The 57030-nt window shown below is 70.7% G+C and carries 51 protein-coding genes (2 of these 51 running past the window's edge); 16 read left to right on the top strand and 35 right to left on the bottom strand.

Features of this window, described 5'->3' with window-relative positions; genetic code table 11:
- The 3 genes in view from ACGWYJ_RS08425 to ACGWYJ_RS08415 are tightly spaced (each overlapping or abutting the next) and all read right to left on the bottom strand, a layout consistent with a single transcriptional unit that may run on beyond the window.
- On the bottom strand, nt 1-898 hold the 5' portion of the coding sequence (locus ACGWYJ_RS08425; protein WP_395105114.1) for a 2-hydroxyacyl-CoA dehydratase. The gene continues 377 nt to the left of window position 1, outside the view; the window shows 898 of its 1275 coding nt (coding positions 1-898); its start codon is at nt 896-898; its stop codon lies off the left edge, out of view.
- Entirely contained in the window at nt 895-1968 is a 1074-nt protein-coding gene (locus tag ACGWYJ_RS08420) for a 2-hydroxyacyl-CoA dehydratase (RefSeq protein ID WP_395105113.1), read from the bottom strand. Before ACGWYJ_RS08420 ends, ACGWYJ_RS08425 begins: the two co-directional genes overlap by 4 nt.
- The gene (locus tag ACGWYJ_RS08415; RefSeq protein ID WP_395105112.1) at nt 1965-3221 is read right to left on the bottom strand and encodes a CaiB/BaiF CoA transferase family protein; all 1257 of its coding nucleotides are present in this window, start codon (nt 3219-3221) and stop codon (nt 1965-1967) included. The genes ACGWYJ_RS08420 and ACGWYJ_RS08415 overlap by 4 nt, the downstream gene beginning before the upstream one ends.
- Before the next feature lie 179 nt (nt 3222-3400).
- Between ACGWYJ_RS08415 and ACGWYJ_RS08410 the strand changes: the two genes are divergently transcribed.
- Nucleotides 3401-4624: a cytochrome P450 gene (locus ACGWYJ_RS08410; protein ID WP_395105111.1), complete on the top strand. Its 1224-nt coding sequence runs from the start codon at nt 3401-3403 to the stop codon at nt 4622-4624.
- Here the strand turns inward: ACGWYJ_RS08410 and ACGWYJ_RS08405 are convergent.
- A complete protein-coding gene (locus tag ACGWYJ_RS08405) occupies nt 4621-5580 on the bottom strand; it encodes a PaaX family transcriptional regulator C-terminal domain-containing protein (RefSeq protein WP_395105110.1) in 960 nt (319 codons plus the stop codon). The two genes, ACGWYJ_RS08410 and ACGWYJ_RS08405, sit on opposite strands and share 4 nt — an antisense overlap.
- A 190-nt stretch (nt 5581-5770) precedes the next feature.
- On the opposite strand from ACGWYJ_RS08405, the gene ACGWYJ_RS08400 reads away from it, so the two are divergent.
- Entirely contained in the window at nt 5771-7822 is a 2052-nt protein-coding gene (locus ACGWYJ_RS08400) for an acetate--CoA ligase family protein (RefSeq protein ID WP_395105109.1), read from the top strand.
- A gap of 74 nt (nt 7823-7896) precedes the next feature.
- Nucleotides 7897-9129 carry an FAD-dependent oxidoreductase gene (locus ACGWYJ_RS08395; RefSeq protein ID WP_395105108.1) on the top strand — a complete coding sequence of 411 codons (1233 nt, stop codon included), beginning with the start codon at nt 7897-7899 and terminating at the stop codon, nt 9127-9129.
- A gap of 48 nt (nt 9130-9177) precedes the next feature.
- Here the strand turns inward: ACGWYJ_RS08395 and ACGWYJ_RS08390 are convergent, their stop codons facing one another.
- Nucleotides 9178-10128: a PaaX family transcriptional regulator C-terminal domain-containing protein gene (locus ACGWYJ_RS08390; protein ID WP_395105107.1), complete on the bottom strand. Its 951-nt coding sequence runs from the start codon at nt 10126-10128 to the stop codon at nt 9178-9180.
- A 103-nt stretch (nt 10129-10231) separates the two neighbouring features.
- Here ACGWYJ_RS08390 and ACGWYJ_RS08385 point away from each other — a divergent pair, with 103 nt between their 5' ends.
- Nucleotides 10232-11158, top strand: coding sequence for an SDR family oxidoreductase (locus ACGWYJ_RS08385; RefSeq protein WP_395105106.1), 927 nt, complete (start codon nt 10232-10234; stop codon nt 11156-11158).
- Nucleotides 11159-11177: 19 nt separating this feature from the next.
- Nucleotides 11178-11636, top strand: a complete 459-nt coding sequence (locus ACGWYJ_RS08380) for a MaoC family dehydratase (protein ID WP_395105105.1) — start codon at nt 11178-11180, stop codon at nt 11634-11636.
- A 118-nt stretch (nt 11637-11754) separates the two neighbouring features.
- Here ACGWYJ_RS08380 and ACGWYJ_RS08375 read toward each other — a convergent pair whose 3' ends face one another.
- Genes ACGWYJ_RS08375 through ACGWYJ_RS08360 form a run of 4 tightly spaced genes read right to left on the bottom strand, consistent with a single transcriptional unit; the run spans nt 11755 to nt 16973 of the window.
- Complete coding sequence (locus tag ACGWYJ_RS08375) at nt 11755-12999, bottom strand: cytochrome P450 (protein ID WP_395105104.1); 1245 nt, start codon at nt 12997-12999, stop codon at nt 11755-11757.
- A 21-nt stretch (nt 13000-13020) separates the two neighbouring features.
- Nucleotides 13021-14049, bottom strand: coding sequence for an ABC transporter substrate-binding protein (locus ACGWYJ_RS08370; RefSeq protein WP_395105103.1), 1029 nt, complete (start codon nt 14047-14049; stop codon nt 13021-13023).
- A gap of 21 nt (nt 14050-14070) precedes the next feature.
- Complete coding sequence (locus ACGWYJ_RS08365; RefSeq protein ID WP_395105102.1) at nt 14071-15822, bottom strand: ABC transporter permease; 1752 nt, start codon at nt 15820-15822, stop codon at nt 14071-14073.
- On the bottom strand, nt 15819-16973 hold the full coding sequence (locus ACGWYJ_RS08360) for an ABC transporter ATP-binding protein (protein WP_395105101.1): 1155 nt from the start codon (nt 16971-16973) through the stop codon (nt 15819-15821). Before ACGWYJ_RS08360 ends, ACGWYJ_RS08365 begins: the two co-directional genes overlap by 4 nt.
- An 82-nt stretch (nt 16974-17055) precedes the next feature.
- On the opposite strand from ACGWYJ_RS08360, the gene ACGWYJ_RS08355 reads away from it, so the two are divergent.
- Nucleotides 17056-17994: a PaaX family transcriptional regulator C-terminal domain-containing protein gene (locus tag ACGWYJ_RS08355; RefSeq protein WP_395105100.1), complete on the top strand. Its 939-nt coding sequence runs from the start codon at nt 17056-17058 to the stop codon at nt 17992-17994.
- A 101-nt stretch (nt 17995-18095) separates the two neighbouring features.
- On the opposite strand, the gene ACGWYJ_RS08350 is transcribed toward ACGWYJ_RS08355, so the two are convergent.
- Both ACGWYJ_RS08350 and ACGWYJ_RS08345 read right to left on the bottom strand, forming a co-directional pair.
- A complete protein-coding gene (locus ACGWYJ_RS08350) occupies nt 18096-18731 on the bottom strand; it encodes a hypothetical protein (protein ID WP_395105099.1) in 636 nt (211 codons plus the stop codon).
- A 6-nt stretch (nt 18732-18737) separates the two neighbouring features.
- On the bottom strand, nt 18738-20015 hold the full coding sequence (locus ACGWYJ_RS08345; RefSeq protein ID WP_395105098.1) for an ArsB/NhaD family transporter: 1278 nt from the start codon (nt 20013-20015) through the stop codon (nt 18738-18740).
- A gap of 133 nt (nt 20016-20148) precedes the next feature.
- On the opposite strand from ACGWYJ_RS08345, the gene ACGWYJ_RS08340 reads away from it, so the two are divergent.
- On the top strand, nt 20149-20613 hold the full coding sequence (locus ACGWYJ_RS08340) for a CBS domain-containing protein (RefSeq protein WP_395105097.1): 465 nt from the start codon (nt 20149-20151) through the stop codon (nt 20611-20613).
- An 87-nt stretch (nt 20614-20700) separates the two neighbouring features.
- On the opposite strand, the gene ACGWYJ_RS08335 is transcribed toward ACGWYJ_RS08340, so the two are convergent.
- Together ACGWYJ_RS08335 and ACGWYJ_RS08330 are read right to left on the bottom strand one after the other, a co-directional pair.
- Nucleotides 20701-22353, bottom strand: coding sequence for an ABC transporter permease (locus ACGWYJ_RS08335; protein ID WP_395105096.1), 1653 nt, complete (start codon nt 22351-22353; stop codon nt 20701-20703).
- On the bottom strand, nt 22353-23318 hold the full coding sequence (locus ACGWYJ_RS08330; protein ID WP_395105095.1) for an ABC transporter ATP-binding protein: 966 nt from the start codon (nt 23316-23318) through the stop codon (nt 22353-22355). Before ACGWYJ_RS08330 ends, ACGWYJ_RS08335 begins: the two co-directional genes overlap by 1 nt.
- A gap of 993 nt (nt 23319-24311) precedes the next feature.
- Between ACGWYJ_RS08330 and ACGWYJ_RS08325 the strand changes: the two genes are divergently transcribed.
- Nucleotides 24312-25847: a hypothetical protein gene (locus tag ACGWYJ_RS08325; RefSeq protein ID WP_395105094.1), complete on the top strand. Its 1536-nt coding sequence runs from the start codon at nt 24312-24314 to the stop codon at nt 25845-25847.
- Nucleotides 25844-27268 carry an amidase gene (locus ACGWYJ_RS08320; RefSeq protein WP_395105093.1) on the top strand — a complete coding sequence of 475 codons (1425 nt, stop codon included), beginning with the start codon at nt 25844-25846 and terminating at the stop codon, nt 27266-27268. Before ACGWYJ_RS08325 ends, ACGWYJ_RS08320 begins: the two co-directional genes overlap by 4 nt.
- A 69-nt stretch (nt 27269-27337) precedes the next feature.
- On the opposite strand, the gene ACGWYJ_RS08315 is transcribed toward ACGWYJ_RS08320, so the two are convergent.
- The gene (locus ACGWYJ_RS08315; RefSeq protein WP_395105092.1) at nt 27338-27793 is read right to left on the bottom strand and encodes a heme-binding protein; all 456 of its coding nucleotides are present in this window, start codon (nt 27791-27793) and stop codon (nt 27338-27340) included.
- 248 nt (nt 27794-28041) lie between these two features.
- On the opposite strand from ACGWYJ_RS08315, the gene ACGWYJ_RS08310 reads away from it, so the two are divergent.
- Nucleotides 28042-29766: a helix-turn-helix domain-containing protein gene (locus ACGWYJ_RS08310; RefSeq protein WP_395105091.1), complete on the top strand. Its 1725-nt coding sequence runs from the start codon at nt 28042-28044 to the stop codon at nt 29764-29766.
- A 2-nt stretch (nt 29767-29768) separates the two neighbouring features.
- On the opposite strand, the gene ACGWYJ_RS08305 is transcribed toward ACGWYJ_RS08310, so the two are convergent.
- The 8 genes from ACGWYJ_RS08305 to ACGWYJ_RS08270 all read right to left on the bottom strand — a co-directional run bounded on the left by ACGWYJ_RS08305 (nt 29769) and on the right by ACGWYJ_RS08270 (nt 37649).
- Nucleotides 29769-31139: an MFS transporter gene (locus ACGWYJ_RS08305; protein ID WP_395105090.1), complete on the bottom strand. Its 1371-nt coding sequence runs from the start codon at nt 31137-31139 to the stop codon at nt 29769-29771.
- Nucleotides 31129-31509, bottom strand: a complete 381-nt coding sequence (locus tag ACGWYJ_RS08300) for a Rieske (2Fe-2S) protein (RefSeq protein WP_395105089.1) — start codon at nt 31507-31509, stop codon at nt 31129-31131. The genes ACGWYJ_RS08305 and ACGWYJ_RS08300 overlap by 11 nt, the downstream gene beginning before the upstream one ends.
- Before the next feature lie 12 nt (nt 31510-31521).
- Nucleotides 31522-32739 carry an NAD(P)/FAD-dependent oxidoreductase gene (locus tag ACGWYJ_RS08295; RefSeq protein ID WP_395105088.1) on the bottom strand — a complete coding sequence of 406 codons (1218 nt, stop codon included), beginning with the start codon at nt 32737-32739 and terminating at the stop codon, nt 31522-31524.
- Nucleotides 32736-33095, bottom strand: a complete 360-nt coding sequence (locus tag ACGWYJ_RS08290; protein ID WP_395105087.1) for a Rieske (2Fe-2S) protein — start codon at nt 33093-33095, stop codon at nt 32736-32738. The genes ACGWYJ_RS08295 and ACGWYJ_RS08290 overlap by 4 nt, the downstream gene beginning before the upstream one ends.
- A gap of 96 nt (nt 33096-33191) precedes the next feature.
- Entirely contained in the window at nt 33192-33911 is a 720-nt protein-coding gene (locus ACGWYJ_RS08285) for a TenA family transcriptional regulator (protein ID WP_395105086.1), read from the bottom strand.
- 150 nt (nt 33912-34061) lie between these two features.
- Nucleotides 34062-35528: an aldehyde dehydrogenase family protein gene (locus ACGWYJ_RS08280; RefSeq protein WP_395105085.1), complete on the bottom strand. Its 1467-nt coding sequence runs from the start codon at nt 35526-35528 to the stop codon at nt 34062-34064.
- A 2-nt stretch (nt 35529-35530) separates the two neighbouring features.
- Entirely contained in the window at nt 35531-36010 is a 480-nt protein-coding gene (locus tag ACGWYJ_RS08275; protein WP_395105084.1) for a RidA family protein, read from the bottom strand.
- On the bottom strand, nt 36000-37649 hold the full coding sequence (locus tag ACGWYJ_RS08270) for a gamma-glutamyltransferase (RefSeq protein WP_395105083.1): 1650 nt from the start codon (nt 37647-37649) through the stop codon (nt 36000-36002). Before ACGWYJ_RS08270 ends, ACGWYJ_RS08275 begins: the two co-directional genes overlap by 11 nt.
- A 268-nt stretch (nt 37650-37917) precedes the next feature.
- On the opposite strand from ACGWYJ_RS08270, the gene ACGWYJ_RS08265 reads away from it, so the two are divergent.
- The gene (locus ACGWYJ_RS08265) at nt 37918-39495 is read left to right on the top strand and encodes a hypothetical protein (protein WP_395105082.1); all 1578 of its coding nucleotides are present in this window, start codon (nt 37918-37920) and stop codon (nt 39493-39495) included.
- A 568-nt stretch (nt 39496-40063) separates the two neighbouring features.
- On the opposite strand, the gene ACGWYJ_RS08260 is transcribed toward ACGWYJ_RS08265, so the two are convergent.
- The 10 genes from ACGWYJ_RS08260 to ACGWYJ_RS08215 form a co-directional block, all read right to left on the bottom strand.
- Entirely contained in the window at nt 40064-40405 is a 342-nt protein-coding gene (locus tag ACGWYJ_RS08260; RefSeq protein WP_395105081.1) for an ArsR/SmtB family transcription factor, read from the bottom strand.
- A gap of 115 nt (nt 40406-40520) precedes the next feature.
- On the bottom strand, nt 40521-41504 hold the full coding sequence (locus tag ACGWYJ_RS08255) for an NADPH:quinone reductase (RefSeq protein WP_395105080.1): 984 nt from the start codon (nt 41502-41504) through the stop codon (nt 40521-40523).
- Nucleotides 41501-42349 (bottom strand): N-acyl homoserine lactonase family protein, encoded by an 849-nt coding sequence (locus tag ACGWYJ_RS08250; protein WP_395105079.1) that lies wholly within the window; start codon nt 42347-42349, stop codon nt 41501-41503. Before ACGWYJ_RS08250 ends, ACGWYJ_RS08255 begins: the two co-directional genes overlap by 4 nt.
- Nucleotides 42350-42398: 49 nt before the next feature.
- Nucleotides 42399-42755: a DUF3870 domain-containing protein gene (locus tag ACGWYJ_RS08245; protein WP_395105078.1), complete on the bottom strand. Its 357-nt coding sequence runs from the start codon at nt 42753-42755 to the stop codon at nt 42399-42401.
- 50 nt (nt 42756-42805) lie between these two features.
- Nucleotides 42806-43792, bottom strand: coding sequence for a zinc-binding alcohol dehydrogenase family protein (locus ACGWYJ_RS08240; RefSeq protein ID WP_395105077.1), 987 nt, complete (start codon nt 43790-43792; stop codon nt 42806-42808).
- A gap of 5 nt (nt 43793-43797) precedes the next feature.
- Nucleotides 43798-44493, bottom strand: a complete 696-nt coding sequence (locus ACGWYJ_RS08235) for an ABC transporter ATP-binding protein (RefSeq protein ID WP_395105076.1) — start codon at nt 44491-44493, stop codon at nt 43798-43800.
- Nucleotides 44486-46195, bottom strand: a complete 1710-nt coding sequence (locus ACGWYJ_RS08230; RefSeq protein WP_395105075.1) for an ATP-binding cassette domain-containing protein — start codon at nt 46193-46195, stop codon at nt 44486-44488. The genes ACGWYJ_RS08235 and ACGWYJ_RS08230 overlap by 8 nt, the downstream gene beginning before the upstream one ends.
- A gap of 44 nt (nt 46196-46239) precedes the next feature.
- Nucleotides 46240-47127 carry a branched-chain amino acid ABC transporter permease gene (locus ACGWYJ_RS08225; protein ID WP_395105074.1) on the bottom strand — a complete coding sequence of 296 codons (888 nt, stop codon included), beginning with the start codon at nt 47125-47127 and terminating at the stop codon, nt 46240-46242.
- A 4-nt stretch (nt 47128-47131) separates the two neighbouring features.
- Nucleotides 47132-48409 (bottom strand): ABC transporter substrate-binding protein, encoded by a 1278-nt coding sequence (locus tag ACGWYJ_RS08220; RefSeq protein WP_395105073.1) that lies wholly within the window; start codon nt 48407-48409, stop codon nt 47132-47134.
- Between the two features lie 67 nt (nt 48410-48476).
- Nucleotides 48477-48944 carry a cupin domain-containing protein gene (locus ACGWYJ_RS08215; RefSeq protein WP_395105072.1) on the bottom strand — a complete coding sequence of 156 codons (468 nt, stop codon included), beginning with the start codon at nt 48942-48944 and terminating at the stop codon, nt 48477-48479.
- 159 nt (nt 48945-49103) lie between these two features.
- Between ACGWYJ_RS08215 and ACGWYJ_RS08210 the strand changes: the two genes are divergently transcribed.
- Complete coding sequence (locus ACGWYJ_RS08210; protein ID WP_395105071.1) at nt 49104-50288, top strand: zinc-binding alcohol dehydrogenase family protein; 1185 nt, start codon at nt 49104-49106, stop codon at nt 50286-50288.
- Nucleotides 50289-50496: 208 nt separating this feature from the next.
- Here the strand turns inward: ACGWYJ_RS08210 and ACGWYJ_RS08205 are convergent, their stop codons facing one another.
- The 3 genes from ACGWYJ_RS08205 to ACGWYJ_RS08195 form a co-directional block, all read right to left on the bottom strand.
- On the bottom strand, nt 50497-51219 hold the full coding sequence (locus tag ACGWYJ_RS08205; protein WP_395105070.1) for a GntR family transcriptional regulator: 723 nt from the start codon (nt 51217-51219) through the stop codon (nt 50497-50499).
- Between the two features lie 61 nt (nt 51220-51280).
- Nucleotides 51281-52816, bottom strand: coding sequence for an AMP-binding protein (locus tag ACGWYJ_RS08200; protein WP_395105069.1), 1536 nt, complete (start codon nt 52814-52816; stop codon nt 51281-51283).
- Nucleotides 52817-52826: 10 nt separating this feature from the next.
- Complete coding sequence (locus ACGWYJ_RS08195; protein ID WP_395105068.1) at nt 52827-53672, bottom strand: fumarylacetoacetate hydrolase family protein; 846 nt, start codon at nt 53670-53672, stop codon at nt 52827-52829.
- Nucleotides 53673-53876: 204 nt separating this feature from the next.
- On the opposite strand from ACGWYJ_RS08195, the gene ACGWYJ_RS08190 reads away from it, so the two are divergent.
- The 4 genes in view from ACGWYJ_RS08190 to ACGWYJ_RS08175 are tightly spaced (at most 32 nt apart) and all read left to right on the top strand, a layout consistent with a single transcriptional unit that may run on beyond the window.
- Nucleotides 53877-54854 carry an ABC transporter substrate-binding protein gene (locus tag ACGWYJ_RS08190; protein WP_395105067.1) on the top strand — a complete coding sequence of 326 codons (978 nt, stop codon included), beginning with the start codon at nt 53877-53879 and terminating at the stop codon, nt 54852-54854.
- A gap of 19 nt (nt 54855-54873) precedes the next feature.
- Nucleotides 54874-55677: an ABC transporter ATP-binding protein gene (locus tag ACGWYJ_RS08185; RefSeq protein WP_395105066.1), complete on the top strand. Its 804-nt coding sequence runs from the start codon at nt 54874-54876 to the stop codon at nt 55675-55677.
- Complete coding sequence (locus ACGWYJ_RS08180; protein WP_395105065.1) at nt 55670-56434, top strand: ABC transporter permease; 765 nt, start codon at nt 55670-55672, stop codon at nt 56432-56434. The genes ACGWYJ_RS08185 and ACGWYJ_RS08180 overlap by 8 nt, the downstream gene beginning before the upstream one ends.
- Nucleotides 56435-56466: 32 nt before the next feature.
- On the top strand, nt 56467-57030 hold the start of the coding sequence (locus ACGWYJ_RS08175) for a hydantoinase/oxoprolinase family protein (RefSeq protein WP_395105064.1). The gene runs 1491 nt beyond the window's last position; 564 of the gene's 2055 nt are visible here — the first part of the coding sequence; the start codon lies at nt 56467-56469; its stop codon lies off the right edge, out of view.

Below are 57030 nucleotides of genomic sequence, written 5' to 3'. Positions count from 1 at the left end.
CCGCGCCGTGGCGCTCCTCGAAGGCCCGGTAGAGGTCCATGTCCAACCACAGCCCGCGGCCGATCCACATCAGCCGGGCGCGCTCGTCCGGGCAGACCGCCGTGCGGGCGTCGACGCGTTCGCGAACCTCGTCGTGGAAGCGCCGCGCGGCGTCACGGGCCCATTCGGTGCCGCGATGCCACTGCGGGATCATCACGCTGGGAATGCCGTCGGCCACCCGCAACGGGGTGGGACGGGCGCGGGCGATCAGGTCCCGGGTGCGGCGGTTCCACTCCTCCTGCTCGTTGATCAGCGCCATGACCTCGCGGAACCGGGTGTCGCTGAAGACGAGCCCGGTGGTGGTCTCCAGGAAGCGGATCAAGCCTTGGAGCTCGGCGGTCATCAGGTCGAGGCGGGCGGTGCCGATGGCCTGTTCCCACTGGTAGGGCATCAGCTCCCACCACTGCGGGGGGACGTGGTTCTCGGCGGCGCTCTCCAGGGGGTAGTAGGTGATGCCCGGCTGCTGGTCCCACACGTCGAACACCTTGCGGGACGTGTCGCCGGTGGTCTCGCCGAGCACGATCGTGGGGCGTGGCAGCCCGCCCCAGGGCGCCGCGTCCGGATCGTCCTCGAACAGCGAGGCCAGCGAGGTCGCGCTGTACTGCTCGGTGTGGTCGGGATACCCGTGGTCGCGCAGCAGGGCCAGGTAGCGGCCGGTCTCCCGCTTGGCGGCGACGATCGAGGCCCACCACTGGTTGACCACGTACGGGATGCCCATGGTGCGGAAGATCTCCTGCGGGGCGTCGGCGTTCACCAGCGCCAGCGGACGCCCCTCTCCCGCCTCCGCGCGCAGCCGCCGGAACCACTCGCGTTGGTAGCGGGACGCGTCCACGGCGGAGGCGAGCCGGTCACCCGTCATCTGTGGTCCTCCAGGGCGGTCAGGTCGATCTCGCCGTACGGCTGCCGGTCGATCAGGACGGCCGGGACCCCCGCCGCGTCCCGTTGGGCGGCGAAGTCCCAGGCGGGCGCGTCGTCGTGGACGCGGGAGTAGGAGACCAGCAGGTCGGCGCGGCAGCGGCGCACGGCCCGCGCGGTGTGCGCGGCGCGGACGCGGATCGAGGCGCGCGGGGCCGAGGGGCCGTTGTACTGGTAGCGCTCGGCCAGCGCCTCCAGGGCCGGAGTGCCGGTCAGGCGCTCGAAGAGCAGGTCGCCCCAGTCGTGGTCCTCGCCCACGATGAGGAACCCGGAGGACTCCAGCCGCCGGTAGACGTGCGGGGTGTCGTGCCCGCTGCCGGTCAGGAAGACCCGGGTGCCGTGATGCCGGGGCAGCTCGCCGGCTTCGGCGAGCAGTCGTTCGAGCAGTCCGGCGTACCGCTCGACCGGCATGGCGGTGCCCGCTCCCACGACGGCCAGCCATTCGGTGCCGGTGAGCCGTGCCGGGACGTGGCGCCGCAGCTCGGCGGCCTCGGCCAGGAGCCGCCGGCACTCGTCGTGCGCACCGATGGCGGCGGCGATGGCCTCACCGCCGATCGGACGTCCGGTCCAGGACGCCAGCCGGTCGCGGAACTCGCCCAGCCGCACCACGTTGTAGGCGGTGGTGGTCTGGTGCGGCAAGTGCAGCACGTCGACCAGGTGGACGGGCGGCAGCGCGCGGTCCGGTTCGGTCCTGCGCAACTCGCGCAAGGCGTAGAACACGCGCAGCGACGCCTCGCAGTCACGCGAGACCACCAGGGCATCGAGCCCGTCCCAGACCCCGGTGAGGATCCGGGTGAGGACGGAACGCGCGGCCGGATCCACTCCGCGGCCCAGGTAACGGTCCCCGTCCTCAGCGCTCTCCGCGGGATCGCCGAAGAGCCGCACCGGCAGGGCGCCGGCGGCCGTGATCAGCTCGACGGGGGTGTCCGCGCCCAGGTACCCGACGGCCGGGGCCGGGCGCTCGGCGGCGAGGCGCCCGGTGTAGTGGGCGGTGAGCGTGTCCAGCGCGCTCATATGACCGCGTCCCTGCTCAGCTCGGCGATCCGCGCGTCGTCGTAGCCCAGCAGGTCACGCAGGACGGTCTCGTTGTGCTCGCCGAAGCCGGGCGGTGGATCGCTCAACCCGGTCTCGGCATGCGAGAAGCGGATCGGCAGGCCCGTCCCGGAGAGCTCGGCCGCGTCCGGGTAGCGAGGATGCCGGATCGGGACGACCTCCTCCCGTGCCCGCACCGTCGGGTCCTGGACGGCCTGAACCGGGTCGCGCACCTCGGCGGCGGGCACACCATGGCCGGCCAGCCGTTCGACCACCTCGGCCCGCGGACGCGCCCTGGTCCAGTCGGCGATCAGGCCGTGCAGTTCCCCCGCCCGCGCGACGCGCGCGTCCCGGTCGCCGAACCGTTCCCTCCAGTCCGCCTCCGGCACGCCCATCGCGGCGAACACGCCTTCGGCGAACGGGTCGGTCGGCGCGCACAGCGCGACCCAGCCGTCCTTGGCCTCGAACACCCCGAAGGGAGCCAGCCTCGGCACCGTCGCCCCCGTGCGCTGCTCCAATCCCACCGCCTGGTAGGCGTCGAACGGTTCACAGGCCACCAGGGAGGTCAGCGCGCCCAGCATGGACACGTCCACGTGCTGGCCCACGCCGGTGGCGTCGGCCTGGATGACCGCCGTGAGCGTGCCGATGACCGCGTACAGCGGAGCGAGCAGGTCACCGATCGGCAGCCCGAACCGCACCGGCCCCTCGCCCTCGGTCCCGGCGGTCGCCATCACCCCGCTCAGCGCTTGGACGATCGCGTCCATCGCCTTGCCCGTCCCGGGCCCGCCGCCCTGCGCGCCGAAGCCGCTGATCGAGGTGTAGACCAGCCGGGGATTGACCGCGTGCACGTCCGCGAAGCCGATGCCCAGGCGGTCGGTGACGCCGGGGCTGAAGTTCTCCACCAGGATGTCGGCCCGCCGGACCAGATCGGCGAAGACGGGGCGCGCCCCCGGATGCTTGAGGTTCAGCCTCACGCTCTCCTTGCCGCGCCCCCGCAGCAGCATGGACACCGACACGTCGTCGTCGTGGCGGCGGGCCAGGCTCAGCCCGTCCCGGCCGAGATAGGGCGCGTTGCCACGGGCCGGGTCGCCACCCGTCGCCGGGTTCTCGATCTTGATCACCCGGGCGCCCAGCCCCGCCAGCAGCAGCGTCGCGTAGGGCCCGGCCAGCGCGGTGGTCAGGTCGAGCACGACGCGTCCCGCGAGCGGACGCCCGGACGGCGAGCGGCCGGTCACCGGACACCCCCGTACCGCGAAACGGCCGGAGAAAGCGGGCCTGCGGACATGACAGGTTGGGCGCACACGGTCATACTTGTGACATTAATAGAGACTTGCGACCATGTAAATGACATCTATTGCGTCATCACCGCTGGTGACGATGACCGCGGCCCTCGATCCCCGAAGGACGACCTGTCATGGAAGATGACGAGATGACCGCCGACCGTATCGCGGACTGGGATCCGCGCGGGCCCGAGACCTTCGACAGCGCGCACCTCCAGTACACCGAGATCCGCGGCCGTTGCCCGGTGGCCTGGAGCGACGCGTTCGGCGGCTTCTGGTCGGTCTTCAAGTACGACGACATCGTGCGCGTCACCGAGGACGCCGACGGCTTCATCACCTCGATCCAGAACACCGTCCCCGGCATCCCCCGCGCCGAGCGCCGCCCGCCGCTGCACATCGACCCGCCCGAACACCGCCGCTACCGCAGGCCCCTCAACCAGGTGTTCCGCAAGAGCGTCGTCGGCCGCTTCGAACCCCGCTTCCGCGAGCTGGCCGGCGACCTGCTGGAGGCGATGCTGGCACGGGGCGGCGGTGACTTCTCCCGCGAGTTCGCCCTGCCCTACGCCGCCGGCGCGTTCGCCGCCATGCTCGGCCTGCCGCTCGACCTGATGCTGCGCACCCGCGAGATCGGCATCCGCTACAGCTTCGCCATCCAGGACATGGACCGTGAGCGGATCAAGGCCACCAGCGACGAGCTGTACGTCGTCGCGGAGGAGATCTTCGCGCTGGTCACGTCGGAGGACCGCGACCCGGAGACCGACATGGTCGCCGCCCTGCTGGCCGCCACCCGCGACCCCGACGAACCGATCACCGAGCGCGCCGTCGTCTCCACCATCCGGCAGATCATCGTGGCCGCGACCGGCGCGCCCCACGCCGTGCTGGGAAGCTGCGCCGTCCACCTGGCCCGCGACGCCGGCCTCCAGGAGCGGCTGCGCGCGCGGCCCGATCTGCTGCCCGTCGCCCTGGAGGAGTTCCTGCGGCTCTACTCCCCCTATCGGGTGTTCGCCCGTACCGCCACCCGCGACACCACCATCCGCGACCGGACCATCAAGAAGGGCGAGGCGGTCGCCCTGATCTTCCCCTCCGGCAACCGGGACGAGGACCACTTCACCGACCCCCACACCTTCCGGCTGGACCGCCGTCCCAACCGGCACATCGCCTTCGGACGCGGCGCCCACACCTGCGTGGCCGCGCCGATGGCCCGCATCGAACTGCGGGTCGCACTGGAGGAACTGCTCAAGCGCACCGCGTCCTTCGAGCTCTCCGGCGAGGTCGAGATGTTCAACTGGCTGGAGTTCGGACCCGTGACGACGCCGCTCACCATGACCCGGCGCCACCGCGCGGGTCCGCCCCGCTAGCGGCCGGCCGGCGGAGCCGCACCGCCCTTCGCGGGCCGGAGGTCACTGGGGCTGTAGGCGCGGATGCGGTTGGCCTGTTCGCCGAGATACGGCTCCATCAGGGAGCGAAGGCGCAGCTCGGCCAGCGGCGCGAGCGTGTCGTAGATCTCCACGAACACCGCCCGCGCCGCCGGCAGCGGCCAGTCGGCCGGGAGCAGGTTCGTCGGCAGTCCCGGGTCCGCGTCGGGGAAGAGACGCCAGGCGTCCATCAGCTCCGTACGCAGGACGAGGGCCTCGGCCAGCGCGATCTCTCCCGCGCGAACCCTGCCCAGCAGCGGTGTGTACCGCTGTACGAACTCGGTGTACCCGGCTCGCAACCCGTCCAGGTCGAACGCCGTGACGGGATCCCGGCCGCCGAAGGTCGAGGAGGCGAACTCGGCGACCATCAGCGCGGCCGCCTCGCCGGCCGACAGCTCCTCCAGGATCCGGGCGACCTTCTCGCAGCGATCGCCCGGCGCGATCCAGACGCCGTCGAACAGCGAGGCCAGACCGGCTTCCTGGAGCCGGAGACGCAGCATCCGGCGGCGGTCCCGCTGCCCCTCGGGCAGGGAGAAGACCACGGTCGTCCACGTGCCGGTGTCGGGCACGGGAGCGGCGCCGAACCGCAGGAAGTGGGCCAGCCGCGCGCCGTGGATCCGCTTGGCCTCCGCCGTCAGCCGATAGGACATCTTGCGTCCGTGCCGGACGTGCTCGATCAGACCGCGCTTGGCCAGGCGGCTCAACGTGTTCCTGGCGCTCACGCTGGTCACCCCGAACTCGGCCAGCAGGCGCACGATCGCCGCCGAGGGGACCAGGTCGCGCTCGGCGAAGTCGTAGTCGCCGAGAAGGGTGGCGAGCAGGTGCTGCGGATGGGCGCCCGCCTGGATGCGCGGCATGTTCACGCCCTGCCCCGTTCCGCCCCGCACCGCCTCGCCCACCGGCCGAAGTATAGGGATCGGGCCTGGGCCGCTCCATCTCCACCTGGCCCGACAGACACTAGACACTATTCGTTTCGATCGATATGGTTTCGCCCGATTTGGAGAGCGGCCGACCGCTCCCCGCGTCGTCTGAGAGGTGGCCAGTGATCCCCATCGCCTTCCCCCCGGCGGCCGTACTTGAGCGCCGCCCATGACTTTGGATCGGCTCTTCCGGCCGCGCTCGGTGGCCGTGGTGGGGGCCTCGTCCACACCGGGCAAGGCCGGGTACGCGATGATGCGCGCGCTCGCGTCCTTCACGGGCGAGGTCTACCCCGTCAACGTCCGCGGCGGCGAGGTCTCCGGCCGTCCCGCCTACGTGTCGGCCGAGGAGATCCCCGGCCCGGTCGATCTCGCGCTGCTGGCCGTCCCGGCGGCCGCCGTTCCCGCGGCGCTGGAGAGCTGCGCCCGCGCCGGGACGCGGGCGGCGGTCGTGTGCTCGGGCGGGTTCGCGGAGACCGGCGACGCGGGCGCGGCGCTCCAGGACCACGTCGCCGCCATAGCCCGCGCCCATGGGATGAGGATCCTCGGCCCTAACACCTCCGGCTTCGTCAACGCCGCCGACGGCGTACCGGCCGGCTTCCTGCCGGCGGTCGCCGGTCTGCCCGCGGGCCCGGCGGCGATCGTCGCGCAGAGCGGCGGGGTCAACCTGTCGCTGTGCTTCCTCGCCGCGTCCGAAGGGCTGGGGATCAGCCTCGGCGTCGGGCTGGGCAACGCCGTGGACGTGGACCACGCCGACGTGCTCGATCACCTGGCGGAGGACGCCGGCACCCGGGTCGTCGGACTGCACATCGAAGGCGTGACCGCAGGCCGGGCCCTTTGCGAAGCCTTGGCGCGGCTCACGGCACGCAAACCCGTCGTCGCCCTGAAGGTGGGCCGCGCCGACGTCGGCGACTTCGCCAAGTCCCACACCGGAGCCCTCACAGGAGACTTCTCGCTCACACGGGCGGCGCTGGCACAGGCCGGGGCGGTCGTGGTGGACGGTCCCACCGAAATGGTCGACGCCATGCGCGCCCTGGCCGCGCACCGGGCGTCCCCGCGCCGCGACCCCGGAGTGGCGGTCGTGACCGGTCAGGCCGGGCCCGGATTGATCATCGCCGACGCCCTGCGCGCCGCCGGAGTCGGCGTCCCCGAACTGGCCGCCGAGACCGTCTCCGGCATCGCCCGCCTGCTTCCCCCGCTGACCTACCAGGCCAACCCCGTGGACACCGGGCGTCCCGCCGAGACCTTCGGGCGCGTCCTGGCGGAGACGGCCGCCGATCCCGGCATCGACGTCCTGGCCGTGTACGCGCTGGAGGAGCCGGACGCGTTCGATCCGGTCGAGGCGATCCGCGAAGTGCGCGAGGAAGCGAACCCGCCCATCCTGTTCGGCAGTGGCGGGCCTGGCGACGCGCTCGACCGGCGGCAGGCCGACCTGTCCGCCGTGAACGTGCCGCTGTACCGCTCACCCGACCGGGTGGCGCAGGCCGTCCGCGCTCTGGTGGCCGACTCCCAGGCACGGTTCAGGCTGGGCACGGCACCTCGCTCGTTCGCCGAGCCACCGCCCGTGCGCACCATCGGCCCGGGTCCGCTGGACGAGTACGAGGCCAAGGAGCTGCTGTCGGGCGCGGGGGTGGCCGTTCCGGAGGGCAGAGCCTGCGACGACCGCGAGGCGGCGGTACGTGCCTTCGACCAGCTCGGCCCTCCGGTCGTGGTCAAGATCCTGGACGCCGCGCTCACCCACAAGTCCGACCAGGGCGGCGTCGTGACGGGAGTCGGTTCGCGGGCGGAGCTCATCGATGCGCTGGACACCGTGGACGCGCTGGCCGACCGCCTCGGCAGGCCGGCGCGCTACCTCGTCGAGCGGCAGGCCCCGCGCGGCGTGGAACTGATCGTCGGGGGGATGCGGACCCCGGCGTTCGGACCGGTCGTGCTGCTGGGAGTCGGGGGCGTCGACGCGGAACTGCACCCCGATCCGGTCCTCCGGCTCGCCCCGCTGAGCCACGCCGACGCCGACGCGATGGTGCGGGAACTCCCGCGGGCGCTGGCATCCGGCCACCGAGGCCACCGGCCGGTGGACGCGGGGGCCGTCCGAGAGACGCTGATGACGGTCGCCCGGTTGCTGGTCTCGTGCGGCGATCTCAAGGAGATCGAAGTGAACCCGTTGCGGCTGACCCCCGACGGCCCCCTCGCGCTGGACGCGCTCGCCATCGTGAGCCCGCCCTGAACCGCGAGCCGACCGCGCGAGCCGAACCGGCCCGATCAGCACCGCTGAGCAGCCTCACTGAGAAAGGTCCTGGAATGAGCCCTTCAACCGAAGACCATGCTCGACGGCCCGTCATCGTCGTCGGCGGGGGCCCGGCGGGGATGACCGCGGCCCTGGCCTTGAGGGCCTTCGGCCGTCCGGTCACGGTCCTGGAGTCGGGCGCCGAGGACAGGCCGCGCCCGGGCAGCCGGGCGATCTTCGTCCACAAGGCCACGCTGGAGATCCTGGACCGGCTCTCCCCCGGGCTGGCGGCGGATCTGGACGCGCACGGCCTGGTCTGGCAGACCAAGCGGACCTTCTACGGAGGGCGCGAGGTGTTCGCGCGCACCTATCCCCCTCCGCCGCCGGGAACCCTCGCTCCGTTCACCAGCCTGCCGCAGGTGGACACCGAACGGATCCTGCTGCGAGCGTGCCGGGCGTCCGGCGTGGAGTTCGCCTGGAACCAGGAGGTGACCGGGGTCTCCTCGGACGCGGACGGGGTCACCCTGACGACGAGGGCGGGCGCGCGATGGGCCGCCGACTATGTGATCGGAGCCGACGGCTCCCGCTCCTCGGTGCGCAAGGCGCTCGGAATCGAGATGGAGGGCGATCGCTCCGACGGCTGGTACATCGTCATCGACACCGAAGAGGACGAGGCGAACCCCCTGCCGACCGAACGCATCTTCCACTACGCCCATCCGCGGGTGGAGGGCCGCAACGTCCTGCTCGTGCCCTTCGCCGGGGGTTGGCGCGTCGATCTGCAACTCCATGACGACGACGATCCGGACGAGCTGAGCCAGGGCGAGGGCCTCGACACCTGGCTGCGCGCGATCATGCCGGCCTCCTACGCCGAACGGGTCAGATGGGCCTCCACCTACCAGTTCCTGCAGATGGTCGCGGCCGACTACACCGACGCGCACCGCAGGGTGCTCCTGGTGGGCGAGGCCGCGCACCTGTTCGCCCCCTTCGGAGCGCGCGGGCTCAACTCGGGAGTGGCCGACGCCGACTCGGCCGCCGCGGCGATCCACCTCGCGCTGTCGTCCACGACCGCCGAGCGCGCACGCGCGGCCGTCGAGGACTTCTCGATCTCCCGCCGCCGCGCGGGCCTCTACAACCGCGACGCCGCGGGGACGGCGCTGGCGCATCTGCGCCCGGGGCCGGAGGAGAGGACGAGGCTGGAGGAGGCCGCCGCCGGTGCCGCAGAGGACGAGTCCCTGGGCAAGTGGCTCGACACGGCACCGTACGGGCCTGTCGCGTCACCGCCCTGCAACACCATTTACAAGTACTGAAGGTGACATTTCTTCTAACGACGGCAAGGAGGGCTGCAACGAAAGGGCTCAGCCGTGATCACTTCTGGCGAGGACGGAGCGGGTGGTGTGGTGCCGGACGAGCCCTCCCAAATCCGCCGAGAAACGCGAGACGATCTGCCGTACGCGGATTTCCGCGAGCGGGCCGAGATGGTCGTACAGTTGGGCGAACAGGTCATGGGCCCGCTTCAGCGGCCAGTCGGCGGGCAGCAGTTCCGTCGGCAGTTCCGGGTCGAGATTGGGAAAGTGCCGCCAGGTGTCCATGATCTCCGTACGGCACACCAGGGCCTCCGCCACGGTGATGGTGCCGCTCAGCGCGCGTTCGAGCAGCCCTTCCCGCTCGGCCACGAACCGGTCATAGCCGGCGCGCAGTTCCTCGAGATCCCACGCGGCCAGGGGGTTCAGGCCCTGCGGTATACCCGGCGGAACGCTGGCGGCCAGCACGCTGTAATTGGCGACCCCCAGGTCGGCCAGGGTGCTCGCGGCCTCGGCGGCCACGTCATGGGGCGATACCCACACACCGTCATAAAGCGGCGCGAAGCCCAGCCACCGCAGCCTGCTGCGCGCGGCATGCCTGAGATCCCGCCTGTCCTCGGAAACGGAGAAGACGGCGACCCGCCAAACACCGTCCCATTTCCGCGTCCCGGTCCCGAAGGACATGATGCGCTGGACGCCGTCGCCGAGCACCGCCGACGCGCGCGCGGTCAGCGCATAGTAGGTGCGCCGCCCTTCCTTGGACGTGTCCAGCAGCCCTCGCCTGGCCAGCCTGCTCAACGCCGCGCGGGCGGCGACCTGCGTAATGCCGAACTCGCCCAGCAGGGCCACCAGCGCGGCCGAGGGCAGGTGTTCCGAACGGCCGAACCAATAATCCCCTAGAAGGGTCACGAGCAAGTGTTGTGGCCGCTGGCCCTGCTGCATTCGTGGAAGCCGGACCTCGCCCTCCAATGCCGGTTCCAGCCCGTCCACCGCGTCTTTCGTCACCTTGACAGCCTACCCTTCTGAATGATGTCATTATTCATGACGATCGACATGAATAATGATAGCCAGCCGCCGTGACCAGTGGGTCGCGCATGAAGGGACGACCATGGACCTGTCCGGACGAGTGGCACTGGTCACCGGAGGCGGCCGCGGCCTGGGCCGCGCCTACGCCGCCGCGCTGGCCGCGGCGGGCGCCTCCGTGATCCTCAACGACGCGGACGGCGAGGCGGCCGCCAGGGCCGTCGAGGAGATCGGCGCGGCGGGCGGGAAGGCCACCGCCGCGGTCGGCGCCGTCGGATCGGCCCAGGTCGCCGAGCGGCTGGTGGCCACCTCCGTCGAGACGTACGGGGCACTGGACATCCTGGTCGCGAACGCCGGGATCCTCCGCGACAAGGTGCTGTGGAAGATGACCGACGACGACTTCGACGCCGTCATCGACACGCATCTGCGCGGCACCTTCACCTGCGCCCGCGCGGCCGTGGTCCACATGCGCGAGCGCGGCGAGGGCGGCCGGCTGATCCTCGTCGGCTCACCGGCGGGGCAGCGGGGCAACTTCGGGCAGACCAACTACGCGGCCGCGAAGGCGGGCATCGCCGCCATGGCCCGCACCTGGTCGATGGAATGCGCCAAGGCCGGCATCACCGTCAACGCCATCATCCCGGTGGCGGCGACGCCGATGACCGAGACGATCCCCGCCTTCGCCCCGCACATCCAGGCATGGCGCGAAACCGGGCAGAGCTTCCCCGCCTGGCTCCGCAAGGGAGAAGGCTTCGGCACGCCCGAGGACGCCGCGGGCCTGGTGGTGTTCCTCGCGTCCGCGGAAGCCGCCGGCGTCACCGGCCAGTGCGTGGGGATCGGCGGCGACCGGCTGTCCCTGTGGTCGCATCCCCGGGAGATCGCGAGCGCCTATCGCGACGGCGGCTGGGACGCCGACGCCATCGCGGCCTGCTGGCACAACGGCGTGGGCCGCGAGCCCCAGAGCGTGGGCATCCCGGCCCCCACCGACCCCGGCCGGACCGTCAAGAGCCCGTGAACCCGCGAAGGAGACACCCATGGCGATCACCGTCAACGGCATCGACGAACTGAAGGCCAAGCAGGGCGAGGACCTCGGGCACAGCGCATGGATCGAGGTGAGCCAGGACCGGGTGAACACCTTCGCCGACGCCACAGGTGACCACCAGTGGATCCACGTCGACGTGGAACGCGCCAAGGCCGGCCCGTTCAAAGGCACGATCGCGCACGGCTACCTGACCCTGTCCCTGCTCATCCCGATGTGGAGCGAGCTCCTCCGCATCGAGGGCATCGGCATGGCGGTCAACTACGGCCTCAACAAGGTACGTTTCCCCGCTCCCGTACCGGCCGGTTCCAAGGTCCGCCTCGCCGCCACCATCAAGGAGATCACCGACGTCGCCGGCGGCGGAGTACAGGCCGTGGTCGACGCCACGATCGAATGCGACGCGACCGACAAGCCCGTCTGCGTCGCTCAGGTCGTCTACCGCTACTACCCCTGACCGGCCCTAAGCCCTCTACACTTGACCGGCCCTGAGCCTCCCTCATGGGGGAGGGCTCAGGGCCGGTCTGCGCCTTCCGCCGTGAATCAGCCGCGGCACGGCGATCCCGTGGCGCCTCTCAGAGGGCGATGAACTCAAGTGGCACGTAGTTGGTTCCCCACTCGGCCCACTTGGCCATGCCCGGGTCTCCGGTCAGATCGAACGCGCTGCGCGCCAGGGCCTCCTCCAGGGTGATCCGGAACATCATCCGTGCCAGCGGCGCCCCGGGGCAGGAGTGCGTGCCACGCCCGAAGCTGATGTGGTCGGCGATGTTGGGCCGGTGAAGCACGAACTCGTCCGGCTCGTCGAAGACGCGGGGGTCACGGTTGGCGGCGGTGTAGACGAGCGCGATGGGGTCGTCGGCCTTGATCGGCTGTCCGCCCACGACGGTGTCCCGCCGTGCCGTGCGGGCCATCCCGCGGTAGGGGTTGTAGAGACGGAGGAACTCCTCCACGGCCGCGGGGATGTCCTCGCGGTGACTCCGGAGATGTTCTTGCAGCGCCCGGTCCCGGCTCAGGTGCACGAACATGTTCCCGATGAACACGCTCGGCGCCACCATGCCGGTCACGATCAGCTGGCGCACGCAGCCGAGGACCATGTCGCCCGGCAGCCCCGCGCCGTCGTGCCGGGCTTCGAGAAGGGCCATGGTCAGGTCTTCGTCGGGGTCGTACCCGCCCTCCAGGCGTTCGTCGATGATGTCCTGGGCGATCTCGTACAGACGGCGGCTGAGCCGCTTCACCGTGTCGTGGTCGAGGACCTGGATGGCGTCGACGTAGACACCGCTGACCTTCTTGATCTCGATGCTGGTGCTCACCGAGAGGTTGAAGAACTCGGCGAACACGTGCGCCGGGAGTTGCTGGGCGTACTCCCGGGCGACGTCGGCGCTTCCCCGGGCGATGAGGGGCTCCAGGAGCTCCACGACACAACGGCGTACCGCGGGCTCCAGCCGGCGCATCCGGGGCGGGGTGAAGAACCGGTTGATGACGCGCCGATAGCCGGTGTGCTCGGGCGGGTCGAGGTGGAGCGGTGGCCGCACGCCGGTGAAGGCGAACTTCGGGATGGCGTTCTGCTTGGTCGTCGTGAACCGATCGATGTCGGTGATGACCTCCAGCAGCTCGTGGTAGCCGAGCATCGCCCAGAATCCGCCGAAGTCCTGACAGCGGGCGACCGGGTGTTCGGCCCGGAGGTCACGGAACACCTGATGGGCGCTGTCGAAACCCTCAGGCGGCTGGGAGTCGAAGTCGTGGGCCTGGCGGCGGGACTCGGCCGCGGCCGAGTCCTCACCGTCGGGTCGCGTGCCGGAGGTGGTGCGATCGTGCTGCACGTCTACCTTTCGTTGGTGGAATCAGCGCAGGCCGAGCAGGGTCTTCAGCTCCGCGGGAGTACTGAGTTCGATCTCGCTGACACGGGTGAACCCCTTCATCGCGCCGGGATCGAAGGGCGAGATCTGCTTCGCCGTCTTGTTGAGGTCGAGGTTGCCCTGCTTGCTCATGAGGTAGGAGGCGAGCAGCCTGGCACCGGAGGGGTTCGGCGAGTTGGTGGCGAGGCCGAGGCCGATCTCGGGCCCGGTCGTCGGGCTCGGCGCCACCAGATCGACCGGGGCGCCTCGCTTCTTGAGCGCGGCGACGACCGGGTCCACACCCGGGAACCCGAGGTCGGCCTCGCCCGCGGCGACGGCCTGGGTCCCGGGCACGGCGCCACCGGACACCTTCGGGCTGTTGGCGGCGATCTGCCGGAGGAACCCGTCGCCGTACGTCTGGCGCATGAGGCTCCAGAAGGCGACATCGGCCGGTGACGAGTCCGGCTCGGCCAGCAGGACCTTGCCCTTGAACTTCGGATCCGCGTAGGTCTTCCAGTCCGTGGGCGCCCGGTCCACCGCGTCGGTGTTGTAGACGAGCTTGGTCGGCACGAACGACACGATGGGCGTCGCCCCGTCGTGCGCGTAGTCCTTCTTCGGCAGCTCATCGGCCATGGGGGGCAGGTCGACGTCGGCGAACGAGGTGATCCAGCCCTTCTTCAACGCGTCGTCGTAGAACGGCGAGTCCGTCAGCATGATGAGGTCGGCCGCGTTCTTCCCGCTGGACGCCTCCGTCGAGAACCGCTGCGAGAGGTCGCCGGAGACGAGCCGGACGCTCTCCACCTTGACGCCGTAGCGGGCCTCGAAGGCGGAGGCGATCTTGCGCAGCGCCGACTCCTCGATCATTCCGTACAGGGTGACCTTGCCGGCGGCCTTGGCCTCGGCGACGAGCTTCTTGGTCTCCGCGTCCAGGTTGGTGGCGGGCTTGACGTCGGACGAGCCGGAGCCGGATCCGCAGCCGCCGGCCGTGAGCGACAGGGCCGCTGCGGCCGCCAAGGCCGCGAGAATCTTCTTCATTGCGTTCCTTCCGGGGTGGGATCAGCGCGTCTTGGCCACACCGATGCGCTTGGAAAGCCAGAGGACGACCACGAGGATCACGCCGGTGACGACCACCAGCGCCGAGGAGAGAGCCGCCAGGGTGGCGTAGGAGCCACCGTTGAAGACCTCCAGGATGCGGAAGCCCACGACGACGTTGCCGGTGCCCGAGAGGATCGCCGAGGCGGTGAGGTCGCCGACGATCCGGACGAAGAGCAACGCGAACCCGCCGACGAGCCCGGGCAGCATGAGCGGCAGATCGATCCTGCGGAACGCCTTCCACCGCCCGCCGCCGCTGACCCGGGACGCCTCGCCGAGTTCCTTCCCGATCGTGGCCACGGCCGCGTCGGCGGCGATGGACGCCTGCGGCAGGTACAGCGCCAGATATCCGAGCAGCAGGATGAGCCACGTGCCGCCGAGGTCGAAGGGCTCGCCGGCGAGCAACAGCAGGATGCCGACGGCGATCACCATGTGCGAGATCGACGCCGGAAGCTTGATCGCGGCGTCCATGCCCTGGACCATCCGGTTGGCGCGCCGGGCCGCGACATAGAGGGAGACGATCGCCGCCACCAGGATGCCGGCGACACCGCCCACCAGTCCCAGCGTCATCGAGTTGACGAACGCCTCCTGGGTCTTGGGGTCCTCGAACAACGCGACGCGGAAGGCGTCGAAATTCAGCGAGGTCCACTGGATGTTCGACGTCCAGTACCCGTTGAGGGAGACCACGAAGAGCCCGACCATCGGCAGGACGGTCGTCACGAGCACATAGAGCAGGACTCCGGAGCGGACGAGGTGCCGCCACCTGCCCAGGTCCGTGACGGTGTGCTGGTCGGCCCGGCCGCTGATGGCGGCGAACCGGGACTTCTTCAGGATGCGGTACTGCGTGTAGTACGCGGCCCCGACGAACAGCACCACGATGACGCTGAGGCCGATCGCGACGTCCTCGTTCGGGGGGTAGCTGAAGGTGAGCAGCTTGACGATGCGCACGGGGATCATGTCGATGCCGGCCGGCGTCCCGATGATCTGGGCTATCGAGAACATCCCGAAGCCGAACCATGTGCTGAGCAGGAATCCGGCGCCCAGCGCGGGGGCGAGGGCCGGCAGCGTCACCCTGCGCAGCGTCTTGAAGGCACCGGCGCCGCTCACCCGGGACGCCTGTTCCAGGTTGCCGTCCAAGCCCTGCATCGCCGCGGACACGGTCATGTAGACGTAGGGGACGGCGTACACGGTGTAGACGAAGATCAACCCGTACCAGCTGTTGATGTCGAACGGCCCGGTCTCCAGGTGGACGCCCACCGCGCCGAGACCGTCCCGGGCCCAGGCGTTGAGCAGCCCGGCCTTCTCCGAGAGCAGCATCGTCCAGCCCACCGCTCCCGCGATCGGCGGGAGCAGGAAGGGGAGGTACGGGAAGACCCCGTTGAGGAATCCGAGCCGCGCGTTGGTCCGGGTGTTGGCCCATGCCAGCAGAGAGCCGACCAGCACGGCGAGCACGCTGCTGCCCAGCACCACCACCAGCGTGTCGAAGAGGAGCTCGCCGAGGTCGTCGACCGCCAGTGTCTTCGAGATCGCCTCGAACGTGAGGTGACCGTCCTTGTAGAACATGCGGACGAGCACCCGCAGCAACGGGAAGCAGACCAGGACGAGAAGCACTCCGGCCACAACGAGGGCGACGAGGTCGAAGCTGGTCGGGAGCCGACGGCCGGCGCGACGCCGCCGCGCGTCGGCGGGAGGGGCGATGCCGGTGGTCGTGGTCACGCCGATACCTCGGCGCCGGTCGGGTAGACCATCACTTCTTCCTCCGGGATGCCGATCCAGACGTCGTCCCCCTCCTGGAAGTCGACGTTCCGGCCGCTGACCCAGACCCGCGACCTGACGTCACCGGAGCGGACCAGGTACTCGGTGTGGGTCCCGAGATAGAGGACCGCCACGACCCTGCCTTCCAGGCCGTTGCCGGAGGTGGGCCGCTCACGGTGGAGCGAGCAGTGCTCGGGGCGCCACAGCAGGCACGCCGGCGAGATCCCCCGCTTGGTCGCGCGGACGGCGCCGAGGGCCGTGGTGTACGAGCCGGAGGCTTCGTCCCACGTACCGGACAGCTCGTTGGTGTTCCCGATGAACTTGGCGACGTACTCGGTCGCGGGCCGTGCGTACACCTCGGTCGGCGTCCCGATCTGCTGGACCCGGCCCTGGTCGAGGACGGCGATCCGCGTCGCCAGCTCCATCGCCTCGCCCTGGTCGTGCGTCACGAACAGGGCGGTGAACCCGAGGCGGCGTTGCGTCGCCAGCAGCTCGGTCCGGAGTTGCTCGCGGACCTTCGCGTCGACGTTGGACAGCGGCTCGTCGAACAGGACGACGTCCGAGTCGTTCACCAGCGCGCGGGCGAGCGCCACCCGCTGCTGCTGACCGCCGCTGAGCTGGGCGGGGTACTGCTCGCCCAGCCCGCCCATGCCGACCAGCTCCAGCGTCCGCTGGACCTTGGCCGCCATCTCCTTGCGCGACATCCGCCGGCCCCGGCGGTTCTCCAGCGGGTAGCGCACGTTGCGCGCCGCCGTCATGTGCGGCCACAGGGCGTAGGACTGGAACACCATGCTCAGCCCGCGGCGCTCGGCGGGCATGTCGACTTTCTCCGCGGCGTCGAAGACCACCCGGCCGCCGACACTGATCCGGCCGCTCTCCGGGGTCTCCAGGCCGGCCACCGACCGCAGCAGGGTCGTCTTCCCGCAGCCGCTCGGTCCGAGCAGCACGACGATCTCACCGGGCTCGACGAGGAGTTCCACCTCGTCGATGGCGGGCACCACGGTGCCGTCCCGACGGCGGAAGCGCTTCGACAGGGCCCGGATCTCGACGGCGTGCTCCCCCGGCCGCGCCGGGACGTCCGAACCGTGTTCGCGAGCGGTTGTTGCCTGCATCACAGCATTGTGTTGCGTAATCAAGTCGGTCGTCAACAGTTCGCGATACTTTAACCGGGAGGGGGTTGAGAGGATGCGGAGCATGTGGCCCGACCTTGAGAGCCTGCGCTGCGTGGTGGTGGAAGGTCCGCGGGGGCGCCAGTTGCTGATCACGCTGATGGCCGACTACTGGCTCGCGCAGGACGCGGTGGTGCCCTCCGGCGCGGTCGTCGAGCTCATGAGCGACATGGGCGTGAGCCCGTCGGGAACACGGACGCTCTTGAGCCGGCTCACCCGCGAGGGACGGCTGCGGTCGGTGAAGGAGGGCCGCCGCACCTTCTACGCCCTGTCGGAGCAAGCCTTCACGCGACTGTCCTCCGGTTTCGAGACGATCCGGCACTTCGGCCTCGACGAGGTGCAGGACCCCGATTCGCCGTGGCTGATCCTGATGTTCTCCGTTCCCGAGGAGCAGCGGGCCGTGCGCCGGCAGCTCCGCAAGAGCCTGTCCTGGCTGGGCTTCTCGCCGCTGTACGACGGAGTGTGGATCACTCCTCGTCCCGTGGGACGGCAGGCCATCGAGATGTGCCGCAAGCTCGGCGTGGAATCCGCGAGCATCGCCACCGGTTCGATCGAGGCGATCGGGCGTGGCTACGGACGGCCTACGGACGCATGGGACCTGACGTTGACCCAGGGGCTGTACGAAGCGTTCATCCAGCATCTCGCCTCGCCTCTCAAGCGGCTGGCCGACGGTGAGATGACCGGGGGCGAGGCACTTCGCCTCCGCACCGAGGTCATGAACATCTGGCGCGGCTTCCCCGCGTTCGACCCGGGCCTGCCCGAACGCGAACTCCCGGCGGGATGGCCCCGGGAGGCGGCCCGCGCCGCCTTCACCGGGCTTTACGACGGAGCCGCGAAGCTCGCGGGCGACCACGTGCGCGAGGTGGTCGCCCGCCATTCCCCCGCCCATGTCGACCTTGTCGTCGAGCGCCTGATCGCCCCGGGGACCGGGCGCCCCGGCGTCCGACAGGCCGGACAGGACTGAACAGCTTGATCATCTCGGCGGCTCGCCTGTGAGCGCGGTGATGAGACGGTCTGGTGGTCGTGGCCCCCGCGCCTGCCGGGGCGGTCTCTCGGCCGGGGGCGTTAGAAGGGGTGTTCGCCGGTTTCGGCTGCGGTGGTGAGGGTGTCGGCGAGTTCTGGGGCGGGGGCGTGGTGGTTGACGGGCAGGCAGGTGGTGACGTCGGATCGGGGCTGGGCCAGCAGCCGCTGGAACAGGGCCGCCTGCTGGGGGGTGTCCGGGTGGGGATGGGCGATCGCCAGGACGTCACCGAACCGCAGGCCGTGGCCGGGCTCGTCATGCCGGTCACTCGTCTGGGGGGTGTAGAGGGTCTTGACGGCGTCGGCGACGCCGCGTTGCACGGGTTTGGGCACTTTGCCGTGAACGGTGATCCAGTAGCCCAGCAGCGCGCCGGGCTCGGCCGGGTGCCGCAGCACCAGGCCGATGATCCTGCGGTTGCCGCCCTGGGCGCCCGAGGCGAGCCGGGCGTGCACCAGCTCGGCCGCGGCGACGATGGCCGCCGGGCCCAAGACCTCGTGGCCCCGTAGCCAGGCGATGCAGCGCAGCAGCCAGATCTGGTCGCCGGCGGACAGCCGGCCGACAAGGCCGGCGAGCCGGCGGTCCGCCGGGTCGTACCAGTTGACGCCGGTCGCGGCGCCTTCACCGAGCAATCGCAGCAGCGCCTTCTTGGCCTGGTCGTCGCTGGTATCGGGAGAGGCCATGGTGGCTCACAGGTAGCGCAGCCACAAGTAGGGGGCGGTCAGGGCGATGGTGATGACGGTGACCACCAGGCCATAGCGGGTGAAGGTCCAGAAACTGATGGGGTGCCCGTTGCGGGCGGCGATGCCCAGCACGACGACGTTGGCCGAGGCGCCGATGGCGGTGGCGTTGCCACCCAGGTCGGCGCCGAACGCCAGCGCCCACCACAGCACCTGCCCATCGGGCCCGGCCTGACCGGCCAGGTCGCTGACGATGGGGCTCATGGTGGCCACATAGGGGATGTTGTCGACGATGGCCGACAGGCCCGCCGAGGCCCAAAGGAGCAGCATGCTCGCCGCTCCCAGTCGGCCCTCGGTGGCATCGGCGGCGGCCTTGGACACCTCGCCGATGACACCGGTCTCGACCAGGCTGCCGACCATCACGAACAGTCCGGCGAAGAACACCAGTGTCGGCCACTCCACCTCCTCCAGCGCCTGGTGGGTGGTGACCTTGGTGGCGGCCACCAGCAGCCCGGCGCCCAGCAGCGCCACCACCGACGGCTCGTAGTGCAGCACCGGGTGCAACACGAACCCGGCCACCACCAGCCCCAGCACCAGAAGGCTCTGGATCAGCAGGCGCCGGTCGGTGATGGCCTCCCGCTCCCGCAGCTGCATCACCTCGGCGACCCGGTCCGGGTCATAGGTGAACGCGCCGCGGAACAGCCACCGGCACAGCAGGCAGAACACCACCATCAGCACGATGACCATCGGTGCCATGTGGACGAGGAAGTCGTTGAACGACAGGTCGGCACGGCTGGCGATGATGATGTTGGGCGGGTCCCCGACCAAGGTGGCCGCGCCTCCGATGTTGGAGGCCATCACCTCGGCCAGCAGGTACGGCACGACCTTGAGACCGAGCCGCTCGCAGACCAGGAAGGTGACCGGCGCGATCAGCAGCACGGTGGTGACGTTGTCCAGCAGCGCCGAGGCCACCGCTGTGATCACTACCAGCATCACCATGAGCCGGTACGGGCGGCCGCGCGAGCGTTTGGCCGCCCAGATCGCCACGTACTCGAACACCCCGGTCTGCCGCAGCACCGAGACGATCACCATCATGCCCAGCAGCAGGAAGACGACGTTCCAGTCGACGCCGGTGTCCTCGGAGAAGAACGCCTTCTCGGCATCGGTGACATGCAGAAGCAGCATCAACGCCGCCCCGCCCAGCGCCACCTTCGTGCGATGGATCTTCTCGGTCGCGATCAGTACGTAAGCGGCAATGAAAACAACGACCGCGGCAACGGCATGCACCCGGCGGGCCCCCTGGTCCAGACAGCGCGAACAAACCCGACTACGCCGCCGACCAGGCTTCCCGGCTCACCTTGACAGCACCCTAACGTGTGGCACCGTACCGGTCACCGTCTGGACGGGATAACGTCGGATCGTGCTCGCCCATCAACTGGCTCAAGAGTTCCCCATCATCGGCATGGACAGCGACGCCCTTGAGGCGGCTCGCCTGATGGTGCGGCGGCGGCTGCCGGGCCTGATCGTGGTGGACTCCGATCAGCACCCGGTCGCCGTCCTGCCCGGGTCGCAGATCCTGCGGTTCGTCGTGCCTCGGTACGTCCAAGACGACCCCGCCCTCGCGCATGTGTACGACGAACGGCACGCCGATCAGCTGTGCGCCAAGCTCACCGGCCGCCGGGTCAAGGACCTCCTGCCCGATCATCCCCGCGAACTACCGGTGGTCGACGCCGATGCCACCGCCATGGAGATCGCCGCGCTCATGGCCGCCGCCCACAGCCCCCTGGTCGCGGTCGTGACGTCCAAGGGCGGCACCGGCAACCCGCCGATGATCGGCGCGATCACCGTGGCGGACCTGCTGGCCAAGCTCCTGCCATCGGCCTGACCGTTCGGAGCGGCAGAGCGGCGCAACGCCATCTCGGAACGGACCACCGAAGGCCCGGACCGGCGAAGCGACGCGAGCCGGGTGGCCTCAGCGCACGGTCAGGTCCCGGCGGTGGAATCCGGCGAGACCCGCGGCGATGAGGACGGCGCTGATCGCTGTCAGGATGAGCAGCGGGGCCCAGCTCGGCTCGTCGCCCGGAAGCCGCGGTACATGCCCGAACGGGGAGAGGTCGTTCATCCAGTCCGGGAATCGCAGCAGGCCGCCGAACGTGGTGACGACCACGGCGTACACCACCACCGACCACGCCAGCCCGATCGCCCGGGGAGCCAGGCCGAACAGTGCGATCACCACACCGGCCACGACCCAGGTGGCGGGCGCGTACAGCAGGGCGGCTCCCGCCATCCTGACCGTGAGCCCAGGGTCATCGACGGTGAACGAGGCGACGAATCCGGTGACCACCCCGGTGAGCAGCAGGACCACCACGCTGCCGCCCAAGACGACGGCCAGGTGGCAGGCGAGCCAGCGCGTGCGGGACAGGGCGGTGGCCAGCAGCGGTTCGGCACGCCCCGAGGTCTCCTCGGTACGCGGCTTGAGCAGGCCGAGGACCACGTAGACCCCGACGACGGTCGCCATCATCATCACGATCACGCTGAGGAACCGCTCGGTGAGGTCGCCGCCGGGGAGGGTCGCCACCCATTCCCGCATGGCCTCGTTGTCGCCGATCGCCTCCTCCACATCGCCGGCGAACGCGCCGTAGGAGCCGCCGAGCACGGCCATCGACACGGCCCACCAGAACAGGTTCGCGCGGTGCAGCCGCAACGCGGACCCGAGCGCGGTACCGAGAAACCCCTCGGCGGTGCGCGGGCCGGATCGCGACGACATCAGGCCGGCCCCCACGTCACGCCGCCCGGTCACCACGAACGCCGCGGCGAGCAGGATGACCGTCACCGCCGGGGCCAGGAGCAGCGGCCACCACCGATCGTCGACGTAGACCTTGGTGACCTGCGCCCAGCCGATCGGCGACAGCCAGGACAGCGCGCCCGCGGTCATGTCACCGGCCGCGCGCAGCATGTAGGCGACGCCGATCGCCGCGCCCGCCATGCCGGCCGCGCCACGGCCGTATTCCGTCACCTGGGCGGTGAGGGCCGCGACCGCGGTGAAGACCAGTCCCACGGCGGTCAGGGAGGCGCCGAAGAGCAGCGAACTCTTCCAGGTGATGCTCTCGATACCGCTGCCGCCCAGGAAGAGCGTCATCAGCAGCCCCAGCGCGACGTTGGCGCCGCCCACCACGATCAGAGCCGCGGTGAGGGGGGCGTGCCTGCCGACCACGCCGGCACGGACCAGCTCGGCCCGTCCGGCCTCCTCCTCGGTCCTGGTGTGCCGGGTGAACAGGAGCACGCTCATCAGCGCCACGAAGATCGCTACGAAGCCGAGGATCTCGTTGGCCAGCATGGCGCCGTAGGTGTAGTCATCCAGCCCGTGGCCGGGACCGCTGAAGGCGATGCCGGCGGGGCTGTCCACCAGGTCGGCCCGGGACTGCCGGCCCGCGGGCGTGTCGTAGGTGGTCACCAGGTTGGACGCCGTGCCCACGGTGCCCAGGGTCAGCGCGAACAGCCAGACCGGTATGCGGATCCTGTCGCGGCGGAGCATGAAACGCACCAGCGTCCCGGTGCCGGTCAGTGTGCTCCCGCCGCCCCGGCCACGGGCCGCCACGGTGGGAGCGTCGGTGACGGCGGTCATCAAGAGACCTCCCCGTCCCGCGCGGAGGCGCGGTCGGTCTCCGGCCCGGCCGGTACGCCGTTGTCGGCCAGTTCATCGCCGTAGTGCCGCAGGAACAGCTGCTCCAGCGTGGGCGGCTGGCTGATCAGCGCGCGCAGGCCGAACTCGGCCAGCCGCGGGATGACGATGCCGATGTACTCGCCGTCGATGTCGAACCGTACCTGCCGGTCGCCGCCGTGAACGTTGTGGACCCCGGGCAGTTCGCCCAGCCCGGTGACGGGACGCTCGGTCTCGGCCTCGATCGTCGTGCGGGTCAGGTGCCGCATCTCACTGAGCGCGCCGCTCTCGACGACCTTGCCCTGACGGACGATGCTCACCCGATCGCACAGTCTCTCGACCTGAGCGAGGATGTGGCTGGACAGCAGCACCGTGCGCCCTTCCGCCTTGGCCTCGGCGATGCACTCCTGGAAGACCGCCTCCATCAGCGGGTCCAGGCCGGCGGTGGGCTCGTCCAGGATCAGCAGCTCGGCGTCGGAGGCCAGCGCGGCCACCAGGGCCACCTTCCGCCGGTTGCCCTTGGAGTAGGCACGTCCCTTCTTGGAGGTGTCCAGGTCGAACCGGTCGCACAGCCGCTCACGGCGTGCCCTGTCGAGCCCGCCCCGAAGCCGCGCCAGCAGATCGATCGCCTGCCCACCGGTGAGGTTGGGCCACAGGTCGACATCGCCGGGTACGTAGGCGACACGGCGATGCAGCCGCACCGCGTCCCTCCAGGGGTCGCCGCCGAACAGCCGGACCTCGCCCGCGTCGGCTCGCAGCAGGGCCAGCAGGATCCGGATGGTGGTGGACTTTCCGGCGCCGTTGGGGCCGAGGAAGCCGTGCACCTCTCCGGTACGGACGCACAGGTCGAGCCCGTCCAGTGCGCGGGTGGAGCCGAAGGTCTTGACCAGTCCGGACACTTCGATGGGGTGGGTGATCGTTCTGGACATGAGAACGCCTTGGGGGTGTGTGGCGGGTCGGTGAACGCCACCGCCGTCCAGTCCACGCCGCGACGAGGCGAGCGTGCGGGCGAAGAACGGCGGCATGCCGGAACACGGCAGCGTCGGCTGTCATCACCGAGGCGTGCCGTCCCGGAGGGAACTCTGCGGAGACCGTGCCGTGGTAGCAGGGCCGGTGGCCTCGCGGCCGGAAGGAATCAGGCAGGCGGGTCGGAGTCGCCCTTGCGGGCGGCGGCGTCCGATGTCGGGATACGCCGCTCCCGTTGCGACCCGGGACCGTCGATGGTGAGCGGGCCGGCTCCTGTCACGCCACGCGCGGCGAACTCGCACGACCGCACGTCGTTCGCCGGTGACCCATCGCCTCCCACGCCCACCACGGTACGATACAAGTGTTCAACAAACAATATGCTTGTATGACCAGGCGTTGGCCGCGCCACGCCACTACCCCGAACCCCGTGCACCTACAGGGCCTTCACGTGCCCGGTGCCGCCGATGACGTCAACATCGTCACCGAATCCGGCGCACCCGCGGATACCCCGGCATCGGCAACAACGGAATCTTCGCGTCCTGGGCCGAACCGTCTCCGGCCGGGCCCGGCGGCATCGACCAGGCGGACCACCGGGAGATACACCGGACGTAGCGCCATGAGCACTGACAGTGCCGCGCATTCTTGGGTCTCGTGGCCGGGCGACCAGACGATCGGGTTCTTCGAGAGCCTCTGCCGGAACCTGGGCGCTCCAGCCGTCCGGGCCGCCTAGGCCGGCTCCGGGGCGTGGTCGAGCACGCGCGGGACGCGCATCGGCACAATGCACAATTCACGGGGCTGCTTTTGTGCGTTTTTCTTATGGTCGCCGGATAATGTGATCCGCGAGAGTCACCGCACCACAGTAATTCCGTCCGGCCCCGTCAAAACCCAACGTAACACGCCCGCAACTCGGCTTTGACCGTGCCCCGGCCTCCTCCCCCACTTGGACAGGTGAAGCCTTGTCAGCAGCACACTGGATCTATCTCCTGGGACTCGCCGCGATCATCGCCACGGTGGTCGCGAAGCGGAACGTCGTCGCCATCGCCGTGGCCGCCACCTTCGTCACCGCCACCGCCTACGCCGGCAGCGCCGTCACGGGGCTGGCCGCGATCTTCACCGGCGCGATCGTCGCCACCCGCGAACTGCTGTCCATCTTCGTCATCATCGCGCTGGTCACCGCCATGCTGGGGGCGATGCGGGGGCTCGGCGCGGACGTCCTGATGATCCGTCCGCTGCGGGGGCTGTTCCGCAACGGGCACATCTCGTACGTCGTGCTGGCGGTGGTGACGTTCCTGCTGTCGCTGTCGTTCTGGCCGACGCCCGTGCTGCCGCTGATCGCCGCGATCCTGCTGCCCGCCGCCGTGCGGTCGGGGCTGGCCCCGTTCGGCGCCGCCCTGGCCATCGCGATCACCGGGCAGGGCATGGCGCTCGGCTCGGACTACATCATGGGCGTGGCGCCGGGCCTGTCCGCCGAGGGCGCGGACGTCGCGGCCGGGGCGATCGCCGACCGGGCGCTGGTCATCTCGCTGATCGCGGGAGTGGTCGCGCTGGCCGTCGCCTACCTGCGGGACGTGCGCACGAAGATGCTCGATCCGATCGCCTCCGCCGCCATCACCCTGCCGGTCTCCGAGACCACGGCCGCCGGAGGCGCCGCGGGTACGGGGACCGCGTCCGAGAACACCGTGTCCGGGACGGCCGCGGCGACGGGCGACGGCGGCGGGGGCGGCGGGACCGCCACGCTGACCAGGCCGGACGTGGCGTCCGGGGACGACGGACCCGCGCGCCCGTCCAAGGCCGCGCGGACGGTCGCGATCGCCGTGCCGGCGCTGTTCGCGGTCCTGCTGGTGTTCATGCTGCTGGGACGGTTCACCTCGCTGGTGCCGAACATCGACGACGGCGCGGGGGCGCCGCTGGTCGGCGGCACGTCCGCGCTGGCGCTGGTGGTGATCGCGATCATCGCGAACCGGAAGGGCTGGCTGGAGGAGGTCGGCTCGCACTTCACCGAGGGCATCGCCTTCGCGTTCCGGACGATGGGCGTGGTGATCCCGATCGCCGGCTTCGTCTACGTGGGCCTGTCGGACTACTCCGGCGAGATCCTCGGCCTGCCGGAGGACGCCAAGGCGCCCGCCTTCCTGCTGGACGCGATCGCGCACGTGCAGCCGCACATCCCGGACGTCCCGCTGGTCGCCTCGTTCGCCATGCTGCTGGTCGGGATGGTGATCGGCCTGGACGGCAACGGCTGGCCCGGGCTGCCGTTCACCGGTCAGCTCGCGAGCTCGCTGAGCGACGGCTCGGGCGCCGACACCGCGACCCTGGCCGCGATCGCGCAGAACGGTGCCAGCTGGACGGGCGGCGGCACGCTGGTCATCTGGTCCTCGCTGATCGTGGTCGCCGGGCTCACCGGGGTGTCGGTGGTCGACCTGGCCAGGCGGCTGTTCGTCCCGGTGGTGACCGGGCTGGTGGTGGCGACCGCGATCGTGTCGGTGATCCCGTGAGGGACGGCGCCGCGGGCCGCACCGTGATCGAGACGGCGGAGCTGGTCAGGGCCGGGAGGCTGGGCGCCCGCGAGGCCGTCCGGGAGGCCCTGGCCAGGATCGCCGAGCTGGACCCCGGGCTGAACGCGTTCGTCCATGTGGACGCGGAGGGCGCGCTCGCCCGGGCGCGCGAGATCGACGAGCGGGTGGCCCGGGGCGAGGACCCCGGGCCGCTGGCCGGTGTCCCCCTCGGGGTGAAGGAGTTGCACGCCGTCGCGGGCTGGCCGTTCGCGATGGGCAGCACGCTGCACGCCGGGCGGATCGCCGATCACACGTCCACGCTGGTCGCGCGGGCCGTCGCGGCCGGGGCCGTCCCGGTCGGGGTGACCGCGTCACCGGAGTTCGGGCGCGCGTCGTTCACCGCGTCCGCGCTGCACGGCGTCACCCGCAACCCGTGGAACCGGGACCTGACGCCCGGCGGTTCCAGCGGTGGCTCGGCCGCCGCCGTGGCCGCCGGGATGGTCCCGGTCGCGACGGGCACGGACGGGGCCGGTTCGCTGCGCATCCCCGCCTCGTACTGCGGGCTCGTCGGGTTCAAGGGGACGTTCGGGCGCGTCCCCCGAGGCCCTCGCCATTGGGGAACGGCCGACAACGACCATTACGGCGTCCTCACGAGAACGGTGGCCGACACCGCTCGCGTCCTCGACTGCGTGTGCGGCACGGACGACTACGACCGGGCCTCGCTGCCCGCGCCCCCGGAACCGTTCGAGGCGTCGCTGAGTCGCGTCGAACTGGCCGGGTTGCGCGTGGCGTGGACGCCCGACCTGGGCAACGCGCCCTGCGATCCCGAGGTGGCCGCCGTGGTCGAGGCGGCGGCGGGGAAGCTCATCGCGGAGACGGGCATGCGTCGCGTGGCGGCGGAGGTGCGGGTGGACGGCGCGTGCGGTGCCGCGTACCGGACGCTGTCCGTCCCGGACGTGCACGCCGAACTACGCGCGGCCCCGCCCGGCAAGCTGGCGGACGTCCATCCGACGGTGCGCGGCTACGGGGACGCGGCGGCGGCTCTCAGCGCTGACGCGCTGGTGGACGCGCACCGGACACGGAACCGGCTCGTCGCGACCCTGGCCGAGGCGTTCGGGCGCTTCGACCTGCTGCTGACCCCGGCGACCCAGGTGCCCGCGTTCCCCGCCGAGGGCCCGATGCCGACCGAGATCGCGGGCCGTCCGGTGGACCATTGGGGCGCGCTGGCGGTCACGTTCCCGTTCAACCTGTCCGGGCATCCGGCGGTCTCGGTCCCGGCGGGCTGGGCCGGCGGCGCCCCGGTCGGCCTGCAGATCGTCGGCCGCCGCCACGAGGACGCGCTCGTCCTGGCCGCGGCCGCGGCCTCGGAGCGCGTTCTGGCCACGGCCGCGGCGCCGTCCTCGGTGGCACCGCGACGCTGACCCGCGGCGTGTTGGCCTTCCCGGCAGCACGCCCGGAGGGGCCGGACACGCCGCGGCCCGGCGTGGTCCTCAGGTGGTGGCGGCCTTGGGGGCGATCTTCTCCTCGAACGCCTTCAGCGCGGCCGCGCCCACGGCCTTGTCCTGCTCGCCGTTGCCGCCGCTGACGCCGACGGCCCCGATGACCTGGCCCTCGTACACGATCGGGAAGCCGCCCACGAAGATCGCGAACTTGCCGGGATGCATCTGGTTGATCCCGAACGCCTCGTTGCCGGGCAGCGCGGGACCGTTCGGGGGCTCGTTGAACTTGTGCGTGTCGCGCTGGTGACCGGCGGCGGTGAACGCCTTGGCGATCGCGATCTCGACGCCGGTGAGCCGCGCCCCGGTCATCCGGTGCAGCGCGATCGGGTGCGCGCCGTCGTCGGCGATGCAGATCGTCTCCGCGACCCCGATCCGCTTCGCCTCGGCCTCGGCGGCCTCCAGCAGGACCAGGGCGTCCTCCAGGGTCAGCCGATGAACGGTCTGCATCCGTCCTCCATCCATTCTTCCTCTGCGCACCGACAATTGCCGGACCCGGCGCCGTTTCGCCGCCGTTTCCTTTTTGTTTCCACTGTTGCCCGGCATTTATTTGTGCCGCATTATGGGAGGGCGATGAAAAGGGATGCGCCTCCATCACCGCGCCCCGCCGTCGGGCGGCCACGGCAGCAAGTCTCCGCGACTTCGGTCAAATCGGACTATGTACACTCTGCCGAACCACCGGGATGGGATGTGGGCACATGGCACAAACCGACCACGCCGACGGGGCGGGCGACGGGCGGATCACGGTAGAGGCGCTGCTGGCCGAGCCGCTGCTGCGGGGCGGGCTGGTGGCGGGCGAGAGCGGCCTGCACCGCACGGTGTCCTGGTGCCTGCCGCTGTCGGAGACCCGCCGGTACGCCGAGGACGCCGGCACCCCCGACCTCGGCGGCATCGCCATCCATCTGCCCGCGCCGATGCTGGCGGCGGCGGACGACGCGGGCGCCCTGATCGGTGAGCTGTGGCGGCGCGGGGCGGCGGCGGTGCTGGCCTGGCAGCAGCCGGGCATCCGGTGCGACCTCCAGGCCGCCGCCCGCACCGCCGACCGGGTCGGGCTGCCGCTGCTGTCGCTGCGCGAGGAGGCCGACTACCGGGCGGTGAGCCGCCTGGTCGGGCAGAAGGCGCTGGCGCAGGCGTCGCACGTCCTGGAGTACGGCGCGCGCGTGCACCGGACGCTGGGGGACGTGCTGTCGCAGGGCGCCGGCGTCCCGGCCATGGCGCGGGCGATCGCCAACATGGCCCGCTGCCCGGTGCTCATCCTGGACGACGACGGCGAGCGCCTGGCCTGCGAGCAACCCCATTGCGACGAACCGTTCGACCCCGATCCGCTCCTCGCGGTGCTCCCGCCGGACGTGACCGGGGAGGACGGCCGTCCCGCCGAACTCGACCTGCGTCCCGACCCGGACGCCGACCCGGTGCGGGTGCTGGTGACGCCGATCGTGTTCGGCGGCGACCCGTACGGGCGGCTGGTGCTGGTGGAACGGTCCTGGCCGCCGGACGCCCACGACCTCGCCCAGCACCGCGTGATCGCCGAGCACGGCGCCACGCTGACCGGCTCGGAGATGCTGCGCCAGCACTCCGTCCGGGTCGCCGAGGAGCGGGCGCGCGGCGACTTCGTCGAGGCGCTGGTGCACGGCCGGTTCGCCGACCCCTACGAGCTGGGCGCCCGGGCCCGGCACCACGGCTTCGACGTCAGCGGGCACTACGCGGTGCACGTGGTCTCGGCGTCGGACCTGCTGCCGGTCGGGCGCGACTACATGCGCCGCAAGGTCGCCGCCATCCGGATCGCGCAGGCGATGGAGCCGGACGGCACCACCCTGACGGCGGCGATCGGCTCCAACATCGTGGTGATCCGGCAGTTGGCCGCGTCCGGTGAACCCCTGGAGGGACGGCAGGAGGCGGGCCGGTTCGCGCAGCGGCTGCGGCGCCGGCTGGTGCCCGCGCTGGGCGAGGACGTGCGGGTCACGCACGGACGTCCAGGACAGGGCGCGGCAGGCGTCGCGACCAGCTACTACGAGGCGCGGCTGGCGATGGGGCTGGCCTGGCAGACCGGCGCGGAGAACGTCTGCGGCTACGACGACCTGCGGGTGTTCGCGGCGCTGAAGGAGGTCGCGGGCAGCGCGGAGGCACGGGCGTTCGCGGCCGAGACCCTCACCCCGCTGCGGCAGGCGGGCGGCGGGGACCTCGAACCGATCGTGCTGGCCTACATCAAGGCGGCCGGGAACCTGAACGCGGCGGCCCGGTCACTGAACCTGCACCGCAACACGATGCTCTACAAGCTGGACCGGGCGTCGCGGGCGCTCCGCATGGACATCCGCGCGGCCGAGACGCAGTTCATGTTCTGGCTGGCGCACCACATCGAGACGCTCAGCTCGGTGACGCAGAACCTGGCGGACGAGCTGACCCCGCCCGCCCGGCGGCGCTGAGGCTAGGCGGGGTCGGCTCCAGCGAAGGAGCCGAGGAGGCCCAGGGCGGCGATCGCCGCGCAGCCCGCGAAGACGACGCCGTAGCCGAGGCCCTGGTCGAGAACGGCCGCGACCCACGCCGCGCCGAGGGCCGAGCCGCCGAAGCGCAGCAGGTTGAACAGGCCGAGGCCCGCGCCGTACCGGCCCGCGCGGGAACGGGTCGCGCCGTTGGCGGCCGGGGTCTGGACCAGCGCCACGCCCGTCCCGGTGACGAGCAGCGCCACCAGCAGGAGCGGCACGCCGTACAGAGTCGTGAGGACCGCGCCGACGAGCGCCTGGCCTCCGACCAGGAGGACGAGGCCGGTGCGCAGGACGGGGCGCGCGCCCAGGCGTCCCAGCAGGATCCCCACGACCGGGGCCAGGAGGGACATCGCCAGGGGCAGGCAGAGGAGCAGGAAGCCGGCGGTCATCGTCGGCACGTCCCGTTCGGTCGTCAGGTACAGCGGGACGCCCAGCAGTGACGCGCCCAGGCAGAACATCTGCGCCAGCACGGTCAGGCAGGAACGCAGGTAGCGGACCTCCAGGAGGAGGCGGGGCGGGAGGAAGGCGTCCTTGCGCCCGCGTTCGGCCAGCAGGAACACCACGCCGGCCAGGACGCCCGCCAGCGCCCCGCCCCAGACGGCCGGGGAGGCCAGGCCCAGCGGGGCCACCGCCGATGCCGCCATCAGGCCGAACCCGGCGGCGAGCGTGAGGGGCACCGCGCCCCGCCATTCGAGCGGGACGGCGCGGGGACGGTCCCGCGGCACCATGCGGAACGCCATGACCGCCGAGGCCAGGCCGAGCGGCAGGATCGGCCAGAACACCGCGCGCCAGCCGAGCGCGGTCGCGAGGGTGCCGCCGACCGTCGGCCCCGCGGCCTGGCCGATGCCGTTCATCGCGGCCCACACGCTCAGCGCCCGTGCCCGTCCCGCCCCCTCGAAGAGCCGCGCGATCAGCGACATCACCGTCGGCAGGATCGCGGCGGTCGCGGCGCCCTGCGCCGCCCGGATCGCGACCAGCGCGGGGAGGCCGTGGGCCAGGGCGGCGGTCGCCGAGGCCAGGCCCAGGAGGACGGTCGCGGCCATGAGGACGCGGCGGTGCCCGTACCGGTCGCCCAGCCAGCCGGAGATCGGCAGCAGCACCGCGAACGTGACGGTGAACCCCACCACGAGCAGGGAGCCCGCCGGGACCGGCACTCCCAGCTCGTCCATGATCATGCTGAGCGGCACGTTGACGATCGTGTTGGCGAGCGTGCCGGTGAAGGTGGCGAGCGAGAGCGGGAGCAGCGCCGTCCAGCGGGCTCCCGGGCTCCCCTTCCGTGGCTCGCCCTCCACGGCGAGGTCGTCAGCGACCACTGCCCGCCCGCCGCCTGCGCGGGCCGGGTGGGCGGGCGCCCGGCGGGATCGCGACCCAGATCCTCCCGTCCTCCTCCTTGATCGGGTAGATCTCGATCGGCTTGGTCGCGGGCGGGGAGAGCGGCTCGCCGTCGGCGTAGTCGAAGACGCTGCCGTGGCAGGAGCACAGCAGGCCGTCCTCGGTGACCCGGCCGGACGACAGCAGGCAGTCCAGGTGCGTGCAGTAGTTCGACATCGCGTGCACCTCGCCCTCGGAGCGGGCCACGGCGATCTCCCACTGGTCGTCGTCCCCGACGAAGAAGCGGCGCACCACGCCCTCGGGCACCTGCCCCGAGCGCGCCACGTACAGGAATTCCAGCTCGTTCTCCACGTTGAGAGCCCCTCAGCCCAGCAGTTCGGTCAGGTCGGCGTCCTCGTCGCGCAGGACGCCCGGGTCGGGGGCCAGCCGCGCGGCGATCAGCTCCCGCGCGACCGCGATCTCACCACCCCGGTCGATGCCGAAGGCGGCCGTCAGCACGCCCCCGGCCAGGTAGTAGGCCACGAAGTCGAAGTCGTCGACCCGGCCGCGCACCACCATCTGATCGGCGCCGGACGGGTGCCCGGTGTACTGGAGGTTCCGTCCGAACTGGTCGGACCAGAACCAGGGGGACGACGCGTGCGCGGCCTTCTTCCCCAGGATGTTCTTGGCGGCGGCCATGCCCTGCGCGTTGGCGTTGTCGAAGTGCTCGGCGCGGACGCGCCGGCCGAAGAGCGGATGGTGGAAGGCCGTGACGTCACCGGCCGCGTAGATCCCCGGCTGGTTCGTGCGGCAGTACTCGTCGACCGCCACGGCGCCGTCGCCGGTGAGCTCGATGGACGCGCCGGCGAGGAACTCGGAGTTGGGCACCATGCCGATGCCGACCAGCACCAGGTCGCCCTCGAAGGTCGTCCCGCCGGACGTGGTGACCAGTGCGGCGTCGCCCGTCTCCCGGTACGACTCGACCTTCTCGCCCGTGCGCAGGTCGACTCCGGCGCTGCGGTGGAGGGCGGCGAGGGCGTCCCCCATCGTCCGGCCGACCGTCGCGGCGAGGGGCTGCGCGGCCTGCTCGATCACGGTGACGGCGGCGCCCAGCTCGCGCGCCGTGGACGCGATCTCCGAGCCGATGAACCCGGCCCCGATGACGATCAGCCGGGTCCCGGGGCGCAGCTCGGCGCGCAGCCGGTCGGCGTCGGCGAGGGTCCGCAGGTACCGGACGCGGGCGCCCTCCACACCGGGCAGGAGGCGCGGCCGTCCGCCCGTCGCGATCAGGACGGCGTCGGCGGTCTCGGACGTCCCGTCGGCGTACTCGACCGCGCGGCCGGCGGGGTTCACACCGGTCACCCGGGTGTTCAGGCGCAGGTCGACGGACGTGTCCTCGCACCACTCCGGGGTGAGCAGGAACAGCTCGTCCCGGTCGTGGTCGCCGACGAGGTACTCCTTGGACAGCGGCGGACGCTGGTACGGGCGCTCGGGCTCGTCCCCGACGATGGTGAGCCGGCCGTCGAAGCCGCGGCGGCGCAGCGTGCGGGCGGCCACGGCGGCGGTCTGCCCGGCCCCCACGACGATGACGGTCTCGATCATGACTGCTCCTCCGTGAGCGCGGGCACGGGCTCGGGCGCGGGGGCCGTTCCCGGGTCCACGTAGACGACGCCGTCCTCGACGCGGACGGGGTAGGTCGGCTGGCACTCGTCGCGGTCCTCGATCTCGCCGGTGGCGGGGTCGATCTTCCACTGGTGCCCCGGGCAGATCACCCGGCCGGCCAGCAGCGTCCCCTTGGTCAGCCGCCGCTGCTTGTGGACGCAGACGTCGTCCAGCGCGTACACGGTCTCGCCGACCAGGAACAGCCCGATGTCCCGTCCCTCCACGGTGACCGCGAGCCGCTTGCGGCGCCGCACGTCCGCGAGGGCGGCGGCCTCCACCCAGTGGTCCGTCGTCATCGCTCTCCCTGTCGTTCCTTCGCGTGCGTTTCGCGGTCGCGGGGCGCCCGGCGGCGGAAGGGGTGCGCGTTCCGCCGCCGGGCGTCGCCGGACGGGTCAGCCCTCGGCGCCGACCAGGTCGGGCTTGACGTAGGTGTCGTAGAGGGCCTGCGTGTAGGAGAACCTCATCTCCGCGCCCCACCGGCACATCTGGAGGCAGCGCTGCTGGAGCTGCGGGGTGTCGGCGTGGTCGAGCACGATCTGGTAGCCGCGCTCGCCGTGCACCACGTCCGAGGTGATGTGCAGGTCGAAGAACTCGATCTCGTCCTCGGTGAACCCGTACACCTCGCGCAGCGGCACGATCTGCTTCTTGTAGATGCTCGGCACCTGCGACTCCAGCCCCACCACCAGCGCGGCGGTGGCGACGACGAAGTGCTCGCGCATCGCGACGGAGTAGCACCACGCCTGGAGGCCGCGGGTGACCGGGTTCATGTTGTTCGGGTCCTCGACGCGCTCCCGGGTGGTGCCGCACGCCTCGGCGAACCGGATGAGGAGGTCGGTGTGCCGGATGTCGGCCAGTTCCTCCTCGTACATGTTCTGCAGCGTGAAGTCCTTGGCCCCGGTGAACTCGTCGGGGATGTTGGCGTAGACGTAGGCCAGGTAGTCCGCGAACGGGCCCACGTAGTGGTAGTGGTTCTCCGCCCAGCGGGCGAAGTGCTCGCGCTTCAGCTCACCGTCCGCCCAGGCGCGGCTGAACGAGGCGTTCTTCGCCTCCCGGCCCTTGATGGCATTCTGGAGTTCCGCGCGAAATTCTTCCTTGGTCAGCAGTTCCGCCATTTCAAGGCTCCTTTCTCGGCCTTTCTCCGCAGTGTCACGCTAGGTTGAGGCGGCGCGCGCCCGCCATGGCCGGAACGCACACGGAGACGGGATCGCCATGTGCACTGTGCACCGTCCCGACCAGGGGGTTCAGCGGCCGTTCAGCGGCGCTCACGGCGAGAGATAGACGCTCTTCTCCTGCGTGTAGAAGAGCATCATCGAGTCCCCGGCCTGCTCCTTGAACGTCTGCGTGCTGGATTCCTTGAAGCCCCCGAAGGGGACGGTCATCGCCATTCCGGTGGTCGGCTGGTTGATCTTGACGAGGCCGGTGCGGATCCGGCGGGCGAAGGCGAACGCGCGCTCGATGTCGCGGGTGACGATGCCGGCGGACAGCCCGTAGGGGGTGGCGTCGGCGAGCGCGACCGCCTCGTCCAGGCCGGACACGCGCTGGAACGCCAGCACGGGGCCGAAGATCTCCTCGCGGGCGATCCGCATCTCCGGGGTGACGTCGGTGAAGACCGCCGGGGAGACGAAGTATCCGGACGCGTCGTCCAGCCTGGCGCCGCCGGTGACGAGCTTGGCGCCCTCGTCCTGCCCGATCCGGACGTACTCCAGGACCTTCTCGAGCTGGAAGTCCGCGGCGAGCGGCCCCATGGTGACGCCGTCGTGCAGGCCGTTGCCGACCGTCCGGGACTCGGCGAGCGCGACGACCTTCTCCAGCAGCGCGTCGTGCACGGACTCGTGGACGATGACGCGGCTGGTGCCCGTGCACGCCTGGCCGCCGAGCCCGAACGCGCCCTTCACGATGATCTGCGCGGCGCGGTCGAGGTCGGCGTCGTCCAGGACGATCACCGGGTTCTTGCCGCCCATCTCCAACTGGACGCGCCGGGACGGGCCGACGCTCGCGTGGATGGCGCGTCCCACCTCGGTGGAGCCGGTGAACGTCACCGCCGCCACGCGCGGGTCGGCGGCGAGCGCGGCACCGGGCGCCGCGCCGCCCTGGACGAGGGCGATCGCCCGCGGCGGCAGCCCGCCCGCGAGCAGCGCCTCCACCAGCCGCTGCGCGAGCAACGGGGTGACCGGCGACGGCTTGAACACCACCCCGTTCCCTGCGGCGAGCGCCGGTCCGAGCTTGCGCGACGGGATGTTCAGCGGGAAGTTCCACGGCGTGATCGCACCGACCACCCCGACCGGTTCGGGCCGCGTGTAGACGAGGCCGCCGTCGTCCGCCGGGTAGCTGCGCCCGGTGATGCGAAGCGCCTCGCCCGCGTAGAACCGCAGGTTCTTGGGTGTGCGGCCGGTCTCCATCGCGGCCTCGGCGCGGGTCTTGCCCTCCTCCCGGACGAGCTCGACCGTGAGCTCGTCCGCCCGGTCCTCCAGCCAGCGCGCCGCCGCCTCCAGGACGCCCGCGCGGCGCTCGGGGGACGCGGCGGCCCACTCCTCCGCGCCCTCTTCCACCGCCGCGATCGCGGCGGCCATGTCGTCGGCGGACGAGTCGGGGAACGTCCCGACCAGGTCGCTCAGGTCGGCCGGGTTGCGGCGCTCGAACCGGCGTCCGTCGGCGGCGGGCGTCCACTCGCCCGCGACGAGGTTGAGCCCGGAGTGCGGTGGCCGGGTCTCCGGTCGGCTGTAGGGCATGCTCAGCGGTTCTCCGTTCCGGGTCGCTCTTGGCCTGCGGCGAGTGCGGTCAGTTCGATCTCCACGGGCGCGCCGCCGGGGAGTGCGCGGACGCCGATGGCGCTGCGCGCGGGCAAGGGCACGTCCGGGGTGAGGGAGGCGAGGGCCGCGGACGCGCCGTCCGCGACGGCCGACAGTTCGGTGACGCCGTCCGCGCAGGCCACATAGACGGTCATGCGCAGCCATGCGCGGATGAGTTCGCGTCCACCGGCCGCCGACGCGACGGCGGCGACCGCGTTGCGGGCGGCGAGCGCGGCGGCATCGCGTGCCGTGACCAGTTCGACCTCGCGGCCGACGAGGCCCGTCACGGTCAGCACGCCGTCGCGGCGCGGCGTCATGCCCGCGCTGGTCACCAGGCGCAGACCCTGGGCGTACGGGACGATGACCGCCGGAACGTAGTCGCCCTGCGGGCGCGGGGCCGCGAGGGTTTCGTCAGAGGACACCGAGCGCCACCCCGTCCTGGCGAGGATCGGAGGCGCCGAGCAGCGCGCCCGTGCCGGTGTCGGCCGAGACGACCTGCGCGCTCCCGCCGCCCGCCCACGGCCCCTGGACGCGGACGTCGTGCCCCAGCTCGCGCAGCCGTTCCACGCGTTCCGTCCCGAGGCGCGACTCGACGCGCAGCTCCGGCGGCTCGCCGATGACGTCGGCGTCGCTGCCCGGGTGGACGGTGAAACGGGGCGCGCTCACCGCCGTGGCCGGGTCGAGGCCATGGTCGAGGAGATGCGAGATCAGCTGCATGTTCCACTGGACCTGGCCGTCCCCGCCGGGCGTGTTGCCGACATGGCGGAGCGCGCCGTCCCGGCCGGTGACCAGCCACGCGTTGAGGGTGTGCAGGGGACGGCGGCGCGGCCGCACCTCGTTGGGATGGCCGTCGATCAGGTACGCGCCGCGTCCCAGCCGGTTGTTCAGGACGATCCCCGTCCCGGGCACCGTGAAGCGGGCGCCGAACGTGAACGCGAGCGAATGGATCAGGCTCACCGCCATGCCGTCCGCGTCGACCGCGACCATGGAGGTCGTGTCGCCGTCCACCGGGACGTGCGGGCGCGCCGGCGCCGGGAGGTCACGGGCGGCGAGGCGTTCGCGCGCGGCGTCCACGGCGTCCTTGGTGAGCAGCGTCCGCCAGTGGTCGTTGTCCGATCCGCACCCCGCGAACCGGTCGGCGAAGGCCAGCCGCGCGGCGTCGGCGGCCCGTCCGACGGCCTCGGCCGACAGCCAGGGCGCCTCCGCGAGGACGCCGTCGTTCAGCAGCGCCTGCTGGATCACCATCCAGCCGGGCGTGGGAGGCGGCGTCAGGTGCAGGGTCAGGCCCTGGTACGTGCAGGTGAGGGCGTCGCCGGTGAGCGCCTCGCCGGACGCGGCCCACTCCTCGCCGCTGAACGGGGCGCCGCCTTCGTTCAGCGCGGCGACGGCGCGTTCGGCGGGCTCACCGGTGTAGAACGACGCGGGATCGGCGGCGACGCGGCGGATCGTGGCGGCCAGGTCCGGTTGCCGGAGCGGCGCGCCCACGCGCAGGGGTACGCCGTCCGGGAGGAAGACGGACGCGGCGCCGGCGTCCCGGGACAGGGCCGCGCGCCGTTCGAGGATGTCGTTCCGGGTCTTGTGGGTGCAGGGCAGCCCGCGTTCGGCGTGGTCGGCGGCCGGTCCCCAGAGCCTGGTCAGTTCCCAGGACGCCGAGTCGGCGTGCAACGCGGCGAGCGCGGCGACCGCCCCCGGGACGGCGACGGCGAGCGGACCGTCCATCGGGAGCGCGTCCAGGCCCCGGTCGCGGTAGAAGGCGGGTTCGCCGCCGTCCGGGCCGAAGCCGCTGCCGCCGAACGCGGTGACCGTCCCGTCCGGACGGCGCACCAGCGCGAACGCGTCACCGCCGATCCCGCACTGCCCGGGCAGCACGAGCCACGACATCGCCGCCATGGCGAGCGCGGCGTCCACGGCGTTGCCGCCGTCCTCCAGGACGCGGACCCCGGCCTGGCTGACCGCCGGGTGGCTGGACGCGACCATCCCGCGCGTCGAGATCGTCGGCCCGCGTTCCGGTGCTCGCGCCCGGTCGGAGGCGTCCGCGTGGCCTGGAGGCGGTGGGTGCATGCTCCCAGTGTCCGGATCGGCCCCCGGCATCCGGAATGGACGCTTCGCTGAAGATCGTCGATGATCCGTGGGCAGGTCGCACAATCCGCTGGCCCGCGTCCCGGAGGCCGCCGTTCCTCTCGGAGCGAACACGTCACGCTGCACAAAACGCTCATGGATGCGCTGTGCAGCTTCCTCATTGTCCGGTGTCCGGCGATCAGGGGAAGGTCACTGCAACCTGACCAGCCAGGCCTCCTACCCCCCATCCGGTCGACAAGGAGGTGGTGGCGTGCAACTAGGCGCCGCCCATTGGGTCTTCCTCTCCGGCATCATCGTGATCATCGCGGTCATGATCGCCCGCAAGAACGTCGTCATCCCCGCGATCGTCGCCACGTTCTGCACCGCGCTCGCCTACGACGGCAGCCCCGTCCGCGGGCTCCAGGCCGTCTTCAACGCCAGCCTCGTCGCGGCCACCGAACTGTTCAACATCTTCCTGATCATCGCGCTGGTCACGGCGCTGCTGGGCGCGCTGCGCGGGATCGGCGCGGACCGGCGGATGATCGCGCCGTTCCGCCGCGTCATGCGCAACGGCCATTCCTCGTTCTGGGTCATCGCGGGCATCACCTACGTGATCAGCCTGTTCTTCTGGCCCACCCCGGCGGTGCCGCTGATCGGCGCCGTGCTGCTGCCCGCCGCGATCGCCGCCGGGCTGCCCCCGATCTCGGCCGGGGTCGCGATCGCGATCGCGGGCCAGGGCATGGCGCTGTCCAGCGACTACGTCCTCCAGGTGGCGCCCGGCCTGTCCGCCAAGGCGGCGGGCGTCGGCACCCCGGAGGTCGCCGACCGCGCCATGGTGCTGTCGGTCATCACCGGTGTGGTCGCGCTCGTCCTCGGCTACCTGATGACCCGCGGCGAGATGCGCACCCCCGACGTGGCGCTGCTGGCCCGCTGGGAGGCCGGCGCCGACACGACGCTCGAACGGCCCCGGCGGCGCCTGCTGTCCCCGCGCCGCGTCGCGGCCGCCACCAAGGAGGTGATCGAGAAGGACGCCTCGAAGGCTCCGGCCGGTGACGCCATGACCCAGGCCGCCCTGGACGGCGGCTCGGGCTCGGGCTCGGGTCCCGACGGTCCGGCCGCGGGCGCCCCCGACGAGAGCCACGTCCTCAAGTCGAAGGTGTACGCGATCGTCGTCCCGGTGGTGCTGGCCGGGCTGCTCGGCTACATGCTGCTCGGCAAGTTCACCGGCCTCGTCCCCGAGGTCACCGGTTCGGACGCGGCCGCCCTCGTCGGCGGCACCGCCGTCCTGCTGCTGGTCGCCGCGGCGCTGTCCCGGGACCGGATGCACGCCCTGGAGTCCTGCGGCGAGCACGTGGTGGACGGGCTGGTCTTCGCGATGAAGGCCATGGGCGTCGTGATCCCCATCGCGGGGTTCTTCTTCCTCGGCAACGCCGACTTCGCCGGGCGGATCATGGCGCTCGGCGAGGACGCGAAGGCCCCCGGCTTCCTGTTCGACCTGACCGCGAAGATCGAGGGCGCGATCCCCAACAACGGCGTCATCGTCGGGCTGGCGCTGCTGCTGGTCGGGATCATCACCGGTCTGGACGGCTCCGGCTTCTCCGGGCTGCCGCTGACCGGCTCGCTGGCCGGGACGCTCGGCCCCGCGTCCGGGATGGACCCCGCCCTGCTCGCCGCCATCGGCCAGATGGGCTGCATCTGGGCGGGCGGCGGCGTGCTGATCGCCTGGTCCTCGCTGCTGGCCGTGGCCGGTTTCGCCCGGGTCCCGGCGGTGGAGCTCGTCCGCCGCTCGTTCGTACCGGTGATGGCCGGGCTGCTCGTGTCCACCCTCGTGGGAATCGCGATCTTCTGATCGCACCGCGCCGGGACGGCCGTTGCGTCACTAACGGCCGTCCCGGCGGGCGCGTCCATGTCAACGCGCCCTCCGTACGTCCGGATCCGCGGCCCGGAGGACGGAGAGGGGAACACGGCCGGCGATGAGGCGTCGCGTGTCCCTCGCGGTGCGCGGGTTGTCGATGGAGAGCGTGGCGCGCAGGCGCGGACCCTCGAATTACAGGACCGCCCAAGGGGCCCTCCTGCGGGGTTTTTCACGCAGGACGAACCTGCGGTGCAGCACGGAAGGACGGTGATCTCGTCGACGGCGTAGGACGCGAGCCGCGCGGCGACCTCCTCAGGCCCGCCGAGCGCCGCGACCGCGTGGACCAGGTCGTCCGGGACGGCGGCGAGCAGTTCGGACGGGTGGGGCCGGCTGCGCGCCAGGGCGACCACGTCGCCGAAGCCCGCCTCCTCGAACATTCGTGCGTACCCGGGTGCGGCAAGGTAGCCGACGACGGCCCGGCGGACCTGCTCACATGCCCGCGGGCCGCCGTCCACGGCCACCGGCACCCACGCCGCCACCGGAGGCGCGCCGCACCGGGCGGCTACAGATGCCCTCCGGCGCTTCTCGGTTCCTGGGCCATAATCGCCTGGAGGAGGCCCGGAAAGCGTTCGTCGAACTCCGCACTCCGCAAGGAAGTCCAACGACGAGTGCCGCGCTGGCTCTGGTGGATGATGCCGGCCTCGCGCAAGACCCGGAAGTGGTGGCTCAGGGTGGAGGGCGCGATGTCCACCGGGAACGTGCCGCAGGGGCGGCCCTCGCCTGCGTTCAGAAGGGTGCGGACGATGGTCAGCCGGGTGGGGTCGGCGAGCGCATGGAGGACCGTGACCAGTGAGACGTCGTCCAGCGACGGATGGCGCAGGGGCGGGCGCGGGTTCTTGGGCACGCTTACACTCCTTCGACCTTCATCGAAAGATGGTATCGTGCCCCGCCTCGCCGTCACCCGTCCACGCCGGAACCCGGAGCGTCGGGTGCCGACGCATCACCGGAACCGCCTTCCGCTATATATGGATCAATACCTTTCCTATGACCTTTCCGCTTTCCACGAGGTTGTGGGCCTTCGCTGCTTGGTCAAGGGGCAGCCGCACGGCGATCGGGTGGGTCAGCGATCCATCCGACAGCAGCCGTGACACGGCCGACGTGGCCGCGGCCAATTCACGTTCGGGAGTCTGGAAGACCAGGACCGTGCGGACGGTGATACTTCGGCGCATCAACGAATAGAACGGCAGGATCGGGTCCGGTCTGCTGTTCGACGAATAGGTCGCGATGGTTCCATTGACCGCGATCACGGCGAGGGACAGGTCCAGGTTCGCGCCGAAATCGACGTCCACGATACGGTGGACGCCCGCCGGGCCTGTGAACGCGGTGATCCGCTCCGCCGCGCCAGGATCCCTGTAGTCGACGACCAGATCGGCTCCCGCCGCTCGCGCGCTCTTCTGCTTCTCAGGGGTGCTGGCGGTGGCGATGACGGTGGCGCCCGCGTGTTTGGCGAACTCGATCGCATAGTGGCCGACCGCTCCCGCGCCACCGGTGACCAGGACGTACGAACCGTCGACCGGGCCGTCGGCGTGGACGCAGCGATAGGCCGTGAGCGCGGGCACGCCGAGGCATGCGCCGACACCGAAGTCGGCGTTCTCCGGCAAGGTGAGGGCATGGGACGCGGGGACGACGACGAACTCGGCGCACGTACCGGAGGGACCTGAAAAGGTCGCGGAATGCACCCACACCCGTTCGCCCAGACGCGCATCGGACACACCGGATCCGACTCGATCGATCACTCCGGCGCCATCGTCGCCCGGGATCACCAGCGGCTCGGTCATCGTCCGTCCACCCACACCCGAACGTCGCTTCACATCGCGCGGGTTGACCCCGCTGACCGCGACACGGACCCGGACATATCCCGGGGGCGGTTCGGGGTCGGGCAGCTCACCGATCCGCAGAACGTCCTCGGCGGCCCCATTGGCCTCGTACCAGACGGCCCTCATGATCGCACGAAGGTCACGGGGCCGGGGACGACGTCGCCCGTGATCCGCCCGACATACCGCCCATCCTCCAGGACGGCCGGGTCGTCGTGAGCCGGGAGGAGGAACCGGTACCGCAGCGCCCGCTTCACCGCGCCGAGCTCCTCGACGACCGAGGTCGTGAAGTTGTTGGTCAGGGCCGGCTCTCCGGCGACGAGCGCCGACGGCTGGCAACGGCCGGTGAAGCTCGTGCGCGGCTGACGGAGCAACGCCCCCTCCACGTCATAGAACAGGTCGCCGCACAGACACGCCTCTCCCTCGCGGGTGGAGACCACGATGCTCATCGAACCGGCGGTGTGCCCTCCGGTCAGATGGCAGGTCACCCCTGGAGCGACCGTCTGAGGACCTGAGGTCTCCAGATCCAGGATGCGCATCGCGCCGAAGGTGTAGGTCCGCTCGATGAGATGGATGATGTCGTCCTTCGCGTAGGCCGTTCCTTGAAGCCCGGTCGCCGCGCACGCGAGTTCGGAGCGGTTGACGACGACCGGCACGTCCATCGGCACCTTCTCGACATGCCCTGCGTGGTCACGGTGCAGGTGCGTGAGAATGACGCAGTTCAGGTCGGCCGGCGACAGCCCGTGCTGGGACAGTTGTTCCTCGAAACCCTGGCCTGGCGCGACCGTGCCCCCCATACCGAGTACCGAGGGATCGCGATATCCCGCGTCCACGAGGATCGGACCGCCCGGCCCGAACAGCAGGAATCCCTGAGCCGGTACTTCGATGATGTTTCCCGGCTCCAGCCCGCGCAGGCGCATCGCCGCGTCGATCCGTACGGACCCGAAATTGAGCCTGCGGATTTCATATTCCATGGTGGTCCCCTTTGAAGGTGATGCGTAATACCGGTCTGCCGGGCCGAGGTCAATGCCGGGACGACCGATGGGCGCCGTACCGGCGCCAGGCGTCCAGCACGGCCTGCTTGATCGCCCCGGCCGCCACTCCCAGGTAGCAGTCGTCGATCCGGTCGAGGATCGGGCCGGGGTCCGCGGCGATGTCCGCACCGGTGACGATCTCGGCGATCCACCGGCGAACGAGGCCCGTCACCGCGGTCGAGTCGACCTCGGTGATGACCTGACGCTCCGTGTCCACACGAAGGGCCAGAGCGAAGTACACGTTCGTCGCATGCGAGGCAGAGGTCGCGGGGACCTTGCCGTAGCCGATGACGATGAGTTCCCTCCCCGGGCCTCGACCACCGGCCTGCTCATCGTTGGGTGCCACAATCGCATGCTGCCACGCGGAACCTCCCAGCTCAGCGCCGACCCTCCAGGTCATGCCGCCATCTTCAGGACGAACTTGCCCGTGCTGGCCCCGCTTTCGAGGAGCCGGTTCACCGCCGCGGCCTCGGATCGGTCCACGACCTTCAGCCCGGGTATCGAGATCGCTCCGTCGGCCAGCAACGACATGCAATCGACGATCGCCGCGGTCACGGCGGCCGGGTCGGACCGCGCCAGGCGGGTCAGGCTGAAGCCCAGGACGCCATGGTTCGACGCGAGGATCGACCGTGGCGTGAGCCGGAGACCGTCGAACCCGGCCGTGTTGCCCATCACGATCAGGCGACCGGTGGGCGTGAGCATGTCGAAGCTCGAACTCTGCACGTGGCCTCCCACGGTTTCGAGGACGACGTCGACCCCTGCTCCATCCGTGAGCTCCCGAACGCGGGGACCGAACCCGTCGCGCAACACGGCATGGTGGTAACCGAAGGATTTCGCGACGTCGATCTTCGATGCGCGGCCGACCGTTCCGATCAGCCGTACGCGCTCCCTGGAGGCGAGCGCGGCGACGGCGCCTCCGGTGCCACCGGCCGCCGCGTGGACGAGGATGGTCTCGCCCACCCGAGGCCGGACGAGCCGCTTGAGCACAAGATGGGCGGTCGCGAAGATCGTGGGGATCGCGGCGAGCGCGGCACCGCCCACATGCCCGAATGCCCTGGGTACGGGGACCACCAGCCGGCGGTCCGCGACGGCCACGTCCCCGTAGCCGCCCGAGGTCGTGAAGGCCACGACGGGCTCTCCCACGCGCAGGTCGCCGACCTGGCCGCCCGGCTTCCGAACGGTCCCGTACACCTCCAGTCCGGGCACGAACGGGGTGTCGCGGCGATGCCCGTACCAGCCTCGCCGGTCCATGACGTCGGCGAAGGTCACCCCCGCGTATTCGACCGTGATGGACACCTGATCCTCGGCCGGGGCCGGTTCGGGAACCGAGCGCTCCTGCAACCGCTCCGGCCCGCCCAGGTTCTCGACGACGATCGCTCGCATCCGGCTCACCCTCCGAGATAGGCGGTTTGCACGCGCCTGTCGGTGGCGAGCGCCTCGCCGTCGCCTTCGAGGACGACACGACCGCGTTCCAGGACATAGCCGCGCTCGGCGATCTCCAGCGCCTCGTCCGCCCGTTGCTCGACCAGGAGGGCCGCGGTACCGGCGGCGTGGATCTCCGCGATCCGCTGGAAGATCGTTTCCACGACCGCGGGCGCCAGGCCCATCGAGGGCTCGTCGAGAAGGATCAGTCGCGGCTTCGACATCAGCCCGCGTCCTATCGCGAGCATCTGCTGCTGGCCGCCGCTGAGCCGGCCGGCATGCTCACGCCGCTTCTCGTAGAGCATCGGGAACAGGTCGTAGATCTCCTGGAGGCGGTCCGCGATCCGTCCGCGGCTCATGGCACCGACCGCGAGGTTCTCCTCCACGGTCATGTCGCTGAAAACGCGCCGGCCTTCCGGGACATGGGCGATGCCCATCCGGGCGCGCTGTGCCGGTGATGTCCGCTCAAGGTCGCGGCCGTCGAACGAAACGCGTCCAGCGACCGGCGTGACGGTCCCGGAGATGGCTTTGAACAGCGTCGACTTGCCTGCGCCGTTGGCGCCGACCACGACCACCAGCTCGCCTGGTGCCACGGTGACGCTGACGTGGTCGAGCGCGGTCAGGCCGGAATACTTGACGGACAACGCCGCGACTTCAAGCATGGCTGCTCCACTTGGATCCGAGGTAGGCCGCCACGACACGGCGATCGGCGACGACGGCCTGGGGCGGTCCGGAAGTGATCACGGTTCCGGCCTCAAGGACGACCAGCCGGTCCGCGAGGCGGAGCATCGCGCCCATGGTGTGCTCGATCAGGATCACGGCGACTCCCTGATCCGCGATGGCCCGCAACAGGGTCACGATGTCGTCGGCCTGATCGCTGCTCAGTCCCGCCAGGATCTCGTCGACCAGCAAGACGGCGGGCCTACCGGCCAGGGCTCGTGCGAGTTCGAGACGCCGGAGTTCCCCGATGTCCAGATCGCCGACGGCGGCGCCGGCGCGGGCCCACAATCCCGTCGCCCGGAGCGCTCCACGCACGGTCGCCGAGCGTTCGGGCCGGTGGAGGGCCGAGATCTGCACGTTGCGTTCGACACTGCACCGCGGTAGCGGACGTGGTGTCTGGAACGTTCGTCCTATCCCCAGGTTGGCTCGCTCATGCGGGGGCGTCGCCGACACATCCTGGTCCGTGAACCGGATGTGGCCTCCGTCGGCGTCGACAAAACCGTTGACGATGTTCAGCAGCGTTGTCTTTCCTGCCCCGTTCGGGCCGATGACTCCCAGGATCTCTCCGGGGCGCACCTCGAAGTCAACGCCGTCGAGCACCTTGACGCCATTGAAGGACTTGCGAAGGTTCTCGACGGTGAGGATCGGTCGTTCCGCGTTCGCCGCACCTCGCGTGAGCGCCGCGAGCTCGGTGAGGTCCGGGCGGTGGGACGGCGCCTCGGCCGGCGGGCGGCCGCCGGTCTCCCGTCGCCGGCGGAATCGGGCGACGATGTCGATCGCCCGCCAGAGCAGACCCTCCCGCGCCAGCAGGACGAGAAGGATCAGAGCGGCCCCGAACATCAGCCCGTTGATGCCCGGCAGCCTGGAGCCGAGTTCGGCGTTCAACTGCTCCGCGAGCGTGATGAGCAGGACCGAGCCGATGATGGGACCCCACACGGTGCCGCGCCCGCCGACGATGGGGATGATCAGTGCCTGGACGCTCACGAGGAGACCGAACACCGAGTCGGGCGTGACGACGTACAGCACCGACGCGTACAGTGCCCCGGCGGCCGCCGTCATGGCGGCGCTGACGCAATAGGCTTGCAGCTTTCGGCGTTGCACATGTATTCCCGCGGCCGCCGCGGCGACCGCGTCCTCCCGGATGGCGATGAGGGACTCCCCGAAGTCCGACTTCTGTATGCGGAGGGAAATGCCGACCGCCACGAGAAGAAGTGCGAGCGCGCACAGGGTCAGCCACCGAGGATCGGCGAACTGCAGATAGAATCCACCGCCGGTGTTCCGGTACGGCACCAGGACCTCCTGCAGGCCCAGCCAGGTGAGCAGCGGCATCGCCATGAGGGGATAGGCAAGAGTGGCCAAGGAGAAGTAGACGCCGGAGAGCCGGAATGTCGGCCAGCCGATCAGGAGTGCGGCGAGAACGGCGAGCGTGATGCCTGCCCAGACGCCCACCAGTGGGGAGACGTCCCATTCGCGCTGAAGCAGGACCACGGTGTAGGCGCCGATGCCCACGAACAGGGCGTGACCGAAGGAGGTCTGCCCGGCGTAGCCACCGATGATGTTCCAGCCCAGCCCGATGGTGGCGTACACCATCGTGAGCGTGAGGACTGACTGAACCGAGGCGCCCCCGGTGTAGATAAGGGCCAAGACGATGATGATGATCGCCGGAGCGAGAAGCCTTGACGTTCGCATCAGACCCGCACCGCCTTACCGAAAATGCCTTGCGGGCGGACGAAAAGGATCAGCAGGAAGACCAGGAAACCGGTCAGGGTCTGCAATTGCAGGGGCAGGAAGATCTGTCCTAGTCCCTGGATCAGTCCGATGAGCAGGCCGCCGACACAGGCCCCGGGAACACTGCCGAGCCCGCCGAGTACCACCGCCGCGAACATCAGGATGATGAAGTCCAGCGAAACGAACGGCTGTATCGGGTAGAAGGTCGCGAGCAGCGCCCCGCCGACCCCCGCGAGACCCGTACCGATCGCGAAGGCCGCACGGTGCGCCCTCTTCACTTCGATACCGCAGTACTGCGCGGCCACGGGGTCCGATGCGGCAGCCCGCAGGCCGCGGCCGAACGCGGTCCTGTTGAGGACGACGAAGAGTGCCCCGCTCACCAGCAGAGCGATCGCGAACGCGAGAAGCCTCTGCGGATCGAGCACCAGACCTGCGACTTTGATCGGCTCCTGAACCCCGCCGCCCCCGCGAGGGTCGGATCCGAAGATCATCAGGGCTGCGTTCTGCAGGATCAGGGACAGCCCGAGCGTGAGAAGCAGCTGGGCGTCGTGGTCGCGTTCGGCCGGTCGGCCATCGACCGACTGCGCGAGGCGGCCTATGAGGACCAGGTGGAGCAGCCAGCCCACGGCCATGAAGACAGGCAGGAGCAGCACGGCGATGGCGATGCCAGGGATCGCCGTCCCGGTGGAGATGAGGAGGGCGGTGTACATCGCCACCATGACGGCGTCGCCATGGGCGAAGTTCACCACACCCATGACACCGAAGATCAATGCAAGTCCCGTCGAGAGCAGAGCGATGACTCCGCCCGTCATCAGCCCCGAGATCGCGTACTGGAGCAGGTCGTTCATGCCGTCACCCGGCGAACTCGGGTTTCGCGACCGCGGCGTCGGCCGGCCACACGGTCACCGGCTTCCCGTCCTGCCATTGCACGATGAGGGGGGTGGCCTCCTTGCGCCGCCCGCTTTCGTCGAACCGGACCCGGCCCCCCGACATGGTGGCCGCGGGGCCTTCCCTGAGGTCGATCCGCTTGAGCGCGTTATTGACGGCGGTGGGGTCGGAGCTCTTGGCCGCCTCGATGGCCTCCTTGATGAGCCAGACGTGGTAGTAGCCGCTGAGGGCATCCTGCGTCATGAACGGCTCACCGGTACGTTCGCTGAACTTCGAGACCAAGTCCTCCGTCCCCTTGCCCGGGTGACCGCCGACGACGGTCATGAGTCCCTCGACCCTGTTCCCGCCGAGATTCTTGAGGTACTCGGGCAGGACGAGCGCCGCCCCGTTGCCGATGATCGGAGCGTCGACGCCGAACTGGTCGAAGGCCCGCAGCGCGACCGAGGAGTCGGAGAACGTCGCCGGGCTGTAAATGATCGCGTCGGGCTTCGCCTTCACGAGCGCATTGGCGATCGATGAACCCTCGCGCAGGGGCGGCGTCCACTGTTGCGTGGTGATCACCTTCAGCCCCAGGGCAGGGGCGACCTTGGTCTTGACGGCGTCGAGGAAGCCCTGGGACGCGGCCGTGTTGTCGCCCACCAGGGCGACGGTCCGCACCGGATGACCGGCATCGGCGGCGATCTCCTGGAAACCCTTGAGGCCGTCGCGGGCCGACAGGCTCGAGACCGGGGAGGTCTGGTAGACGTACGTGAAGCCGCGCGCGGTGATCTGATCCGCGAAACTGACGGTCAGCCACGGCACTCGCTTGCGTTCGGCGACTTCGGTGACTCCGAGCGTGAGACTGCTCGCCCAGGCGCCGATGCCCGCCGTGGGGCGGTTTCTGGCGAGTGCACGGTTCGCGGCGGAGACCGCGGTCTCGACGGTGCCGCCGGCATCGTGCGCATCCAGCACGATCTTGGCGCCGCCCAGCGCCTTGAGGCCCCCCGCCGCGTTGATCTCATCGGCGGCCATCTCCGCGCCCCTCTTGACGAGATTTCCCTGACGGGAGAACGGTCCGCTGATAGGCAGGACGAGCGCGATATGTGCTTCGCCTCCCGTTCCGCCCGCCTGCCCCATGCCGCACGCGGAGAGCAGCGCCGCCCCGAGGCTCAGGACGATGGAGGCGGAGAGGAGACGGGTTCGGCCGCGCGTGTTCCGGCGACGTGTGTATGAACTTGCCGGGGTGGTCGTGATCTGCGTCATGACAAGAACTCCTTAAGGAGACGCCGGACACAGGACTCCGAGAGAAGGTCCCTGCTTCGAGGTGAGGTCAGCCGGCTTGGTTCTCGGCGACCGAGGTGTCGTACTCTTCGTCGTCCGGCAGGAACCGGTTGCTGGGAGAGCCGAGGTATCGCGGCGTCTCGCCTTCATCATGGAGTGCGACAGCGAAGCCGGAGACGAGTGGGTCGGCGTGCAGGCCCGGAGTGTGCACCTCGATGAGGACGCACGGCTTACCGGACTTGTTCCAGGACCAATGGATCTTGCCCTCCGGGATGCGGAGGAAATCTCCGGCCTTGAGATGGAAGGCGCGGTCCTCGATGAAGACCCACAGTTCCCCTTCCTGGAGCAGGTTCAGTTGCTCGCAGTCGTGGAAGTGTGGTTTAGAGTGGTAGCCGGCCGGGCGGGTGGCGACCATCAACGAGGAGTTGTTGCCGTACACGGCCTTCGTCGAGAACGTGGTGTTGCCCATATCGACGATGTGTTCCGTCACGGCATCGCCGACGGCGTGAAGAGGCATTCAACTTGTCCCGTCACACGTCGTGAGACGCGCTCACTGCGGCGCTTGTGCGCTTCGCATCAAGGGAGACCGGCGACTGGCGCCTGCTTGGTTCGGTATAGGACCCTGACAAGACAAGCGGTCGGTACGGCCTGTTGAATGCGGGCAGGTTACCAGCGTGTGTCCTGGATCGCAATATATCAGGCGCTGATTTCTCAGCGTAACGCAGACACTCCGTTCAGTGACGGATCGCCATTCTGGCCGGGATTCCGGGGCAGGAGCCGATTCAAGCTTCTTTCGACGATCGTCGAAGGTTGGTACGGTGGGCACGTCATTCGACGATCATCGAAGGTTGGTGGCATGTCCCGAATGATGAACGCGCTGGTCTTCGACAAGCCGGCACCGGATGCGTCCGCGACCCGCGTGGCGAGGGTCCCGGCTCCGACGCCCGCACCCGGACAGGTCGCGATCGCGGTGAGCTATGCGGGAATCAACTTCAAGGACGTGATGGCCCGCCGGGGCGACCCGGGATATGTCGACACCTGGCCGTTCGTGCCCGGCCTTGAGGTCGCGGGCGAGGTCCTCGCGGTGGGAGCCGGAGCCGATGGGGTCGCGGTGGGGTCCAGAGTCGTCGCCCTGACGAACGCGGGCGGGCTTGCCGAGCAGGTCGTCGCCGATGCGGAGCTCGTCGTCCCGGTCCCCGACGGAGTCTCCCTGGCCGAGGCGGCGGCCGTTCCCGGTGGGTTGACCACGGCCCGGCTGCTCGTCCACGACATCGGAAGGGTTCTTTCCGGCGACGTGATCGCCGTGCACAGCGCGTCCGGCGCGGTCGGCAGCGCCGTGCCACCTCTCGCTCGAAAGATCGGGGACGTGACCCTGGTCGGAATCGTGGGCGCGGCGACCCGCGTCGAGGCGGCGGTCCAGGCGGGATACGACATGGCCTTCGTCCGCGGTCCGGGGCTGGCCGAGTCCGTGCGAAGCGAGGTGGGCCGAGGTGTCGATCTCGTTCTCGACCCGCAGGGCACCGCATGGCTGGACGAGGACCTGGCGATGCTACGGCCCAGCGGACGGATCGTGGTCTTCGGCAACGCCGGTGGCGGCGCCTTCGACGCGCTGCCACCGATCGGAAGGTTCTTCGGATCGAACGCCGCCGTCGGCGGGTTCAGTCTCGCCGCGCTTTCGGCGGCCGAGCCCGCCCGGGTGCGCGACGCGATGTCACAGGTGCTGCGCCATATGGTCGACGGTGACCTTGTCACCAATCTGAACATCCTCCGTGGCCTGGAAATGGCGGCACGCGCCCAAGAGCATCTCGCCGAAGGTAGCGGGACTGGAAAGTACGTCATCCACGTCGCGGGTGACGACTGACGCGACGCAGACCCTGAGCCCCGATGCCGTGCGTCCGCCGCGGAGTCGCCGAGCATGCCGTGCCCGCCGCGGAGGCGGAACGTGCCCGCGGGCCGTATCCGTAACGGCGCCTCACGGCAGGTGACCCCGCGCGGATCGCGGCCGGGGTGGTCAGGCACGACGCGCCAGGCGGCGGCGGCACCGTACGCCGGCAGGGGCCACGGTCGTGTCAGAGGCCGAGGGTTCGTGGGGGCTCTTCGGCGGACTTGACCATGGCGAGGGCGGTGGGGAGGGCGAAGGGGGCGTGGCGCTGGGCGGTCATGAGCGTGATGGCCGTGCCGGCGATGTGGTCGACCAGCAGGTCGCGTGCCAGGCGACGGTCCCCGGCGCGGCATGCCTCCAGCAGCTTGCGGTGCTCCTCGATCTTGGCGTCGAACGCCGCGCTGTTGCGCTCCTGGTCCATGAACGCGCGCTGGTAACGTTCGGCGTGGTCGAAGAGCCTCTCCAGGTGGTCGCGGAGCCGCGGCCCGGCGCCTTGGCGGAGGATGGCGTGGAAGCGATAGTGCGCCTCGGTGTCGCCGTCCCGGCCGGCGTGGTCGAGTTCCCGCTCCATCTGCTCGAAATCCTTGGTGCGGAGCATCGGGACCGTGAGCCAGACCGCCAGCCCCTCGCCCATGACCCGGAGCGAGTACAGGTCGTCCAGGTCGTTCATGCTCAGCGGGCTGATCCGGACCGAGCGGTGGGGGCCGATGTCCTCGACCAGTCCCTCGCGTTCGAGGAGCCGCAGGGCCTCGCGCAGCGGGGTGCGGCTGACCGAGAGCTGGCGGCTGAGCTGGAGCTGGGAGATCTCGGAGCCGGGCGGGAGCGTGCCTTCGATGATGAGGCGGCGCAGAACGTCGTGCACGTTCCTGGTTCCCGCGCCGGCTCTGGAGTGCGCGGGATTGGCGGTCACGTCGGCGGTTCCCCGTTCGGCTCGATCACTGTGCACAATTTCAGATGTATTGTACACAGACTCACACCATGCGATCGCGGCCGCGCCAGTAATCTTCGCGCAGGGTTCTCTTGAGCACCTTGCCAACGGCTGATCTGGGCAGTTCGCGGAAGATGACCTCCTTGGGCGCCTTGATGCTGCCCAAGCGGCCCTTGCACAGGGCGACGAGGTCGTCGGGATCGGCGGTGGCGCCCGTCTTGAGCTGCACGACGGCCGTCACGCGCTCGCCCCACTTCGCGTCCGGCAGGCCGATGACGGCGCAGTCCCGGACGGCCGGATGGCCGAGAAGGACCTGCTCGACCTCGCTCGGGTAGACGTTGAAGCCGCCGGAGATGATGAGGTCGCGTTTGCGGTCGACGATGTAGAGGTAGCCGTCCTCGTCGAATCTGCCGACGTCGCCGGTGGCGAGCCAGCCGCCGGGGAGACCGACGGCCGCGGTCTGGTCGGGTGCCTTGTGGTAGCCCTTCATCCTCAGGGAGCTTCGGACGACGATCTCGCCGGGCTCGCCGACGGGCCTGGGAGCGCCGTCGTCGTCCACGACCGCCACGTTCGCGACCAGGGACGGCCGCCCGCAGCTCGCCAGCCGGCCCCGCAGCCGCGCTTGGGCGCGTGCCTCGGCGTGCTCGTCCGGCCCGAAGTAGGTGCACATCATGGGGAGTTCGGTCTGACCGTAACACTGGGCCATCACCGGCCCGAAGACGTCCATCGCCTCTTCCAGCTTGGCCACCGACATCGGCGCCGCCCCGTAGATGAAGTAGCGCAGGCTCGACAGGTCGCGCCGTCGCGTGCCGGGGTGGTCGAGCAGCGCGTAGATGGCGGTCGGCGGCAGGAAGAGGCGGGTCACCGCGTTCCGCTCGATCGATTCGACGATCTCCTCCGGTACGACGCCGTCATGCACGATGTTCCGTCCGCCCAGGGCGAGGACGGGGAAGACCAGCGCGCCGGCCGCGTGCGTCATCGGCGCCGCGACCAGGTTCACCGGGTCGCGCTCGGGCATGTGGGCGTTGAAGGCGTGGATCATCGTCTCGAAGGCCCGGTTGGGAACCTCGACGGCCTTGGGCCGGCCGGTCGTGCCGCCGGTGCCGAAGTAGCCGGCGACCGCCTCCGGGTCCAGCGGGGGCGGCGGGACGCGGACGCCCGCCGGAGCCGCCCACTTCTCCAGGTCGTCGATCGCGACGACCTGTTCGAGCGTGCCGACCGCTCCGCGGATCCGCTCGGCCACCCCGGCCAGGTCCGCGGAGTGCAGCAGCGCCCGCGCCCCGACGAGTTCCAGCAGCGCGATCAGGTCGTCGGGCGTGGAGCGGGCGTTGAGCGCGACCCATGCGCAGCCGGCGCGCAGCACCCCGAGCACGCACGGGAAGAGCCGCGTGGTGTTGGCGCTGAGCACGCCCACCGGCGCCCCAGGGCCCAGGCCGTTGTCGATCAGAGCGGACGCGACCCGGTGGGTGAGGTCGGCGGCCTCGGCGTAGGTCAGCGCGCCGGTCCCGTCCGGACGGACGAACGCGATGCCGCCGGGGTTGAGGGCGGCGCCCCGGTCGAAGAATTCGATCACTTGCATCGCGCGCTCCTCACCGTGACGCCGCGACGCAGCGGTTGACCTGCTCGCCGAGCCCGTCGATCCGTGTGGTGAGGGTCCGGCCGTCGGTCAGGAACAGGGGCGGCTTGCGCGCGGCGCCCACACCGCCGGGTGTCCCGGTGGCGATGAGGTCGCCGGGCACCAGCGTGATGAACGAGCTGATGTAGGAGACGATCTCCGCCGCGGAGAAGACCAGCTCGCTGGTCACCGACTTCTGCATCACGTCGTCGTCCACGGCACAGGTCAGACCGGCCGCTCGCGCGTGCCCGACCTCGTCGGGCGTGACCAGGTAGGGCCCGACCGGCGTGCTGGCCTCGAACGTCTTGCCCTGCAGGAACTGCGAGGTGCGGAGCTGCCAGTCGCGCATGCTGATGTCGTTGACGATGGTGTAACCGGCGATCACGTCCCACGCCGCCTCCGGGTCGATGTTCCGGGCGGCCTCGCCGATCACCACGCCCAGCTCGACCTCCCAGTCCACCGCGTCGGAGTTGGCCGGCAGGACGATGTCGTCGTACGGGCCGATGAGACTGCGGGCGTACTTGGCGAAGATCGTGGGGTACCGCGGGACCTCGATCCCGGCCTCGGCGATGTGGTCGCGGTAATTGGCCCCGACGCACAGCACCTTCTCGGGACGCGGTACCAGCGGCGCGAAGCTCGCCTCGGACACCGGGACGGTCCGGTCGCCGGCCCGCGCCGCCCGCTCTCGCCAGTCGGGCCCGGAGGCCAGGAGCGCACCGACGTCCGGGTACGGCAGGACGCTGATCAGGTCACCGTCGAGCCGTCCCGCCGCGGTCGTCATGCCGTCGCCGTCCTTCAGTCGGATCGTGGTCAGTCGCACCGAGTCCTCCCTTCGCCGTGGGCGGGACCCGCGGCTGTACAACATGGCGACGCCACTGTACATTCTTTTGGCAGAACTGGATACAGTCCTTTAGCCACTGTGGCCAGTCTCCAGAATCGGAAGGCGGTGAAGGCCGTGTTCGTCCTTGGCCTGAACGGCGGTCGTCTCGGTGTTACGGCGAGAGCCTCGGTGGGCGGATTGGTGGTGGCCGCCGTACTGGCGGTCGCGGGATGCGGGGGTGGAGGGCAGGCCGGTGGGAAGCCACTGACCAAGGTCCTCTACCGAGGCCCGTTCGTGACGTCGGGCGCCGACGCGCCTTACTACTACGCCGCCAAGCTCGGCTACTACGAACAGGAAGGTCTGGAGGTCGAGATCCGCGACAGCAAGGGCTCCACCCAGGCGATCACGGATGCCGGCAGCGGCGGCTCGGACGTGGGCATGGCCGCGGTCACCAATCTGATCACGGCGGTGGCGCAGGGCCAGCAGGTCACGGGCGTGGCCACCGTCCTGGGGCGCACCAGCTTCGGATTCTTCGTCCCCAAGGATTCCGGCATCGCCTCGATCAAGGACCTGCGCGGCAAGTCCATCGCGGTGACCGCGCTGGTGGAGCGGAACATGTACGCGGCGCTGGCGGGGGCGGGCCTGGCCGAGTCCGATGTCAGGGCGGTCGTGGCGGACCCGAACGCCCTGATCACGACGTACGTGAGCGGCAAGGTGGACGCGATGTACACCGTGCGGCACTTCGCGCCCCAGGCGGCACGGCGGCCCGCCAACGTCCTGCTGCAGTCGGAGGCCGGCTTCAATCCACCCGACTACGCGCTAGTCGTCTCCAAGCGTACGCTCAGCGAGCGCCCGCAGATGGTTCGTGGCTTCGTCCGTGCCACGTTGCGCGGTTTCCAGGCGGCCAAGCGCGACCCCGAGGCGGCGATCGACGCGCTCCTCGCCCAACACCCCCAGCTCGACCGCGGGCAGTCGCTCGGCACGCTGAAGTCGGTGCTCGAATTCCTGTGCTCGCCGAGCCAGCGCGGCCGCCCCTACGGAGAGAACTCCCCTTCCGACTGGTCGAACACGGTGACGAGCCTGCGGAAGGTGGCCGATCTGCAGGGCCCCGCCGACAGCCGGGCCTACTTCGACAACAGCCTGTTCACGAAGGGGAACGGCCTTGGCACCGGGACGTGCTGAAGCGCGCGCCCGCACCGCCGTGACAGGGCGGACAGGCCCGGCCGCGCGCACGCTGCGCGCCACGGGCGTGACCAAGGTGTTCCCCTCCCCCGAGGGGCCCATCACCGCGCTGGACGGGGTGGACCTGACCCTCGACCCCGGCGAGTTCGTCAGCGTGCTGGGCCCCAGCGGCTGCGGCAAGAGCACGATGCTGGCGATCCTTGCCGGTCTCGACACCCCGACGAAGGGCCAGGTGATGGTCGGGGAGCGGGCGGTGACCGAACCGCTGCTGGAGGCCGGCGTGATGTTCCAGCGCGACCTGCTGCTGGAATGGCGCACCTGCGAGGACAACATCCTGCTCCAGTTCCAGATGCGCGGCCTGCCCACCGCGCCCTATCGCGAGCGAGCCCGCGAGCTGCTGGAGATGGTGGGGCTGACACGGTTCGCACGGCGGTTCCCGCGGGAGTTGTCCGGTGGCATGCGGCAGCGGGTGGCGCTCTGCCGCGCCCTGGTGCACCGGCCGCCGCTGCTGCTCATGGACGAGCCGTTCGGCGCCCTGGACGCGCTCACCCGGGAGAGCCTGAACGTCGAACTGGGCGAGCTGGCCGCGCGCACACAGACCTCCGTCCTCTTCGTGACCCACGGCATCGACGAGGCGGCCTTCCTCGCCGACAGGGTGGTGGTGATGTCGCCGCGGCCCGGCCGGATCGCCGGTGAGGTGCGGGTCGATCTGCCGCGCCCCCGGTCGATGGCCGTGCGCGAGGAGCCGGAGTTCGTCGCCCGCACCGGCCGCCTCCGCCGCATGCTGGCCGAACGGGAGCAGGGGACGGTGGCCGATGTCTAGCCTGGGCCGGTGGATCGGCGGGCAGACGGCCTTCTGGTACGTGCTGGCGATCGCGCTGGTCGTCGCCGTGTGGCAGGGGGTGGTGCTGGTGGGACGCACACCCGACTACCTGCTGCCCACCCCCGCCCAGGTCGTGGAGGCGCTGTCCACCTACCGCGAGCCGCTGCTGAAGCAGGGCTGGGTCACGCTGCGCGGAATCCTGCTGGCCTTCGGGATCTCGGCGGTGCTCGGCGTGCTCCTGGCGATCCCGATGGCCTTCTCCCGTGTGGTCGAGCGGCTGGGCTACCCGCTGCTGGTGATGACCCAGGCCGTGCCGAAGGTGGCGCTCGGCCCGCTGTTCATCGTGTGGTTCGGGTTCGGGCTGATGACCAACGTGCTGATCGCCGTGTCGGTGGCCATCTTCCCGATCATCGTCAACACCGTGCTGGGGCTCACCACGATCGACCCGGACCTGGTGCGGCTGGGCCGCTCGATGGGCGCCTCCCGCTGGCGGCTGTTCCGGCTCGTCCGCCTGCCCACGGCCTTGCCGAGCGTGCTGGCCGGGCTCAAGGTCGCCATCACCTTCGCCGTGATCGGCGTGGTGGTGGGCGAGTTCATCGTCGGGGGGGCGGGCCTGGGCTACCTGACGATCTCGGCGAGCGGCAACCAGAACGTGCCGCTGCTGTTCGCGTGCGTCATCAGCCTGGCCGTGCTGGCCGTCCTCGTCTTCGCCGCGGTCGAACTGCTGGAACGCCTCGCGCTGCGCAGGCATCCCTGAAAAGCGGGCATCCCCGAAAAGGAGAGTCATCCATGCCGATTAGGGCCGCCGTCGACATCGGCGGGACGTTCACCGACGTCGTGGGCTACGACGACGTCAAGGGCACGCTGACGCTGGGCAAGACGCTCAGCACTCCGCATGACCTCATCGACGGCGTGTTCGGCGGCCTGCGCGCCGCCGACATCCCGGTGGACGAGCTCGCCTTCGCCATCCATGGCAGCACCGTCGTGGTCAACGCGCTGATCGAGCGCAAGGGCGCACGGACCGCGCTGCTGACCACCGAGGGGTTCCGCGATGTCTACGAGATCGGCAGGATCAACCGGCCGGACGCGTTCAACCTCGCCTTCACCAAGCACCGCCCGCTGGTCCCCCGCGAGATGATCTTCGAGGTGCCCGAGCGGCTGCGGGCCGACGGCACGGTCGCGAGACCGCTCGACGAGGCGCGCACCCTGGAGATCGCCCGCCGCCTGGCCGCGCTCGGCGTCGAGTCGGTGGCGGTGGTGCTGCTGCACGCCTACCGCGACCCCGCGCATGAGATCCGCGTCGGCGAGATCCTGCGCGCGGAACTGCCCGGCGTGTACGTCACGCTGTCCCAC

This window comes from Actinomadura sp. SCN-SB, assembly GCF_043906805.1.
Classification (GTDB): Bacteria; Actinomycetota; Actinomycetes; order Streptosporangiales; family Streptosporangiaceae; genus Spirillospora.
This window is presented reverse-complemented; position numbering and strand designations above follow the sequence as displayed.

Excerpts from the sequence above, each read along its gene's own strand:
- ACGWYJ_RS08270 (WP_395105083.1), bottom strand. The coding sequence starts at position 37,649 with ATGCACCCACCGCCTCCAGGCCACGCGGACGCCTCCGACCGGGCGCGA.
- ACGWYJ_RS08180 (WP_395105065.1), top strand. The coding sequence starts at position 55,670 with ATGTCTAGCCTGGGCCGGTGGATCGGCGGGCAGACGGCCTTCTGGTAC.
- ACGWYJ_RS08335 (WP_395105096.1), bottom strand. The coding sequence starts at position 22,353 with ATGACCGCCGTCACCGACGCTCCCACCGTGGCGGCCCGTGGCCGGGGC.
- ACGWYJ_RS08200 (WP_395105069.1), bottom strand. The coding sequence starts at position 52,816 with ATGCAAGTGATCGAATTCTTCGACCGGGGCGCCGCCCTCAACCCCGGC.
- ACGWYJ_RS08330 (WP_395105095.1), bottom strand. The coding sequence starts at position 23,318 with ATGTCCAGAACGATCACCCACCCCATCGAAGTGTCCGGACTGGTCAAG.
- ACGWYJ_RS08280 (WP_395105085.1), bottom strand. The coding sequence starts at position 35,528 with ATGCCCTACAGCCGACCGGAGACCCGGCCACCGCACTCCGGGCTCAAC.
- ACGWYJ_RS08355 (WP_395105100.1), top strand. The coding sequence starts at position 17,056 with ATGTGGCCCGACCTTGAGAGCCTGCGCTGCGTGGTGGTGGAAGGTCCG.
- ACGWYJ_RS08385 (WP_395105106.1), top strand. The coding sequence starts at position 10,232 with ATGGACCTGTCCGGACGAGTGGCACTGGTCACCGGAGGCGGCCGCGGC.
- ACGWYJ_RS08285 (WP_395105086.1), bottom strand. The coding sequence starts at position 33,911 with ATGGCGGAACTGCTGACCAAGGAAGAATTTCGCGCGGAACTCCAGAAT.
- ACGWYJ_RS08395 (WP_395105108.1), top strand. The coding sequence starts at position 7,897 with ATGAGCCCTTCAACCGAAGACCATGCTCGACGGCCCGTCATCGTCGTC.
- ACGWYJ_RS08310 (WP_395105091.1), top strand. The coding sequence starts at position 28,042 with ATGGCACAAACCGACCACGCCGACGGGGCGGGCGACGGGCGGATCACG.
- ACGWYJ_RS08250 (WP_395105079.1), bottom strand. The coding sequence starts at position 42,349 with ATGGAATATGAAATCCGCAGGCTCAATTTCGGGTCCGTACGGATCGAC.
- ACGWYJ_RS08235 (WP_395105076.1), bottom strand. The coding sequence starts at position 44,493 with ATGCTTGAAGTCGCGGCGTTGTCCGTCAAGTATTCCGGCCTGACCGCG.
- ACGWYJ_RS08215 (WP_395105072.1), bottom strand. The coding sequence starts at position 48,944 with ATGCCTCTTCACGCCGTCGGCGATGCCGTGACGGAACACATCGTCGAT.
- ACGWYJ_RS08240 (WP_395105077.1), bottom strand. The coding sequence starts at position 43,792 with ATGCGAGCGATCGTCGTCGAGAACCTGGGCGGGCCGGAGCGGTTGCAG.
- ACGWYJ_RS08315 (WP_395105092.1), bottom strand. The coding sequence starts at position 27,793 with ATGCAGACCGTTCATCGGCTGACCCTGGAGGACGCCCTGGTCCTGCTG.
- ACGWYJ_RS08290 (WP_395105087.1), bottom strand. The coding sequence starts at position 33,095 with ATGACGACGGACCACTGGGTGGAGGCCGCCGCCCTCGCGGACGTGCGG.
- ACGWYJ_RS08380 (WP_395105105.1), top strand. The coding sequence starts at position 11,178 with ATGGCGATCACCGTCAACGGCATCGACGAACTGAAGGCCAAGCAGGGC.
- ACGWYJ_RS08225 (WP_395105074.1), bottom strand. The coding sequence starts at position 47,127 with ATGAACGACCTGCTCCAGTACGCGATCTCGGGGCTGATGACGGGCGGA.
- ACGWYJ_RS08360 (WP_395105101.1), bottom strand. The coding sequence starts at position 16,973 with ATGCAGGCAACAACCGCTCGCGAACACGGTTCGGACGTCCCGGCGCGG.
- ACGWYJ_RS08220 (WP_395105073.1), bottom strand. The coding sequence starts at position 48,409 with ATGACGCAGATCACGACCACCCCGGCAAGTTCATACACACGTCGCCGG.
- ACGWYJ_RS08255 (WP_395105080.1), bottom strand. The coding sequence starts at position 41,504 with ATGAGGGCCGTCTGGTACGAGGCCAATGGGGCCGCCGAGGACGTTCTG.
- ACGWYJ_RS08350 (WP_395105099.1), bottom strand. The coding sequence starts at position 18,731 with ATGGCCTCTCCCGATACCAGCGACGACCAGGCCAAGAAGGCGCTGCTG.
- ACGWYJ_RS08420 (WP_395105113.1), bottom strand. The coding sequence starts at position 1,968 with ATGAGCGCGCTGGACACGCTCACCGCCCACTACACCGGGCGCCTCGCC.
- ACGWYJ_RS08400 (WP_395105109.1), top strand. The coding sequence starts at position 5,771 with ATGACTTTGGATCGGCTCTTCCGGCCGCGCTCGGTGGCCGTGGTGGGG.
- ACGWYJ_RS08370 (WP_395105103.1), bottom strand. The coding sequence starts at position 14,049 with ATGAAGAAGATTCTCGCGGCCTTGGCGGCCGCAGCGGCCCTGTCGCTC.
- ACGWYJ_RS08410 (WP_395105111.1), top strand. The coding sequence starts at position 3,401 with ATGGAAGATGACGAGATGACCGCCGACCGTATCGCGGACTGGGATCCG.
- ACGWYJ_RS08295 (WP_395105088.1), bottom strand. The coding sequence starts at position 32,739 with ATGATCGAGACCGTCATCGTCGTGGGGGCCGGGCAGACCGCCGCCGTG.